This window comes from Microvirga pudoricolor, from assembly GCF_016892705.1.
GTDB lineage: Bacteria > Pseudomonadota > Alphaproteobacteria > Rhizobiales > Beijerinckiaceae > Microvirga > Microvirga pudoricolor.
On sequence record NZ_JAFEMB010000005.1, the window covers coordinates 223,586 to 280,570 of the forward strand.

Consider the following 56,985-nt stretch of genomic DNA (forward strand, 5'->3'; position numbering starts at 1 on the left):
CGACCCAGCCGGGCCGCCAATACTCTCTGTCGAGATGAGTCACCGGAAGGCCGAGCGCGTCACCGATGCGCCGCGCCAAAGTGCTCTTTCCGGCACCGGGCGAGCCGATGACGAGGACACGCTCCATGAATCGCTCTTATGCGCCGAGTTTGACCAGACGGGCCGCCCTGAGCTTCGCGAAATCCTCGCCCGCATGGTGCGAGGACCGCGTCAGCGGCGTTGCGGACACCAGGAGGAACCCCTTGGCATAGGCCGTGGTTTCATAGGCCTTGAACTCGGTGGGCTCCACGAAACGGATGACGGGGTGGTGCTTGCGAGTCGGCTGGAGGTACTGGCCGATGGTCATGAAATCCACGTCCGCCGAGCGCAGGTCGTCCATGAGCTGGAGAACCTCGTTCCGCTCCTCGCCGAGGCCCACCATGATGCCGGACTTCGTGAAAATGGTGGGATCGAGCTCCTTCACCTGCTGGAGCAGGCGGATGGAGTGGAAGTAGCGCGCGCCGGGCCGAACCTTGAGATACTTCGACGGCACGGTCTCGAGATTGTGGTTGAACACATCGGGCTTGGCCGCCACCACGATTTCGAGCGCGCCGGGCTTGCGCAGGAAGTCCGGCGTCAGGATCTCGATCGTGGTCTTCGGCGAACGAGCCCGGATCGCCTGGATCACGTCCGCGAAATGCTGCGCTCCTCCGTCGGCGAGATCGTCCCGGTCCACGGACGTGATGACCACGTGCTCGAGACCCAGCTTCTCGACGGCCTTGGCCACGCTCTCGGGCTCGCTGCGGTCAAGAGCCTGGGGCATGCCGGTTTTCACGTTGCAGAAGGCGCACGCACGGGTGCACGTGTCGCCCATGATCATGAAGGTGGCGTGCTTCTTCTCCCAGCACTCGCCGATATTGGGGCAGCCCGCCTCCTCGCAGACCGTCACGAGCTTGTTCTCGCGCACGATCCTGTTCGTCTCGGCCCATTTGGGGGAGCCGGGCGCCTTCACGCGAATCCAGTCAGGCTTGCGCTGCTGAACGGGCTGGTCCGGCCGGTGGGCCTTTTCCGGATGGCGGGGACGATTGTCCCGGTTCAGGAGATCGAGGACGACGGCCATGAAGCTCTACCTTTGGGGACCGCGCAGGCACAGTCCTTCATGGGAGTGACTTAAGCCTTTCGACGCCCCTTCGCAATTGGTCTATGACCGATAGGACCCCGCCGCCTCGTTGCGGGCCGCCGGCTGGCGCTGAGGCAGGAGCGGGGGATACGACGGCCGGCTCGACCGTAGCGTTGGGAAAGCATGGATTTTTGGAAAGCTGCCCCGGGTTGGCGCAGACCTGGTCTTGGACCCTAACCGGTCGAGGGTGATCAGTTCTGCCAGTTGGACCTGCGCCAACCCAGTAACAACGTTATGCCTCAAAGCGCGGCCGTTGTCACGCGGATTAAAGTATTACTCTCGCTTGGTCACATCCAAAGCAGTATAGACGTTCGTCTGGGGAAGTTTATATTGCAGCGCAAAGCAGTTCGCCGATGCCAAGGCTGATTGGTGCGCCAGTCGAAACACAACTTAACGAAGAAGTTTCTGAACGCAGCCTGAAAATGGCCCGAGAGAGCTTGCGGGCTTTAGCATCGGAGCCCTCTTTTCCCTGAGTCGCACCTGGACCAAAGGCCCATGCTGCGGCGGGTCGAAGGGATCCCCGGCAAATCCGGCTTACGGGAGCAGCTCTTTGGGCCTTTCAAGTTCGGAATTTTGGCCTATCGTAGCGAAGGGCGACCAACAGCCACACCAAGGGGGCAGCGATGGAATTCAATGGCGACAGAGATCCGTTCCCGGCGTGGTTTCCGGCTTTCCTAGTAACCGCCGGCCTAGTGGCCTTCGCGGCCTATTACTGGATCGCGTGACGCCAGGCTGACAACCCATCCCCGGACCGATAGTCCACACAGTCAATCACCGCTGAGGCGCCGACCTCGATGTGCGCGCCGCATCCGCCCTCGAGAGACCAAGATCGGCCAGCGAGCGGTCGTCCAGGGCGGCCAAGGCCCGTGTCCCCGCCCGGTCGTCGAACCAGGCCTCGACGCGCAGCAGGTAGTGGAACAGGATCTGACGCCCCGCCCGGCGCGACAGCGCTTCAAACCCAAGATTTTCTGATGCAAATCCGACAGCCATAACGGCCTCCGCTCTGAAACAATCTCTTGGGTGAACTCTGCTCCTCGGCTAGGCTGCGGGCAAACGAGAAGATTTTGCCCTTTGCCCAAGCCTGGCTTGGGCAAAGCCCATTGAGGTCAGCATGTCCCGCCGCCGCCTCCCTCCGCTCACATCCCTGCGCGCCTTCGAGGCCGCTGCCCGGCATTCGAGCTTCGACAAGGCCGGCGACGAGATCGCCGTGACGGCGAGCGCGGTCGGACAGCAAGTCAAAGCCCTCGAGGCATGGCTCGGCGTGCCCCTCTTCCTGCGGCTTCCGAGCCGCGGCGTCGTCTTGACCGCTGCGGGAGAGCGATACGCCTCCACCCTCACCGACCTTCTCGACCGGCTCCACGAGGCGACGGCCCGCGCCATGAAGGCCGATCACGAATGGGTGCTGACCGTCAGCACCATCCCGAGTTTCGCCCTCCTGTGGCTCATCCCCCGTCTCGGCTCCTTGCGGCAGCAATATCCGGAGATGGAAATTCGGGTCTCGGTTTCGCCCCTCCCGGTCGACTTCGCCCGTGAGGACGTGGACGCCGCGATCCGCTTGGGACGCGGCCACTATCCTGGGCTGCGAACGGACTGGCTCATGGACGAGACTTTCTTCGCCGTGTGCAGCGACGCCCTTCTGACCGACCCTGCCCGGCCGCTTCGGGAGCCGGCGGACCTGCGCCATCATACCCTTCTGCACGAGATCGCCGAGGGCATCCCCAATTACACCACCTGGGCCCGCTGGCTCGCCGAGATCGGCGCGACCGGAATCGACACCTCGCGCGGGCCACACTTCTCCCATACGTTCATGGTGCTCCAGGCGGCGGCGTCGGGCCAAGGTGTGGCGCTCGCCACCAATGTGCTCATCGGCGATTACTTGAAGGCCGGACGGCTCGCTCGGCCCTTCCCTCAGGAGGTCAGTGGCGTGAATCAGTATCACGTGGTCTGCCCCGAAGCCTCGGCCGAGCGGCCTGCTATCTCGGCTTTCCGGAACTGGCTCCTGGACGAAGCCCGAGCCGCACGCTGACCGGCCAGCGCCTCCGGCGCGCCAGACTTTCGTTCAAATAGCCCTCGGAACCGGCGGCCGGCATGCTATATTCACCAAACCGCTTCTGCCGCAGGAGAAGCCCCTTGGTCACCGATCTCGCCCTTGCCCTGGTTGCCATCCTGGCCGGCTCCGTCGGAATGCTTCTGATCCTGCTGCTCTGGTTCGGCGACTCCCATGCACGGCCTGTTATTCCGTTCGTCGACGATCCGATCATGGGTCCGAGGGACCAGGCGGCCATCCACGAATCCCAGGGCTCCTTCATCCCGATGCCGGCTCATTTGCGCAGCCATGACGAGATGGTGGCCTGGATGACGAAGGAATTGCCGAAGTTGACCGCGAAGACGCTGCCGCAGCCGAATGACCGACCGCAAGCATAGGGCGGTTCGGCGCTCTCCTGCGCTCAGGCCTTGCGGGAAGAGTCGAGCAGGGCAACGACCGGAGCTGGACGGGGAAGCCGGACCGATCCTATAGCCGTCACGCCATAGGCGCTGTTACCGTCATCTCCTGGCTCGATCCGGCCACCCACCGCCACGTCGCACGAGGTCTCACGGAGACGCGGGTCCCCGGCTCAACCGAGGGGGTAGCGAAGGGAGCGCTCACCCAGGCGCCCCACCCTTTCCGTCACTGCGTGATGCCTTGCCGCAGGGGGCAAGACACCGCTCACATGTGGATGACGCGGTCGTAGGCGTCGAGCACGCTCTCGTGCATGGTTTCCGATAGGGTCGGGTGCGGGAAGACCGCGTGGATCAGCTCTTCCTCGGTGGTCTCGAGGTTCATGGCGATCACGAAGCCTTGGATCAGCTCCGTGACCTCGGCCCCGACCATATGGGCGCCCAGCAACTGACCGGTCTTCTTGTCGAAGATCGTCTTCACGAGGCCTTCCGGCTCGCCCAGCGCGATGGCTTTTCCGTTGCCCACGAAGGGGAAGCGGCCGATCTTCACGTCGAAGCCCTGCTCCTTGGCCTTCGCCTCGGTGAGTCCCACGGAAGCGACCTGCGGGTTGCAATAGGTGCAGCCCGGGATCTTGCCCTTGTCCATGGCATGGGCGTGTAGACCCTTGATGGTCTCCACGCAGATCACGCCCTCATGCTCGGCCTTGTGAGCCAGCATCGGAGGGCCGGCCACGTCGCCGATGGCCCAGATGCCCGGCACGTTGGTGCGGCCGAGCCCGTCCGTGACCACCGTGCCCCGGTCCATCTTCACGCCGAGCTTCTCAAGTCCGAGATTCTCCACGTTGCCGACCACGCCCACCGCCGAGATCAGCCGTTCCGCCGTGATGGTCTGCGTGCCCTTGCCGTCGTCGATGGTGGCGGTGATGGAATCCGCACCCTTCTCGACCTTGGTGACCTTCGCGCCGGTGAGGATCTTGATGCCCTGCTTCTCGAAGCGCTTGCGGGCATGGGCCGCGATCTCCGCATCCTCGACGGGCAGGATCTGCGGCAGCACCTCGACCACCGTTACCTCAGCGCCCATGGTGCGGTAGAAGGAGGCGAACTCGATGCCGATGGCGCCCGAGCCCATGACGAGCAGGGATTTGGGCATGGCGGGCGGGTTCATGGCCTCGAAATAGGTCCAGATCAGCTTGCCGTCCGGCTCGATGCCCGGAAGCGCGCGGGGCCGCGCGCCGGTCGCCACGATGATGTTTTTGGCCTGGTAAGTGCCTTCGCCCAGGACGCCCTTGGGGATCGGGTTCTGCGGCTGCACGGCAGACTTCTTCATGGCCGAGACGACGACCTCGCCCACCTTGGGAATGGTGGCCTCGCCCCAGATCACGTCGACCTTGTTCTTCTTCAGCAGCATGCCGACGCCGCCGTTGAGGCGGCCCGACACGTTCCGGGAGCGCTTCACCACGGCCGCCGGGTCGAAGCCGACCTTCTCGGCCGAGAGACCATACTCGCCCGCATGCTGCATGTAGTGGTAAATTTCCGCCGAGCGCAGCAGGGCCTTGGTGGGAATGCAGCCCCAGTTGAGGCAGATGCCGCCCAGGTGTTCGCGCTCCACGACGGCGGTATTGAAGCCGAGTTGCGCGGCCCGGATCGCGGCCACGTAACCGCCCGGTCCGCCGCCTATGACGATGATGTCGTATTGGTCTGCCATGGAAATCTCCCGTCATGCCCGGGCTTGACCCGGGCACCCATCGACGGGCCGGGCCGCAGAAAGACGTGGATGGCCGGGTCGAGCCCGGCCATGACGATGTATTAAACGAGCATCCCCATCGGGCTCTCGATCAGGACCTTGAAGGCTGCGAGCAGTTCCGCGCCGAGCGCCCCGTCGACCACCCGGTGGTCGCAGGACAGCGTCACGGTCATGGCCTGGACGACCGCGGGCACGCCGTTCTTGACGACAACGCGGTTCTCGCCCGCGCCTACCGCCAGGATCGTGCCCTGGGGCGGATTGATGACGGCCTGGAAGTTCTTGATGCCGAACATGCCCAGATTGGAGACCGCCGTGGAGCCGCCGGTATATTCCTCCGGCTTCAGGCGACGGTTGCGGGCCCGGCCCGCCAGGTCCTTCATCTCTGCCGAGATGGCCGTGAGCGTCTTCTGCTCGGCCTTGCGGATGATGGGTGTGAACAGGCCGCCCTCGATGGCGACCGCCACGCCCACATCCGAGTGCTTCATCTTCAGAATACGGTCCTCGGCCCAGACCGCATTGGCGGCGGGGACCCGCTGGAGCGCGATGGCGAGCGCCTTGATGACGAAGTCGTTGACCGAGAGCTTGTAGGCCGGCTTCCCATCCTTGTCCTTGGTGGCCGCGCCGTTGATCTGCTCGCGCAGGGCCATGAGGGCGTCGAGTTCGCAGTCGAGGGACAGGTAGAAATGCGGGACCGTCTGCTTCGACTCGACGAGCCGCTTGGCGATGGTCTTGCGCATCCCGTCGAGGGGCACTTCTTCGTAAGTCCCGGCCTCGAACATGGCCTTGACCTGATCGGCGGAGGCGCTCTGAGCGAGGGCAGGAGCGGCCGCCGGGGCCTTGGGGGCAGCGGCAGGAGCCGGAGCCGCGGATTGGGCGGGCGCAGGGGCGGCCGCCGCAGGCTTGGCGCCGCCGCCGGACATGGCGGCACGGACATCCTTCTCGACCACGCGACCATGGGGGCCGGAGCCCTGGACCGATCCGAGATCGATGCCGGCCTCCTTGGCGACGCGCTTGGCGAGCGGCGAGGCGAACACGCGTGCGCCCTGCCCGGCCCCGTTCGGCTTGGCGGCCGAAGCCACTGTTGCCGGACCGCTCGGCGCCTGATCGACGCGCGCGTAGGACCTCTGCGTCGAAGCATCCTCCGCCTTGGCGACATTGTCGGCTGCGGGAGACCCGGCGGACTTGGCCGGCTCCGGCGCGGCCTCGGCTTTCGGCGCGGGAGCCGAAGCACCGCCACCGGCCTGCACGCTTTTGGGATCCTCGCCCTCGGACGCGATGACCGCGATCAAATCGTTGACCGGTACATCCGCCGTTCCCTCCGGCACCACGATCTTGGCCAAGATGCCTTCATCGATGGCTTCCACCTCCATGGTGGCCTTGTCGGTCTCGATCTCGGCCAGCACGTCGCCGGACTTGATCGTATCGCCTTCCTTCTTCAACCACTTGGCAAGGTTGCCCTTTTCCATCGTGGGAGACAGTGCAGGCATCAGGATATTGATGGGCATGGCGTTTTGATCCTGAGCGTTGTTCTAGTTGAGGGCTTGGGTGGAGCCGGGATCCGTCGGATCGTCGAGCTCGGCCTGAAGGCCGGCCCGGATCTCCGCCATGGCGTCCTCCTCCGAGAGGCCGGTTTCCATGGCATAGACGCGGGCCGCATGGCGGGCGAGGTCCACGAGGAGCACGCCCCAGGTGAACGGATCGTCGAAGGCGCGGCGCAGCGCGATGCTCACCGCCCCATCGACCACCGAAGCCCGCAGGATCTCGATGCCGCCCTTGTCAATGGCATCGGGCGGAACATTGAGGGCTTCGAATTTCCGTTCTGTCATGGGATCACCGATAGCAAACGGCCTTCGCGGCCTGCACCACCTCGGCCACCGACGGGAGCGCCAGCTTCTCGAGGTTGGCCGCGTAGGGCATCGGGACGTCCTTGCCGGTCACCCGGGCGACGGGAGCGTCGAGGTAGTCGAAGGCGTGCTCCATGATCCGGGTGGCGATTTCGGCGCCGACGCCGCTCTGGGGGAAGCCCTCGTCCACGGTCACGCAGCGCCCGGTCTTCATGACGGAGGCAACCAGCGTGTCGGTGTCCATGGGACGGATCGTGCGCAGGTCCACGACCTCCGCGTCGATGCCTTCCTTTTCCAGCTCCTGTGCGGCCTTGAGCGCGTAGGTCATGCCCATGCCGTAGGACACGATCGTGACGTCCTTGCCCTCGCGGTGGATGCGAGCCTTGCCGATGGGAACGAGGAAGTCGTCCAGCTTGGGCACCGGGAAGGACTGCCCGTAGAGAATCTCGTTCTCCAGGAAGACCACCGGGTTCGGGTCGCGGATGGCGCTCTTGAGCAGGCCCTTGGCGTCGGAGGCCGAGTACGGCACCACCACCTTCAGACCCGGCAGCGACGAGTACCAGGCCGCGTAGTCCTGGCTGTGCTGCGCGCCCACGCGGGCGGCTGCGCCGTTCGGGCCCCGGAACACGATGGGGCTGCCGAGCTGGCCGCCGGACATGTAGAGGGTCTTGGCGGCGGAGTTTACGATGTGGTCGATGGCCTGCATGGCGAAGTTGAACGTCATGAACTCGACGACCGGCTTGAGGCCCGTATAGGCCGCGCCCACGCCCACGCCCGCGAAGCCGTGCTCCGTGATCGGCGTGTCGATGACGCGCCTGGGTCCGAATTCCTGCAGCAGGCCTTGGGTGACCTTGTAGGCGCCCTGGTACTCGGCCACTTCCTCGCCCATGACGAACACGTCCGGGTCGCGGCGCATCTCTTCAGCCATGGCGTCGCGAAGGGCCTCGCGGACGGTCATGGTGACCATCTCGGTACCCTCGGGGATCTCCGCCATCGCGTCGTGCGTGGTGCGGTTGGAGATCACGGCAGGAGCGGCGGGCTCGGCGCGGGGCATCTGATCGGTGCCGGAACGGCCATCGGGGGCGGGCCTGTCAGCCAGGCCTTCCGCCTGAGCATCCGGAGTCGGTGCGGCTTGGGCGGGAGCAGGCGCCGGAGCGGGCGCGGAGGCCTGAACGGTCGAGGCGTCCTCACCCTCGCCGGCCAGAACCGCGATGGGGGTGTTCACGGCCACGTTGTCGGTGCCGTCGCCGACCAGGATCTTGGCCAGAACGCCCTCGTCGATGGCCTCGACCTCCATGGTCGCCTTGTCGGTCTCGATTTCGGCCAGCACGTCGCCGGGCTTGACCTTATCGCCCTCTTTTTTCAGCCACTTGGCCAGTTTGCCCTGCTCCATCGTCGGGGAGAGAGCCGGCATGAGAATATCGATCGCCATGGAAGACTCTGTTTTCTATCGCTGCGGCGAGAAAGGGAGACGGCGCTTGCGCCGCCTGGGCGCTCCCCGGCTCCGGAAATGGGTTCCCGGAAGGGAGCGCGGCTGATCAGGAGGTCGGGAGCAGGATGTCCGTGTAAAGCTCGGACGCATCGGGTTCCGGGTCGTGCGTGGCGAACTCGGCCGCCTCGTTGACGATCTCGCGCACCTTGCTGTCGATGGCCTTGAGCTCGTCCTCGGACAGCTTCCAGCTCTCGAGGAGCCGGCGGCGCACCTGCTCGATGGGGTCGAACTCCTCGCGCATGCGGGTCACCTCGTCCTTAGTCCGGTACTTGGCCGGATCGGACATGGAGTGGCCGCGATAGCGGTAGGTGAGCATCTCGAGGATGTAAGGTCCCTTGCCGGAGCGGGCGTGCTCGATGGCTCGCAGGCCCGCCTCGTGCACCGCGCGGACGTCCATGCCGTCCACCTGCTCGCCGGGGATGTTGAACGAGACGCCGCGCTTGGAGAAGTCGGTCTGCGCCGAGGCGCGGTTGACCGAAGTGCCCATGGCGTAGCGGTTGTTCTCGATCACGTAGACCACGGGAAGCTTCCACAGCTCCGCCATGTTGAAGCTCTCGTAGACCTGGCCCTGGTTGGCCGCGCCGTCGCCGAAATAGGTCAGGCAGACGGTGTTGTCGTCCCGGTAGCGGTTGGCGAAGGCGATGCCGGTTCCAAGGGACACCTGGGCGCCGACGATGCCGTGGCCGCCATAGAAGTGCTTTTCCTTGGAGAACATGTGCATGGAGCCGCCCTTGCCCTTCGACAGGCCGCCGCGGCGTCCGGTCAACTCGGCCATGACGCCCTTCGGGTCCATGCCACAGGCCAGCATGTGGCCATGGTCGCGGTAGCCCGTGATAACCTTGTCGCCGTCCTTGGTGGCCATCTGCATGCCGACGACGACCGCTTCCTGGCCGATGTAAAGGTGGCAGAATCCGCCGATGAGGCCCATGCCGTACATCTGGCCAGACTTTTCCTCGAAACGGCGGATCAGGAGCATCTCGCGATACGCGTCGAGGTCCTGGGTCTTGTCGAATTGCGGCGTATTGGGGGGCGCTTTCTTCACTGGATTTTTGCTGGGATTGGTCTTGTTAGCCGCGCCTGAAGCAGCGCGGCCCGCCTTGCGGGCAGCAACAGCCATCGGGTTCCTCCGAAGGGTTTCCTCAGACAAAAGTTGTACCGCAGTCGGAACCGGAAATCGAGTGGGTTAAAGGTCTGTTAACGGGTTAGAGTAAATCGCCTAAGTTACTAAGATTACGACAAAATTTTTAATAAACTTGAATTCAGTTAATCAGAATTTTAGGCAGCAACGTTTCATTGTCCAGTAATGATGACGAGATCGTTGCGGTGCACACGTCCGAGCATGACCCGGGCACGTTCCTCGAGAAGATCCTGGTCGATCTGGTCGGCCCGGAGCAAGCCGATGCGGCGCTCCCATTCGGTCCGCTCGGTTCTCACCTGCTCGTATTCGGCGTTCAGGTTGGCCGCCAGGCCCTCATATTGCTGGCGCGCCTCCATGCCCCGGGCGCCAGTATGGGCGTGGTGCACGAAATACGCTGCGATGCCGGCCGAGATGCCGTACAGCACGAGAGGGATGAGGATTCGACGGGCGCGCCTGCGGATGACCATGGGTCCACTCTAGCGTCGCATGGTTAAGGATCGGTTGAAGGCACGCGCCCTGGCCCGGTGTTTCGCCATCGATCCGGCTCTGCGGAAGGCTCGAGCGCCGGGTGACCTCCCTCAGGGGGCAGCGATCAGATCCTTGATCCGGCTGGCTAGGGCATCCATGGCGAACGGCTTCGTGAGGACCTGCATGCCGGGCTCCAGGTGTCCGTTGCCGACCACGGCGTTCTCCGCATACCCGGTGATGAAGAGCACCTTGAGGTTCGGCCGGACCACACGGCCCGCATCGGCGACCTGGCGTCCGTTCATACCCCCCGGAAGGCCCACATCGGTGATGAGGAGATCGAGCCTGACGTCGGACTGAAGCACCTTCAGACCCGACGCCCCGTCCGCCACCTCGATGGCCGTATAGCCCAGTTCCTCGAGCACCTCGGTGATGAGCATGCGGACGCTCGGCTCGTCGTCCACGATCAGCACGGTCTGCCCCTGCTCGGCGCGGGGCGCGGCCGAGAGCTCGGCGGACGCATCGGGAATTTCGGCAGCACCGACGTGGCGCGGCAGGTAGATGCACATGGTGGTGCCGAGGCCGAGTTCGGAATAAATCCGGACCTGCCCGCCCGATTGCCGCGCGAAACCGTAGATCATCGAGAGGCCGAGACCGGTCCCCTGCCCGATCGGTTTGGTGGTGAAGAAGGGGTCGAACGCGCGGGCAATCACCTCCGGGGTCATGCCTGTGCCCGTGTCCGTAACGCACAGCGACAGATACTGCCCAGGCGGGAGGTCGCGCTCGCGGGCGGCCCGGTCGTCGAGCCATTTGTTGGCGGTCTCGATGGTGAGGCGGCCGCCGTCCGGCATGGCGTCGCGGGCGTTGATGCACAGGTTCAGGAGGGCGTTTTCGAGCTGGTTCGGGTCGACCAGGGCGGGCCACAGGCCCGCCGCGCCCACCACCTCGATCTCGATGGCGGGGCCGACGGTGCGGCGTACCAACTCCTCCATGCCCCGGATCAGGCGGTTCACATCCGTCGGCTTGGGGTCGAGCGTCTGGCGGCGCGAAAAGGCCAGCAGGCGATGGGTCAGCGCAGAGGCCCTTTTGGAGGCGCCCTGCGCCACGTTGATGTAGCGGTCGAGATCATGGACACGGCCCTGGCTCATGCGGGTCTGCAGGAGTTCGAGGCTGCCGCTGATCCCGGTGAGCAGGTTGTTGAAGTCGTGCGCGATTCCGCCCGTCAGCTGGCCTACCGCCTCCATCTTCTGAGCCTGGCGCAGGGCGTCCTCGGCCCGGTCGCGCTCGGCCTCGGCTCGCAGGCGGTCCGTGATATCGATCAGGGACGCCATGGTGCGGGTGATGCGTCCCTGGGGATCTCGCCGGACGCGGGCGGACAGCAAGACGTCCGCAACGTCCCCCGACTTCTTGACGAATTGCAGCCGGCAGTCGTCCACTTCGTCGTTGTCCAGAAGGGATGCCCAGGCGACCGGGAGGCGAGTCCGGGCGCTTTCGTCTGTGAGAAAATCGGTGATTTTTCTCCCCAGCACCTCATGGGCGGTGTCAAAGCCCATGAAGGCGAGCCAGCGATCGGACACGCTCAGAAGCCGCTGGTCGGGACCCAGGGAATGCAAGGACACTGGGGTCTTCGTGTAGAGCTCCGCCAGCTCCACCGTCCGGTCCTGGATCTGCTGCTCCAGAAGCTCGCGGGAGCGGGCCAAGACGTCACGGGCATCGACGATCTCCTGGATGTCGGTGCAGGTGCCGAACCAGCGCACGATCCGTCCCTGGGTGTCGCGAACCGCCTGAGCGCGGCCCAGAACCCAGCGATAGGCTCCCGAATGGTGCCTGAGCCGGTATTCGATATGATATGGCTCTCCGGTGTTGAGACAGTTCTGCCAGACCGTCCAAGACCGCTCCTGGTCGTCCGGGTGGAAGACGCCATTCCAGCCGGCGCCGTCGGTCGAACCGTAGGGGACACCGGTATATTCGTACCAGCGGTCGTTGAAGAAGTCGTGAAACCCGTCGGGCTGGGTCGACCAGATCATCTGGTCGATGGAGTTGGTGATGGCGCGGAAGTTCGCTTCGCTCTCCCGCAAGGCCGCTTCCGCGCTCTTCAGGTTGGTGATGTCGAAGCTGACGCCGGGAAAGCGCAGGGGCTGGCCGTCTGGCCCGAGGGTGCAGTTCCCCTGCGCCACGGCCCAGCGCACGCTCCCGTCGGCCTGTAGCAGCCGGTACTCGGCCGAGAAGGGCTCGCCCGTGCGCAAGGCGGTCTCGATCGCCTGCCGCGCAACGGGAAGGTCCTGGGGATGAATGCCCGCGAAGAACTCCGCGATGGGCGCGCCTCCGGCCGCGCGGGCCGGATCGACGCCGTAGAGCGTCGCGAAGCGCTCGTCCGCCGTGACGATGTCGTTGACGACGTCCCAATCCCAGGTGCCGATCCCGTTGGAGGCATAGAGCGCGAGCTGCAACCTTTCCTCGCTTTCGGTCTGGCGCTCCTCGGCCTTCGCCCGTTCGACCGCATCCCATACCCGCGCGGCGACCTCTTCGGCGAGGGTCACGTCGTCCTCGGTCCAGCGGCGCGGCTCCCGGTGATTCACATGGAGGAGGGCCCGCAACTCGCCCCCACGGATCAGAGGAACGGCGAGCAGGGCACGGACCTGGTAGGGTTCGAGGGCGCGGCCCTCCATGCCTTCAGCCTGGGCGACGTCGTCGTAGACCGTCGTCCGACCCTCCTGGAGGGCCTTCATATTCGCCGGGCCGAAGGCGTCCAGCGGAAACTGGCCCGACAGGTGGCCGACGCTGTCCACATAATCCGTTTCGAGGCTGAGCCTCCTGGCGCCCTCGGAGATCTGGCCGTAACCGGCTCGACTGACGCCCAGGTGCGAACCCAAGGTCTCCACCGCCGCCAGCATGATGGCCCGAGGCTCCGTCAGCGGACGCAACCGGTCGCTGAGTTCCAGGAGGAAGGCGAAGCGCTTCTCGGCCCGCACCTTTCCGGTCGTTTCCGTGCAGGCGCAGAACATTCCGGCGACCGTGCCGTCTTCCCCTCGGACCGGGGTGTAGCCGAACGCGAAATGGGTCTCCTCCGGATATCCGTTGCGGTTCATGATGAAGCGGATATCGTCCATGTGGGTGGCGACACCCCCATAGGCACGGGCCAGGATCGGCTCAACATCGCTCCAGATATCGTGCCAGAGGTCGTCGAAAGGCCGACCGAGCGCGGCCGGGTGACGGGCCCCGCACATGGCAGCATAGCCGTCGTTGTAGAGCGTGGTGTGATCCGGCCCCCAGACGATCAGCATCGGCTGCTGCGAGCCCAACATGACGCCGACGAGGGTCTTGAGGGCCTGCGGCCAGGATTCGGGCCGACCGAGCGGGGTCCCGGACCAGTCGAGCGCGCGCATGAGGGCACCGCTTGCGCCGCCGCCGGTCAGGAAGAGTGGGCTTTCCCGCACGGCGCTAGCGAGCATCGGCGATGCAACCAGGATGAGACGTGTCTCGATAAACCCTTGTTTTCATGGCGGCTGCCATAGCAAATCGCCCCCAGGCCTCCAAGCCGCTGAAGGGGTGAAACACGCTTTCCCACGCAGGGTTCCCAGGCTCGAAGGGACTAACCCCCCGGAAAGAACGCCCCGCAGCATGGCGGCGGGGCTTTCGAATGAGAGGAGAAGACCGGCTCAGACCAGCGCCTTGAGGGCCTCGCGGCCGGCATACCTGGCCTGGGAGCCCAGCTCCTCCTCGATGCGGATGAGCTGGTTATACTTGGCCAGTCTGTCCGAACGCGCCAGCGAGCCGGTCTTGATCTGCCCGCAATTGGTCGCGACCGCGAGATCCGCGATCGTGGAATCCTCGGTCTCGCCGGAGCGGTGCGACATGACCGCGGTATAGCCGGCCCGCTGGGCCATATCGACAGCGGCCAGGGTCTCCGTGAGCGAACCGATCTGGTTGACCTTCACGAGCAGGGAGTTGGCGACGCCGCGCTTGATGCCGTCCGACAGGCGCGTCACGTTGGTCACGAACAGGTCGTCGCCCACGAGCTGGCACTTCGAGCCGATGAGATCGGTCACGGCCTTCCAGCCCTCCCAGTCGTCTTCCGACATGCCGTCCTCGATGGTGGCGATGGGATAGTCTGAAACCAGCTTCGCGAGATACTCAGCCTGCTGCTGCGGGCTCAGCTTTTGTCCAGTCCCTTCATAGACATAGGAGCCATTCTTGAAGAATTCGGTCGAAGCGCAATCGAGGCCGATGACCATGTCGCGGCCGGGCTTGTATCCCGCCTGCTCGATGGACTTCATGATGAAGTCGAGTGCCGCCTCGGCGGAGGGCAGGTTCGGGGCGAAGCCGCCCTCGTCGCCCACATTGGTGTTGTGGCCGGCGTCCTTCAGGGCCTTCTTGAGGGTGTGGAACACCTCGGCGCCCATGCGCACCGCCTCGGCCAGGCTCGGCGCGCCGACGGGCAGGATCATGAATTCCTGGAAATCGATGGGATTGTCGGCGTGGGCGCCGCCATTGATGATGTTCATCATCGGAACCGGCAGTACGCGCGCCTGGGTGCCGCCGACGTAGCGGTAGAGCGGCAGCGCCGAGGCGTCGGCGGCCGCCTTGGCCACGGCCAGAGAGACGCCCAGGATGGCGTTGGCGCCGAGGCGGCTCTTGTTGGCGGTGCCGTCGAGCTCGATCATGGTCTCGTCGATGAGGATCTGCTCCTCAGCGTCCATGCCGCCGATGGCGTCCAGGATCTCGTTGTTGACCGCATCGATGGCCTTGAGCACGCCCTTGCCCTGATAAACCTTTTTGTCGCCGTCACGCAGCTCCACCGCCTCGTGGGCGCCCGTGGACGCGCCCGAGGGCACTGCCGCCCGGCCCATGGAGCCGTCCTCGAGGGTGACGTCGACCTCGACGGTGGGGTTGCCTCGGCTGTCGAGGATCTGGCGGGCGTGGACGTCGATGATCGCGGTCATGATGGCTCCCCTAATGCATCCCTGGTGAACTGAATTCGGTTCACGGTCAAAAATGCGGCACGGTCAAGAACAGAGCCGTTTCCACGGGTGTGAACACGGCTTTCGAGAGAAACAAGGCCAGGGTGCGGCCTCTGGTCTTGCAGGGGCTTATTGACCGAAACCACGAGGCGGGCAAGGAGAGCGGCCGAATTCACCACAACGATTCAAGGTCCTGACCCCATGACGGAGACCACCCTTCAGCTCGGCCAGCCGAGCGCCCTGCCCCATTCCCCTGAGGAAGCCCAGCTCGACCGGGTCCCGAACCCTCACCCCGACACGGATTATCTCGCCCGCTTCACCGTGCCGGAATTCACGTCCCTCTGCCCCGTGACGGGCCAGCCCGACTTCGCGATCATCGTGATCGACTACGTGCCCGGCCCCTGGCTGGTCGAGTCGAAGTCGCTCAAGCTCTACATGCACGCCTTCCGGAACCATGGCGCCTTCCACGAGGATTGCACGGTCGCCATCGGCAAGCGCCTCGCCGGCCTGCTGGAACCGCGCTTCCTCAGGATCGGCGGCTATTGGTATCCGCGGGGCGGCATCCCCATCGACGTGTTCTGGCAGACGGGCGAGCTGCCCAAGAACCTCTGGCTGCCCGACCAGGGCGTCGCGCCCTACCGCCCGCGCGGCTGAGCGGGGCGGCTGAGCACATAGGCGGCGGTGAGTCCGACACTCGCGATCACGAGGGCTGCGATCCCCGTGGAGGCCGCGAGCCCGATGCTGCGGATGCCCGCCCCCATCAGCACGACGCTCAGGGCCTGACCGCAGAAGAACGAGAACGCATGCAGGGCCACCGCCGAAGCGCGGGCCTGCGGGGCGACTTCCGTGACTTGGGCCTGGAAGGTGTTGTGCAGCATGTAGAACCCGAGTCCGACGCCCAGCATGGCGGCGGCTTCCGACTGCCAATTGCCGGACAGGCCCAGGCCCACGAGAGCGATTGCCGCGACGGCCCCACCCAGAATGAGGATCCGGTAGATGCCCAGATTCCGCAGGAGCCACCCGACGAGGGCCGAGTAGATCAGGCCTCCGACCGCGAAGCCGCCGATGACGGCCCCGGCGAGGCTCGGCCCCTCTCCCCGCTCCTCCAGCAGCGGCGCGATGTAAGGAAAGGCGCCGAACAAGGCGGTCGCCTCCACGAATACGAAAGAGAACAGCGCGAGCGCCCTGGGATTGGACAGGATGGCCCGATAGCGTGCGATGGCGCTGTCCAGGTCGAAGCGCCCACCCTTCGGGGCGTGGCGGAAGCCCACCAGAGTGGCGCCCAAGGCGACAGCCATCATGCCGGTGGAGATGGCGAAGACGCCGCGCCAACCCACGAACTCCGCCATCAGGCCCGCAAGAGACGAGCCGCTGAGCTGGCCGACGATCACGGCCACCAGATAACGGCTGAGGGCGAGTTGGCGCTGTTCCATGGCGACCCGGTCGCCGATGAGCGCGATCGACAGGGGTACGGCCCCGCCTGCCGCCGCGCCGGCGACGACCCGTAGGACGAACAGACTGGCTGTATCGGGCGCAACGGCGGCGGCCGCGAGGGTGACGAGGAGCAGCGTGAGCGCCACCTTCATGACCCGCTCCTTGCCGAGCGCGTCTCCGACCGGGCCGAGAACCGGCTGGATGAAGGCATAGGGCAGAGCGAAGGCGGCGGACAGGAGCGCGATGGTCTGTGGGGACGAGGTGAGTTCCCGGGCGATCAACCCCACCATCGGCTCGACCGCGCGCGCCGAAAACGTGCTGGCGAAGCCGCTGACGGACAGGATGAGGATCAGGGTACGAGGCGGCATGAATGCGGAAGTCTCGCGGCGGGACCATCGAGACTTAGCACCTCACGCCGCAAAGACGAGGGGCTCGAATGCGGAGCGGCTCCGTGGCGGGAGCATGGATGCCGAATCTCATCCCGGGTTAAAGGGCCGGTTCAGCTGCGCCCCTTTGCCAGCGCGTCGAACGCCATCAGCTGCTTTAACAGCCCTTCCATCTCCCGCAGCGGCACCATGTTGGGGCCGTCGGAGGGCGCCTTATCGGGGTCCTGGTGCGTCTCGATGAAGACGCCCGCTACGCCCACGGCCACCGCCGCACGGGCCAGAACCGGCACGAACTCGCGCTGGCCGCCCGTGGTGGTGCCCTTGCCGCCGGGCTGCTGCACCGAGTGGGTGGCGTCGAAGATCACCGGCGCCCCGGTCTCGGCCATGATCGGCAGGGCACGCATGTCGGTCACGAGGGTGTTGTAGCCGAAGGAGGCGCCCCGCTCCGTGAGCATCACGTTCGGGTTGCCGGCGCCGGTCACCTTGGCGGCCACGTTCGCCATGTCCCAGGGTGCCAGGAACTGGCCCTTCTTGACGTTGACGACCCGTCCCGTCTTCGCGGCCGCAACCAGGAGGTCGGTCTGGCGGCATAGGAAGGCCGGAATCTGGAGCACGTCCACGACCTCGCCCGCGATGGCGCATTGGTCGTTTTCGTGCACGTCCGTGAGCACCGGCAGGCCGAGGGTCTCCTTCACCTCGGCGAACACCGCCATCGCCTTGTCGAGGCCGATGCCGCGCCCGCTCGACGCGGAGGTGCGGTTCGCCTTGTCGAAGGAGGACTTGTAGACGAGCCCGATGCCGAGCTTCGTCGCGATCTCCTTGAGGGCCGAGGCCATCTCGAGCGCATGGTCGCGGCTTTCCATGGCGCAGGGCCCGGCGATCAGGCTGAGCGGGAGTTGGTTGCCGAAGCGGACGGAGCCGGCCTGGACGACGGCGGGGGATAGGGTGTGGTCGGTCATGGGCGTCCCACTAGCGCTTTTGGGCGTGCGACGCAAAGGCGCTCAGAACGTCATCGCGGCCGCGTTGATGATGCCCGCCGACAGCGAGGCCGCCCCCAGGAACAGGGCGGCCGCCATTTCGCCGGAGGCGATGCGCTGCGACAGATTGGGCATGACGAGGCGCACGAGCCAATAGACCAGGATCTGCACCGCCAGCGCGACGATGCCCCACACGAGGAGGTCCACGATGGTCTGGGCATGCACGATGGCGCTGGCGAGCGGCAGGGCGAACCCCACGAGGCTGAAACCGAGCGCCGTGGCGGCCGAGATCGAGTTCTGGCGGATTAGGGCAAACTCGTTGTGCATCGTCGCCAGGGTGTAGAGGGCGAGATAAGCGCCCACCAGCACCAGGGCGATGATGAAGAACACGATGAAATCGAACAAACCTGCCAGCGCGGTTGTCATGCTAAGCCCCCAGCCTCGATCGCCGTTCGCGATCATTCTTGATTCGGCCGGATCTTACGCCGCCTCGAACCCGATCGCGACGCCGAAAGCGACGCTGGCCGGAACGATCAGGCGACTCCCGATATGTTGGTAGGGAATGCCCGCCGCATCGAGCCGGTGCGCCTGGGCCGGAAGATCCCTCAGACGAACCGAAAAGGCCACGAAGGCAGGCTGGTCGAGCTCGGCCTCGACCGAACCGAAGATTTCTGCGGCATCGTCAGGTGTCATGACGTCCAGGTGCCCCTCGTTCAGGGGAAACGTGAAGTCATGCGCCTCCGGCTCGCCCGGCGCGACTCCCGTGAACGCTGTCAGATAGTCCTTGTGCCGCTCGGGCTCGGGCGCTGCGAGCGCCACGGACGACAGCCGGTCCGCGCCGTTGTCATGGGTCTGAAAGGCGGGGTTCCAGAAATTCTCTGGGAAGTGCTGTTGGCAGACGAAGAACCCGGCGCGGGGAGCGGCCTCGTTGCGGGCAAAGGCCAGGGTGAACGAGACCTGCGTCTCGCTGCCGTCGGGCCGCTTGGCCTTCCGTTCGAAGAAGAACGGCTCGAACGCGCCAATCCCTTTACGGGCGAATTCCGAGGCGTCGGCCTTTGCGTCCCGGCTGTCGAGGACGAGCATGGCGAGCCCTTCCCGGTGCCTCAGGTAATCCTGCACGAAGGCCCCGAAGCTGAACGTATCGGGCCCGTGCGGCGCGATCCCGCTCGCATCGCCGACCGTGATCAGCTCGATGAATCCGCCCGGCACCTGGACGACATGGTTCTCCGTGCCCCATGGATGCCGGTTGCGCGCGCCGACCTGGAACCCGAGGCTCCGATAGAAGGAGGCGGCCTTGTCCAGGTCGCGCACGGCGACGACGAGATGATCGATACGGCGGGACATAGGATCTCCGGGCTTGTTGGAAAGGCTACTTGCGAAGGGTTCTGGCGTAAGATTCCAGAACCGCGTTCATGCGAGATTGATAGCCCTTTCCCGTCGCCTTGTACGCATCCAGGACGGATCTCTTCACACGAAGGGTCACCTGCTGCGTCCGGTCGGGCTCCACGATCCGGGCGCTCTTCCAGAATTCCTCACCCAGTTCCGGAATGTCGGTGTAATCGATACTCGCGTCAGGCAATGCCGCCAGTTCCTGGGAGCTCAGCTCTTTGTCGTAGGGCTTCTTCATAGCGCCTCCTTTCCGCACGATTGGCGCGGCGCGCTGAGATGATGCGGATCCGTCCTGCCCGGTCGGCATGAATAACGGCGACGCAAACGATGCCGTCGACCATCCCGATGCTGTGCTGGCGAATCTCGCCGTAATCGAACCGCTTGTCGATCCAGCTCAAGACAGGCCGTTCGAAGATCTTGCTCGCGGTTGCGAAGCCTACACCGTGCTTTTCGACATTTGCGCGGTCTTTCGCTTCATCCCATTCAAACATGAATATACACTACAATTGTAGTTACAAAATCGGAAAATGCTAGTCTTAAAATGGAAATGGCTGGGAAATCCCAGCCATTTGAATTGATGGTCTTAAACCAACCGGCTCTGGACCGTCGCTGCTTCCACGAAGCTCTTGAAGAGCGGGTGCGGCTCGAAGGGGCGGGATTTCAGCTCGGGGTGATACTGGACGCCGATGAACCAGGGATGGTCCTCGTATTCCACGATCTCCGGCAGGACGCCGTCCGGCGACAGGCCGGAGAAGCGCAGGCCCTTCTGTTCCAACCGGTCCCGGTAGGTCATGTTGACCTCGTAGCGGTGCCGGTGGCGCTCGGAAATTTCCGTGCCGCCGTAGATCTCTGCCACCTTGCTGCCCGGCTTGAGGCTTGCCTGATAGGCGCCGAGCCGCATGGTGCCGCCGAGGTCCCCGGTGGCCGTGCGCTTCTCCAGCTCGTTGCCGCGAAGCCATTCGGTGAGGATTCCCACCACCGGCTCCGGGGTGGGGCCGAACTCCGTGGAGCTGGCCTGCTCGATCCCGGCGAGCGACCGGGCAGCCTCCACCACGGCCATCTGCATGCCGAAGCAGATGCCGAAATACGGGACCTTGCGCTCGCGGGCGAAGCGCGCCGCCCGGATCTTGCCCTCGGAGCCGCGCTGGCCGAACCCGCCCGGCACCAGGATGCCGTGGATGCCTTCCAGGAACGGGGCCGGATCCTCGTGCTCGAAGACCTCACTCTCGATCCAGTTGAGGTTCACCTTCACCTGGTTGGCGATACCGCCATGGTAGAGCGCCTCGATGAGCGACTTGTAGGCGTCCTTGAGGCCTGTGTACTTGCCCACGATGGCGATGTTGACCTCGCCCTCCGGGTTGTGGATGCGTTTGGCGATCCGGGTCCAGCGGGACAGGTCGGGAGCCGGCGCGTCCTCGATGCCGAAGGCGGCCAGGACCTCCCCGTCGAGCCCCTGCTCGTGGTAGGCCAAGGGCACCTCGTAGATCGAGGGCGCGTCGCGGGCCTCGATCACGGCGGTCTCGCGCACGTTGCAGAACAGGCCGAGCTTGCGGCGCTCGTCCTTCGGGATCTCCCGGTCCGTGCGGCAGAGCAGGATGTCGGGCTGGATGCCGATGGAGCGCAGTTCCGCTACGGAATGCTGGGTCGGCTTGGTTTTGAGCTCGCCCGCCGATGGGATGAACGGCAGCAGGGTCAGGTGTACGTAGATGCACTGGCCGCGCGGCAGGTCGTTGCCGAGCTGGCGGATGGCCTCGAAGAAGGGCAGGCCCTCGATGTCGCCCACGGTGCCGCCGATCTCCACCAGCACGAAGTCGTACTCGTCATTCCCTTGGAGCACGAAATCCTTGATGGCGTTCGTGACGTGGGGGATCACCTGAATGGTGGCGCCGAGATAATCGCCCCGGCGCTCCTTGGTGATGATGTCGAGATAGATCCGGCCCGTGGTGATGTTGTCGGCCTTGGAGGCCGGGACGCCGGTGAAGCGCTCGTAATGGCCGAGGTCGAGATCGGTCTCGGCCCCGTCGTCGGTCACAAAGACCTCGCCGTGCTGATAGGGGCTCATCGTCCCCGGATCGACGTTGAGGTAAGGGTCGAGCTTGCGAAGCCGGACCTTGTATCCGCGTGCCTGGAGAAGCGCTCCCAGGGCCGCCGAAGCCAGACCCTTGCCGAGCGAAGACACCACGCCGCCGGTGATGAAAACGTACCGCGTCATGGACCCCTATCCATAGAGAAGTGGCTCCGATTCGCAATCGCGAACCGGGGCGCCAGATTGCCATCCACAAAAGAAGAGGGCCGGAAGTTCCGGCCCTGGTTGTCAAGCGTCGAGGTCTCTTACTGAGACTGGGGCACCGTCGGCGCCGTCGGCGCGGAGGGCGCCTGGAACGGAATCGCGGGGGCCGCCGGTGCGGGGGCGCCGGGAGCGGGACCCGCCGGCTGGTCGCCCTGCAGGCGCTGCAGCTGCTCGAGCACGTTGCCGCCGCCCTGCCCGGCCGGAGCCTGTTGCCCCGCAGGAGCCGCCGGAGCCGTGCCGTCGAGGATCGAGCGCGGCGCGCCGCCGCGGGTCGCCAGGATCGTCAGCGCCAGGCTGGTCACGAAGAACAGGGCCGCCAGGATCGCGGTCGCCCGGGTCAGGGCATTGGCCTGGCCGCGGCCCGTCATGAAGCCGGAAACGCCGCCGCCGCCGCTGAGGCCCATGCCGCCTTCGGAACGCTGCAGGAGAACCACGCCGATCAGCGCGAGCACGATGATCAGGTGGATGATGATGAGGACGTTTTGCATGTTTTCCCAAAACCTCAAGCGGCCGCGCCCGATGGCGTCAGCCGCTCGCATTCGTCTGTTGGCGGGCCTGTAGCATAGGTGTGTGCGGGATCAAAGTCCTGCAAGGCACCTTTTGCGGGGCTCTCCGAGGGGTTCAGGCCCGGTAGGCCGACGCGATCCCGAGGAAATCGGAGGCCACGAGGCTGGCCCCGCCGACCAGGGCGCCGTCCACATCGGCCACGCCCATCAGCTCAGCCGCGTTGGAAGGCTTCACGGAGCCGCCATAGAGGATGCGCACTTTGGCCTGTTCGGCCGGCCCGACGATCCCCGCCAAGTTCTCCCGGATGACCTTGTGAACCTCGGCGACGTCTGCGGCCGTGGGCGTGAGCCCGGTCCCGATGGCCCAGACCGGCTCGTAGGCCACCACGAGGTTGCCGCCGTTCGAGCCCTCGGGCACGGAGCCCTTGAGCTGGCCGCGCACCACGTCGAGGGTGCGGCCGGCCTCGCGCTCGTCCTTGGTCTCGCCCACGCACACGATGGCGATCAGACCCGTCCGGTGGGCGGCCTCGGCCTTGGCCCGCACGTCGGCATCCGTCTCGCGCTCGTACTGACGCCTCTCGGAATGGCCGACGATCACATATGCGGCACCCCCATCCTTCAGCATTTTGGCCGCGATGTTGCCCGTATAGGCGCCCGATTCCTTGGCGTGGCAGTCCTGGCCGCCGATGCCGATGCCCGAGCCCGCCGTTTTCTCGGCGAAGGCCGCCACCAGGGTCGCCGGCGGGCAAATCGCGAGATCGACCCGGCCCTTAAGGGCGTCGTCGTAGCCGGCCTTGATCTGGTCCAGGACCTCCGCGGAGGCCTTCAGGCCATTCATTTTCCAGTTTCCCGCCACCAGCGGGCGCGGCCGATCGACGCTCATGTCAGCTCTCCTGTCACGCTTCCTGGCGGTTCGAGTAGCAGAGGCCCAACCCATCTTTCAACCGGCCCTGCCCTTTTCGACGGACGAATGATCGGCTATCGGCGTGGCTAACGAGTTTTAGGGAAACGTGTTCTGATGCTTCGCGGACTGCGCAACGCCGGGCAAACGGTGATCGGCAAGTCGATTGCCACGATCTTCTTCGTCCTCCTGATCCTGAGCTTCGCGGTCTGGGGCATCGGCGACATTTTCCGGACCCAGGCTCCCAACACCGTCGCGACGGTGGGCGACAGCACCGTCTCGGTCGAGCAGTTCCGCGTCGCCTACAACAACGAGCTCCAGCGTCTCGGCCGGCAGTTCCGGACGGTCATCACCCCCGAACAGGCGCGCCTGTTCGGCGTCGACCAGCGTGTGGCCTCCTCGCTTGTCACCCAGGCCGTGATGGACGCGGAAGCCAAGAAGCTCGGTTTGTCGGTCTCCGATCAGCTCGTGGTCCGCTCGATCATGGAAGAGCCGGGCTTCCGCGGGTCCGACGGGCAGTTCAACCGCGCCCTTTTCGACCAGATTCTGCGCAGCAACAACCTCACGGAAGCGGGCTTCGTCCAGGAGCAGCGCACCTCCATGGCGCGCAGCCAGCTGGCGGATGCCATCACGGGCGACCTGACGGTGCCGAACGCGGCCCGCGACGCGGTCCACCGCTTCACGAACGAGCGCCGCACGGCGTCCTACATCAACCTGCTGCCCGCCTTGGCGGGGGATATCCCGGCGCCGACGCCGGAGCAGGTCCAGGCCTTCTACAACGAGCGCAAGAGCTCGTTCCAGGCTCCCGAATACCGGGCCGTCTCGGTGCTGGCCCTCGATGCCGCCAGCCTGGCCAAGCCCGACGCGATCTCGGATGCCGACGCCCGGCAGCGCTATGAGCAGGAGAAGGCCAAGTTCGGCTCGCCTGAACGGCGCACGGTTCAGCAGATCCCGTTCCCGAGCCCGGCGGACGCCGAAGCGGCCCTCAACCGGATCAAGGAGGGCGCGACCTTCGACACCATCGCGACGGAACGCAACGTTTCGCCCCAGGATCTCGACCTCGGCACCTTCGCCAAAAGCGAGATGCTGGACCCGGCCGTCGCCGACGCGGCCTTCGCGCTCCAGCCCAACGCCGTGAGCGCGCCCGTGGCCGGTCGTTTCGGAACCGTTCTGGTTCGCGTGACCGCGATCCAGCCGGAGGCCGTGAAGCCTTTCGAGGACGTGGCGGGCGAGATTCGCCGCGAGCTGGCTCAGCAGCGCGCCCAAGCCGATATCGAGGCCGTACACGACCAGATCGAGGATCTGCGCGCCAGCGCTCGGCCTTTGGCGGACATCGCCAAGGAGAAGGGCCTCACGCTCGTCCAGGTCCCGGCCATCGACCAGAGCGGCCAGGACAAATCCGGCAAGACAGTGGACGCTCCCTTGCGCGATGCTCTCGTGAAAGCCGCATTCGCGTCGGACGTCGGGGTCGACAACGAAGCTCTCCGGACGCCCGAGGGCGGCTATGTCTGGTACGACGTCATGGGGATCGAGCCGTCCCGAGAGAAGACCCTCGACGAGGTTCGCGACGAGGTCGCCCGTCTCTGGCGGGAGGACGAGATCTCCAAGCGCCTGTCCGATAAGGCACGCGAGCTGACCGAACGCCTGGAGAAGGGAGAGGCCATCGAGGCTGTGGCTCAAGGCGTGGGCGAAGTGAGGAACGCGACCGATCTTGCCCGCAGGGCCGGCAAGGACGATCTGACGGCCGAGGCCGTGAATCGCATTTTCGCCGTGCCGGTCGGCAAGGCCGGAAACGTGGCGAATGGGAATGATTCCCGTGTGGTCTTCAAGGTGACGGGCGCCACTGTGCCGCCGATCCAGACCACCACGGAAGCGGTGGAGCAGATCGAGAATCAGCTGCGCAACAGCATGAGCGAGGATCTGCTGTCCGAGTACATCGCCCAGGTTCGGCAGGATCTCGGCGTGACCCTCAACCCGACCGCCATGGCGCAGGTGACGGGATCGAACACGGGCCCGTAGGAAAGAGTCCCTTCATGAGCGTGACGCCGGATTTCGACGCCTTCGCAGGGGCTTACGGCCAGGGCGAGTCGGGCGTGCTGCGCACCACGATGGTGGGCGACCTGCTCACTCCGGTCGCCGCCTTCATCAAGCTGCGGCACGAGCGAAAGGGCGCCGCCTTCCTGCTCGAGTCTGTCGAGGGCGGCGCCGTTCGCGGGCGCTATTCCATGATCGGCCTCGATCCGGATCTGGTTTGGCGCTGCCAGGACGGCCAGGCGGCGATCAACCGGGATCCGCTCGAGCGGCCGCAGAATTTCGTGACCGAGGATCGCGCGCCGCTGGAGAGCCTGCGCGCGCTCATCACCGAGAGCGCCCTGCCCCTAGGCGACGAGCTGCCACCGATGTCGGCCGGCCTGTTCGGCTATCTCGGCTACGACATGGTGCGTCAGATGGAGCGCCTTCCCGCGCCCAATACGGACGTGCTGGAGGTGCCCGACGCGATCCTGATGCGACCCACCGTGATGGTCGTGTTCGACGCCGTAAAGGACGAGATCAGCCTGATCACGCCCGTGCGACCTCGCAAGGGCACCCCGCCCAAGGCGGCCTACGAGTCGGCGCTCGCCCGTCTGGAACAGGTCACCCGCGCCCTGGAACAGCCCCTTCCCCTGGAAGACCGATCCGACCCGGCCGGGATCCGGTTCGAGCCGCCGGTCTCCAACACCTCCCCGGACGAGTTCCTGGCCATGGTCGGCACGGCCAAGGAGTACATCCGCGCGGGAGACATCTTCCAGGTGGTGCTGTCCCAGCGCTTCGAGTCACCCTTCCCGCTGCCGGCGTTTGCGCTCTACCGGTCCCTCCGCCGGGTCAACCCGGCGCCGTTTCTCTGCTATCTCGATTTCGAGGCCTTCCAGATCGTCTGTTCCTCGCCGGAGATCCTGGTGCGGATGCGCGACGGCAAGGTCACGATCCGGCCCATCGCCGGCACGCGGCCGCGCGGCGCGACGCCCGAGCAGGACCGCGCTCATGCGAAGAGCCTCCTAGCCGACGAGAAGGAGCGCGCCGAGCATCTCATGCTCCTCGACCTCGGCCGCAACGACGTGGGCCGGGTCTCGGCCATGGGCTCCGTGAAGGTCACGGATTCGTTCTTCCTGGAATATTACAGCCAGGTCATGCACATCGTGTCCAATGTCGAGGGCAACCTCGACGAGGGCTTCGACGCCCTCGATGCCCTCGTGGCGGGCTTCCCGGCCGGCACGGTCTCCGGCGCCCCGAAGGTGCGCGCCATGGAGATCATCGACGAGCTGGAAAAGGATAAGCGCGGGCCCTACGCGGGCTGCGTCGGCTATTTCGGCGCCAATGGCGAGATGGACACCTGCATCGTGCTGCGCACCGCCGTGGTGAAGGATGGCCGCATGGCGGTCCAGGCCGGCGCGGGGATCGTCTATGATTCCGACCCGGCTTCGGAGCAGCAGGAATGCGTCAACAAGGCCAAGGCGCTGTTCCGGGCGGCCGAGGAGGCGGTAAACTATGCCAGCCGGGCACGATTCGGGCAGTAGGAGCTGCGGCTCTCGCGAGCCCCTGGGGTCGGCTGGGGCGCCCCAGGGCGAGGGCAAGACATCACTTGACCTGCGACCCGCGCTCGGCAAACGTTCCGGCGCCATGACCCGCGTTCTCGTTATCGACAATTACGACAGCTTCACCTGGAATCTGGTTCACCTGATCGCCCCCCTCGCGTCGAGCATGGACGTGGTGCGCAACGACGCGACCAGCGTGGACGAGGTTCTGGCCTCCCGGCCTGACGCGATCGTGCTGTCACCGGGTCCCCGCACGCCGAACGAGGCGGGGATCTGCCTGGACCTCGTGACGCGCGCCTCGCCGGAGATCCCGACCTTCGGGGTGTGCCTGGGCCTTCAGACCATCGGGCAGGTTTTCGGCGGCACGGTCGCGCGCGCGCCGCTTCCCATGCACGGCAAGGTCTCGCCGATCTCGCACGGCGGTCAAACCATCTTCCGGGGCATCAACGGGCCGATCAACGCCACGCGCTATCACTCCCTCATCGTCGAGCGCGAGACCTGCCCCGTGGACCTCTCGGTCACGGCCGAGACCGATGACGGGCTGATCATGGGCCTGTCCCACCGCTTTCTGCCGATCCACGGGGTGCAGTTCCATCCGGAGAGCATCCTGTCGGAGCACGGCTCGACCATCATGAAGAACTTCTTCGATCTCGCCGCGGCCTGGAACGCCGGGCATCGGCCGGATGCCCCTCCGTCCGAACGTGACAAGACGTCGCCGCCGGTGCATTGAGAGCCCATGGAATCGTTCAAGCCCTATCTCGCCAAGGTTGCGACCGGCGCGTCCCTGACGCGCGAAGAGGCCCGCGCCGCTTTCGATGACCTCCTGTCCGGCGAGGTGACCCTCGCCCAGGCGGGTGCCTTCCTGATGGCCCTGCGGGTCCGGGGCGAGGCTCTCGACGAGATCGTCGGCGCCGTCACGGCCATGCGCAGTCGCATGCTCAAGGTCCAGGCGCCGGACAACGCGGTCGACATCGTCGGCACCGGCGGCGACCATTCCGGCAGCTACAACATCTCGACCCTCGCGGCGATCATCGTGGCTGGGACGGGCGTGCCGGTCGCCAAGCACGGCAATCGGGCAGCCTCCTCGAAATCCGGAACCGCCGACGTTCTCAACGCGCTCGGCGTGAAGCTCGGGCTCGAGCCCAAGGGGCTCGGCCACTGCCTCGACGAGGCCGGCCTGTGCTTCATGTTCGCCCAGACCCATCACGCGGCCATGCGCCATGTGGCGCCCGTGCGGGTCGAGCTCGGCACGCGCACCCTGTTCAACCTGCTCGGCCCCCTGTCGAATCCGGCCGGTGTGAAGCGCCAGCTTCTCGGCGTGTTCTCAGAGGCTTGGCTCGAACCGCTCGTGCAGGTTCTCAAGGAGACCGGGTCCAAGAAGGTGTGGGCCGTTCACGGCTCGGACGGGCTCGACGAGATGACCACGACCGGGCCGAGCCATGTGGTGGCGCTGGAGAACGGCAGCATCCGCACGTTCACCGTCTCGCCTGACGAAGTCGGGCTGCCGAGGGCCAAACCCGAGGACCTCAAGGGCGCGGATCCGGAGCACAACGCCACCCAGCTGCGCGCGGTGCTCGACGGCGCCCGCATTCCCTACCGGGACGTCGCTCTCCTGAACGCCGCCGCGTCCCTCGTGGTGGCCGACGAGGCCGACGGCCTGCGCGACGGCCTTGATCGCGCCACACGGTCTCTCGATTCTGGGGCGGCCAAGGCGGCCCTCGACCGGTTGGTCCAAGCCTCGAATGCGTGAGCGGGAAACCCCATGAGCGACGTCCTCGCCCGTATCGAATCCTACAAGCGCCAGGAAATCCTGGCCGCCAAGGAAGCCGTGCCCCAGGCCGAGATCGAGCGCCGGGCCGCGGCGGCTTCCCCGCCGCGCGGCTTCGTCGCCGCCATCGAGCGCCACCTCGGCCAGGGCCGGCCGGCGCTGATCGCGGAGGTCAAGAAGGCGAGCCCATCGAAGGGTTTGATCCGGGCCGATTTCGACCCGCCGTCCCTGGCCAAGGCCTACGCGGAGGGCGGCGCCACCTGCCTGTCCGTTCTCACCGACGAGCCGTCCTTCCAGGGCAGGCCCGAATACCTCGCCCAGGCCCGCGACGCGTCCGGCCTCCCCGCCCTGCGCAAGGATTTCCTGTTCGAGCCCTATCAGGTCTACGAGGCTCGCGCCTGGGAGGCGGATTGCATCCTGGTCATCATGGCGAGCGTCAGCGACCCTGAGGCCCGCGCCCTCGTCGACACGGCGCATGGCCTCGGAATGGACGTGCTCGTCGAGGTCCACGATGCCGCGGAGCTCGATCGCGCCCTCGGTCTCGGCACGAAGCTGATCGGCATCAACAACCGCAACCTGCGCACCTTCGAGGTGTCCCTGGAGACGAGCGAGGCTCTCGCGGCCCGGATCCCGGAGGACCGCATCATCGTGGGCGAGAGCGGCATCTTCACCCTCGACGACATCGCGCGGCTGGAGAGGGTTGGGATCGGCACTTTCCTGGTGGGCGAGAGCCTGATGCGCCAGGCCGATGTCGCCGCCGCGACGCGCAAGCTTCTGTTCGGCGAGGCCGCATGAGTGCCCTCACTCACCTCGATCCGAGCGGCGCCGCCAACATGGTGGACGTGTCCGACAAGGAAGCCACGACCCGCACCGCCATCGCTGAAGGTTTCGTGGCCATGCGGCCGGAGACCGTCGATCTGATCCGCCAGGGCGACGCCAAGAAAGGCGACGTTCTGGGCACCGCGCGGCTCGCGGGCATCATGGCCTCCAAGCGGACGCACGAGTTGATTCCCCTTTGCCACCCGCTGCTGATCTCCAAGGTGAAAGTCGATTGCACCCTGGACGAGAGCCTGCCCGGCATCCGCGTGACCGCCGAGGTGAAGATCACGGGTCAGACCGGGGTGGAGATGGAGGCGCTCACCGCCGTCTCGGTCGCCTGCCTGACGGTCTACGACATGGTGAAGGCGGCGGACCGGGACATGCGCATCGAAGGCGTGCGCCTGCTGCGCAAGAGCGGCGGGCGCTCGGGCCTCTACGAGGCCCCGGAAGCCCGGGCGTGAGCCTGCTGCCCGTCAGCGAGGCGCTGTCCCGCATCCTGGCGGGGGCGTCCCGGCCGACCGAGATCGAGCAGGTCCCTGTCGCGGCCTCGGCGGGCTTGACCCTGGCCCGAGACCTAAAAGCCCTGCGCGACCAGCCGCCATTCCGGGCCTCCGCCATGGACGGATACGCCATCCGCAGCGCGGACGCGGCGAGCGTCCCCGCGACCTTGAGGATTGTCGGCACGAGCGCTGCCGGGAAGCGATTCACGGGCGCGATCGGCCCCGGCGAGACGGTGCGGATCTTCACCGGCGCCCCCGTACCGGACAGCGCCGACGCCGTGGTCCTGCAAGAGGACACCGAGCGCTCCGGCGACCGGGTCACGGTCAACGAGGCCTCCCGTCCCGGACGCCATCTCCGCGCGGCGGGCCTCGATTTCCTCGAGGGCGATCCCCTCCTGCGTGCGGGCCAGCGCATGGATGCCCGGCATATCGCCCTCGGAGCCGCCATGGGCCATGGAACGGTCCCGGTTCACCGCAGACCCCGCGTGGCGATCCTGGCTACGGGGGACGAGCTCGTGCGGCCCGGTGAGCGGGCGGGGCCCGACCAGATCACCGCATCCAGCCTCCCCGCCGTCGCGGCCATGGTCGTGCGGGCGGGGGGAGAGCCCATCGATCTCGGCATTGCCCGCGACACGATGGAGAGCCTCGACGCAGCCTTAGGCAGGGCCGAAGCCGAAAAGGCCGATATCCTGGTGACGCTCGGCGGCGCCTCCGTGGGCGACCACGACCTCGTCCAGAAGGCGCTTGCGGCACGCGGCATGAGCCTTGAGTTCTGGCGCGTGGCCCTTCGGCCCGGCAAGCCGCTCATGCACGGCCGGCTCGGATCCATGCTTCTGTTGGGGCTGCCCGGGAATCCCGTCTCGTCCTTCGTGTGCGCGATCCTGTTCCTGGTGCCCGCCATCCGAGCCCTGTCAGGCGATCCCGATGCCGATGCCGACGGGAGCGAGGGCGCAGTTCTTGCAACTGACGTGCCCGAGAACGGGCCCCGCCAGGACTACATGCGCGCGCGCCTTCATCACGAGCGCAAGCTCGAAAAGTCCGGGCCGCTGGGCGAGGTGTTGAGCGTGACGCCGCACGAGGTGCAGGATTCGTCTCTTCTTGGCCTCCTGCAATCCTCCGATGCCCTCTTGATCCGCCCACCCCACGCACCCGCCGGCAAGGCGGGAGATCCCTGCCGGATCGTGCGGATGGAAAGGTTCTGCTAAACGCCGCGCCAAGCGCCGATTCCTCTCAGAGATGGAAGATCGGCCGGCGCCAGCCTCTGGGATGGTCTGGCCAGGTTTGGCGAAAGGAACCTGATATTCACCATAAGTTGTTGATCGAGTTGTTTTTTCAGAAGCGCTCAAGCTTGCTGAGTATGATCCGCAAAATCCACCGACCGCGCAGCTTGGCCTTACACTTGCAGAACACAGCGGGAACAGTTAGCATGTTCGTGCTTTGTTTTCAGAATCGCTCCTCCCTGGAGCCGTAAGGAACAGCTATGCTGACGCGTAAACAGCACGAACTGCTCCGCTTCATCCATGAGCGGTTGCGTGAATCAGGTGTCCCGCCGTCCTTCGACGAGATGAAGGATGCGCTGGATCTCAAGTCGAAATCCGGCATCCACCGCCTCATTACGGCGCTCGAGGAGCGCGGCTTCATCAAGCGCTTGCCGAACCGAGCCCGCGCTCTCGAGGTGCTGCGTCTGCCTGAGACCGTAGGCGGCAGCGCGGGCCGGCGCCAGTTCACGCCGAGCGTGGTCGAGGGCGGCCTGGCCGCCAAGACCGGCAAGGCTCCGACGCCTCCTGCCCAGGAAGAGCGTCGCGGCGATTTCTCGATCCCCGTCATGGGACGGATCGCGGCCGGTACGCCGATCTCGGCTATTCAGAGCCGCAGCCATTCCATCACCCTGTCGCAGGATTTCCTGAGCCAGGGCGAGCATTACGCTTTGGAAGTTCGCGGCGACTCGATGGTGGAAGCGGGCATCCTCGATGGCGATCTGGTCGTCATCAAGAAGCAGGACACCGCCAATACGGGCGATATCATCGTGGCGCTCATCGACGAGGAAGAGGCTACCCTGAAGCGCTTCCGCCGTCGCGGCTCCTCCATTGCGCTCGAGGCCGCCAACCCGGCTTACGAGACGCGCGTCCTGGGGCCCGATCGGGTCAAGATCCAGGGCAAGCTGATCAGTCTCGTTCGCCGCTACTGACTTCGTCGTCCGGCAGATCCTGCTCGGGCACCGGCTTCGCCGGCGTTCGGGCGGGCGCCGGAACGAGCGCGGTTGGGGTCGCCTTCAACCCGGACCAAGCCTTGTCGCGACCCGCGGGACGGGCCGCGACGACCTCGAAGACCCCGTCCCGGAGCCGCAAGGCCGTCGCTCCATGAGCGTCGAGAGCCCGCCGGTCGATCACCAGGGACGCGGCGCATCCAGCTGGCGCCTTCAGCCGCGTGATGACGATCGCGGCCCTCCGGCAATCTTCCTCCAGGGCGGCGATGTCCTGGTCGAACGCGACGAACAGTCGGTCTTTCGTTTCCACCACACAGCCGGAACCGTCGCAACGTCCGCCCATCCGGAGCGTTTTGTCCTTCGGGTCTCGCGAATCTCCGTCGGCCCGAAGCCACTGCTCCACGACGAATCCGGAGGGTCGTCCGACCAAGACGAACCGGCCGTCCGCGCCACGCACCACGGCGCCCGCCCCTTCCCTGTCGATGAACACGTCGAACCTCTCCGGCGCGGCCGCCAGCGCCAACCCCGCCAGGGCGGGAATCAATGCGACCCACCGCAATGACGAGACGAGGAGCGTCGCGATCAGCAGAGCCAGGCCGATCATCGTCAGAGTCGTAACGCTCATCGCCGGCACGGTAACCGTCGCGCCCGTCAGCGCGCTGACCCAATCCGAGACATCCAGGACCCTGGCCACGGCCCACCCCATCGCACGCCAGACAGGTCCGTCGAGGCCGAACGGAAAAGCGAGGATCCCCAAGACCGCCGACGGCATGACGACGGCCGAGACCAGCGGCAGGGCGAGGGCATTTCCCACGAGGCCCAGGGGGTTGAGGGACTGGAAGTGATAGGCCGTGAACGGGGCGGTTGCGATGCTCGCCACAAGAGTGGTTCCGATGAGACCGACCACGGCTCGGACAACCCACCGCAGGATCTCGTCGAAGACCCGGATCGGGCCCCCGTCCCCCACGGAGACCTGCACCACAGGTGCGAACGCGACGAGGGCGGCCACCGCTCCGAAGGACATCTGGAAGCTCGGGCCGAGAAGGGCCTCGGGCTCGCGCGCGAGCACGATGAGAGCCGCGACGGCGAGGTTGCGGATGCTCAGGGCAGGCCTATCCGCCAGGATCGCCCCGAACATCACCAAAGTCATGATCAAGGACCGCACGGTCGCGACCTCGGACCCGGAGAACACGCAATAGATCACCGCTCCCGCCATTGCCACCAGGGCCGCGATCTTCTTCACGGGCCAGCGGAGGGCTATGCTCGGCGCTAAGGCGAGCCCTGCCCTGGCGAGCCAGAAGAAGGTTCCGGCGGCCAGGACCATGTGCAGGCCGGAGATCGACACGATGTGATAGATCCCGGCTCCGCGCAGCATGTCGTTGGTGGCCTCGTCGATGAGCCCGCGCTTGCCCGTCACGAGGGCGGCCCCGACTGCTCCGGCCTGGCCGCCGATCGCGGACGCGATGCGGCTGGTGAGGGCGCCGCGCGCGTCGTCGATTGCGGCGGCGATCCGTAGGCTCCAGGGTGGATCTCGGGGGGCAGCCGGAGCCCGGATCGCTCCGACCATGGACCCCACGGCACCGACCTCCTTGAAATACGCGTCGCGGGCAAAGTCGTAGCCTCCGGGCCAGGCCGGCTGCGGCGGCGGGAGCAGACGCGCCGTGCCCTCGATATATTGCCCAGGCGACACCTCTCCCTTGCGGATCGTCACCCGCACCAACCGGGGCCTTTCAGCCTTGCTCAGGCCTTTCACGGCCTCGACCCGCAGGACCACGCGCTTCCCATCCGGCCGCTGATCGACGGTTTCGACAAATCCCGAGATCGGAGCAATGACGATGCGGGACAGGATGGGCGCGTCCACGGCCCGAACCCGCCAGGCGGCGGCCCCGAACCCCGCGAAGAGGGCCGTGAGCGCCAGGCCGGTAGCCAGACCTGTCAGGCTCCGGCGCAGCCCGAAGGCGACGGCCCCGCCCCCGGCGATCCCGAGCGCTGGCGCCCATAGGGCAGGCTGCCCGTCAGCCTGAAAGAACAACACGATCCCGAGGCCGAAGAAGACCGCGATCCACGGAAAAAGCCGCCGCTGGTCGATCTCGCGCCGCATGCACCGGCCAAGCCACAGGCGCACGTCATCCGGCGCGGTCCATGCCTGCCACGCCAACGGAATCGGCAGCGCCAGCGCCCCTGTGCGCGCGTGGGGCAATCGGCTGGGTCTCGGCTCGTCGGGTGGGACCATCTCTTCTGCTTAACGTCGGGTGCCAATGCATGTTAGACGACCGCTCAACCGAGCCCAAACCGGCCTGTGGATTGAGTCGGGCGACCCGATCTCCACCCCGGAAGGCCCCCACCGATCTTCCTCCAAAGGTTCGCCATGACCGTCGTCACCCGCTTCGCCCCCTCGCCGACCGGATTCCTGCACATCGGTGGCGGGCGCACCGCTCTGTTCAATTGGCTTTACGCCAAGCGCCACGGCGGCAAGATGCTCCTGCGCATCGAGGATACGGACCGGGAGCGCTCCACGGATGCCGCCATCGAGGCGATCCTCGACGGCCTCAAGTGGCTCGGCCTCGATTGGGACGGCGACGTGGTCTATCAATTCTCTCGCGCCGCCCGCCACAAGGAGGTGGCCGAGAGCCTTCTAGCTGAGGGACGAGCCTATTACTGCTACGCCACCCCCCAGGAACTCGAGGAGATGCGCGAAACGGCCCGTCGTGAGGGCCGACCCTCCCGCTACGATGGCCGCTGGCGCGACCGGGACCCTGCGGAAGCCCCCGAGGGTGTGAAACCCGTGATCCGCCTGAAGGCCCCGACCGAGGGCGAAACGGTGGTGGAGGACGCGGTGCAGGGCCGGGTGGTCTGGCAGAACAAGGACCTCGACGATCTCGTGCTCCTGCGCTCCGACGGCACGCCGACCTACATGCTGGCCGTCGTGGTGGACGATCACGACATGGACGTGACCCATGTCATCCGCGGCGACGACCACCTGACCAATGCCGCCCGGCAGACGCAGATCTACAAGGCCCTGGGCTGGGACGTGCCCCAAATGGCCCACGTGCCGCTCATTCATGGGCCGGATGGAGCCAAGCTCTCCAAGCGTCACGGCGCGCTCGGCGTCGAGGCGTACCGCAGCCTGGGCTACCTGCCCGAGGCCTTGAGAAATTATTTGGTGCGCCTCGGATGGAGCCACGGCGACCAGGAGATCTTCTCGACCGAGGAGCTGATCCAGGCCTTCGACCTGTCCAGCATCGGCCGTTCCCCGGCCCGGTTCGACTTCGCCAAGCTGGAGAACCTGAACGGCCATTACATGCGGCAGGCGGACGACGCCTATCTGGTGGAGGCCATCGAGGGCTTGCTGCCGGAACTCGGCGATGAGCGCGGCCTCGGCCGCACCTTCCCGCCGGCTCTGAAGCAGAAGCTCGTGGCCGCCATGCCGGGCCTGAAGGAGCGCGCCAAGACCCTCGTGGAACTGCTGGACAGCGCGTATTACCTTTACGCCCAGCGGCCTCTGAAGCTCGACGAGAAAGCCCAGAGCCTCCTGGGTGACGGCCGGGCCCGGCTCGACGGCATCCCGGCGAAGCTCCGGGCCGTGACGGATTGGTCGGCGGCCGGCGTGGAGGCCGTGGTGCGGGAACACGCGGAGGCGATCGGGGCCAAGCTCGGCCAGGTCGCGCAGCCCCTCCGGGCGGCCCTGACGGGGCGCGCCACGTCGCCCGGCCTGTTCGACGTGATGGCCGTGCTGGGCAAGGACGAAACCCTGTCGCGGCTCGAGGATCAGCTGTCGAATGCACCAGCCGCATAGCTGGGCGTTCTCTCTTTAGAGGTGCTTGCCCGCCGCATACGGATAAGCTACCGAAACGACCATATCCCACCGACCGGGAGCCTCAGGTCGGCAGCTTCGGAAGACCGGTTTCCCAAGCCCCCGGTTTTCCAAGTCCCTGGCTGCCCTAGGTTATGCTCGGCCTCCTGTTGAAAGGGCGAAGACGCATGAGTTCCTCCTCCAGCACGCTCACTGTCGACGACAAGTCGGTCGACCTCGCGATCAAGACGGGCGTCATCGGGCCGAGCGTAGTCGACATTTCGAAGCTGTACGGCCAGACCGGGATGTTTACCTACGATCCCGGGTTCACGTCGACGGCATCCTGCGAATCCAAGATCACCTACATCGACGGAGATGAAGGCGTTCTGCTCTATCGCGGGTATCCCATCGAACAGCTGGCCGAGCACGGCGATTTCCTCGAGACATGCTATCTGCTGCTCTACGGGGAGCTTCCCACCGCTGCCCAGAAGGCCGATTTCGACTATCGCGTCACGCGCCACACCATGGTGCACGACCAGATGAACCGGTTCTTCACCGGCTTCCGCCGCGATGCGCACCCGATGGCCATCATGGTGGCCTGCGTCGGCGCGCTCTCGGCCTTCTATCACGACTCGACGGACATCTCGGATCCGCACCAGCGCATGGTTGCGTCCATGCGCATGATCGCCAAGATGCCGACGCTCGCCGCGATGGCCTACAAGTACCATGTGGGCCAGCCCTTCGTGTACCCGCAGAACGAGCTGGACTACACGTCCAATTTCCTGCGCATGTGCTTTGCGGTGCCGGCTGAGGAGTACAAGGTCAATCCAGTGCTCTCGCGGGCCCTGGACCGGATCTTCATCCTGCACGCCGACCACGAGCAGAACGCCTCGACCTCGACGGTCCGCCTCGCGGGCTCATCGGGCGCGAACCCCTTCGCGTGCATCGCGGCCGGCATCGCCTGCCTGTGGGGGCCCGCGCATGGCGGCGCCAACGAGGCCGCCCTCAAGATGCTGGAAGAGATCGGCACGCCCGACCGCATTCCGGAATACATCGCCAAGGCGAAGGACAAGAACGATCCGTTCCGTCTCATGGGCTTCGGCCACCGGGTCTACAAGAACTACGACCCGCGCGCCCGCATCATGCAGAAGACCACCCACGAGGTCCTGAACGAGCTCGGCATCAAGGACGACCCGCTTCTCGACGTAGCCGTCGAACTCGAGCAGATCGCCTTGAAGGACGAGTACTTCATCGAGAAGAAGCTCTACCCGAATATCGACTTCTATTCGGGCATCACCCTCAAGGCGATGGGCTTCCCCACCTCCATGTTCACGGTGCTGTTCGCGCTGGCCCGCACGGTCGGCTGGATCGCCCAGTGGAGCGAGATGATCGAGGACCCGTCCCAGCGCATCGGCCGCCCGCGTCAGCTCTATGTGGGCTCGCCGAAGCGGGACTATGTGACGGTCGCGCAGCGGGGCTGAAATCCGCCTTCCGAGACACGAAAAGGGGCCTTGTCGGCCCCTTTTTCACGCGGTGGCGCCACTTATTCCGGATACCCGACGCTGACCTTCTGTACGCGGGGCTTGACGGCCTGTATGCCTTTCGAGGCCGAGCTGAACTGCGTATCGCCGCCGACCCGGTTCAGAGCGGTTTCGCTCGCTTTCTCGTCGGGCTCGAACACCACGAGCAAGCTACACCCACCCGGCACGGCGGCGAGTTTGCCCTTTTTCCAGTCCGAGGCGGTGCCGCCGTAATCCCAGTTGAAGCCGTAGAGAGAAAAAGGCTTCCCGTTAGCGGCTTCGACGCCTTTCAGATCCATGCCGACGCGTATGCCTTGCGGACCCGTCCAACCGGTTCCGGCGATTTGAATGGAGGCGGGACGGGCTTGGCGCGCTTCATCGAGCCAGAACACCTCCACGCGGCGGGCATCGTCCTTCGGGTAGATCACGCTCGCCTTGGTCTCCACACCCTCGGCGCCGTCGACGGTCTCGACCACGACGTTGGCAGCCCCGTAGGCTTCGACGAGGCGCTTGTGGCTCGAATCCTTCGCAAACGGGCCCTGGCATGCCAATTCGTCCGCCTGGGCGGCACCGACGCCGAGGATTGTGGCCCATACCAGTCCATGGAATCGTTTCATGCCCGCGCCTCCGATCGATATATCGTAAGCGCAGATACGCTAACGCCTCAAGGGCGCGAGCCGTTGCACTATGTCGGCCACGATCCGGGACGCCCGTTCGCTCGGACGTTCGTCGCCAATCTGCATGAGCGCATCGAGGCGCCGGAGCGCGTTCTCCTGCCTCCGCCGTTCCGGGGTATCGGACAGGAGCGGCAACAGGGCTGCCGCGAGAGTCTCAGGCGTGCAATTCTCCTGAATCAGTTCCGGGATCGCGTTCTCACCGAGCACCAGATTCGTCAAAACGATGGACTGGGCCTTGATCAGCGGGCGCAGGATCATGGCCTCGACCGGCGAGACCTTATAGGCCACGACCATCGGAACGCCGGACAGGCCGAGTTCCAAGGTGACAGTGCCCGAGGCCGCGAGTGCAGCGTCAGCCGTGCGAAAGGCGTCCCACTTGGCGGCCTCGCCTTGCACGATTCTTGGTCGGACGCTCCAAGCGGATGCCTTGCGCGCAATCTCCTCCACAAGATGTGGCACCGCCGGAATCGTGACCTCGTAAGGACGAACCGAGCGCTGTTGCAAGAGCGCCAAAGCGTCTCCGAACGTGTCCATCAGGCGGCCGACCTCGGAACGGCGGCTGCCCGGCAGCACAAGGAGGTGCACCGGGCCGTTCTCGCTCAAGCCTCGCTCGCCCTCCGGCCGAAGTTCCTGGAGGCGCTCGATGAGGGGATGGCCCACATAGGTAGTCGGAGGTCCGCCCAGACGCCTGTGCTCCTCCGGCTCGAAGGGTAGAAGCGCCAGGAGATGGTCCACATAAGCCCGCATCTTGGCCGCCCGGCCCGGACGCCACGCCCAGACGGAGGGGCTGACATAATCCACGATGGGAATGCCGGGCGCGCGCTTGCGTACCGCCTTGGCGACCCGGTGGGTAAAATCCGGGCTGTCGACGATGACGAGGATGTCGGGTCGCGCGGCCACGACGGCATCCGCCGTCAGTCGGATGCGCCGGAGGATCGTCGTCAGGCGCGCCATGACGGCCACGAATCCCATGACGGCGATGTCTTCCTGAGGAAACAGGCTCTTCAGCCCCTCCCGCTCCATGGCGTGGCCGCCGACGCCGCCGAAGGCGATCGAATGGGCACCGAGCCGCTCCTTGAGCGCCCGCATGAGCTTCGCGCCGAGTTGGTCCCCGGATTCCTCACCCGTCACGATCCAGATGGAGAGCGGTTTCTCAGTCACCTTGGCGCTCCATCCAAGGCAGCTCGACAGCCTTGATGAAAAGACCGAGCCGGTCGGCCGTCGCGACGGTCTTGAGCTGGTCGACCACGAGGGTCGAGCCACTGCCGATGGCGACGCCGGACAGGCCCGCCCTGGCGGCTTCCTCGATTGTGCGGGGACCGATGGCCGGCATATCGACCCGCAGATCCTGGCCCTTCTTGGCAGCCTTGATGAGGACGCCTCCCTCCCTGCGTCGCTTGAGGCCGAGGAACGACTGGCGCTGCGCCTTCACGCGGCCGAGCATTCGATCCGTACCCTCCGGTCCCTCGATGGCGAGCACATGACGCTCCGCGATCACGGCCCCCTGGCCGATGTCGAAGGCGGACAACGAATCGAGCAGATCGATACCCACGGCGATGGCCTGGCTGTCGCCCTCCCCCGGCACGAAACTGCCGCGCAAGGACGGCGGCGCGACGAGATCCGGCGCGAGTTCGTGAACGCCGACCACCCGGTGGCCGCGCTCCTCCAGGAGCATGACGGCGCCGCGCAGCACCTGATCGTCGCCGCGCGTGATGACGTCCTTCACCTCCTGCATGTTGCGCAGAAGAGAATAGGCGCCGAGCAGGGCCGCGAAGCCGGGACGGCGCACGGCGCCGACCAGGGAGACGGCTTCAGGCCGCCAGGCGGCCAAAGTGTCCGTAATGGTCTTCAGGTCGAGCAGATCGACCACCGCGTGGGCGCGACGTCGCAGCTCAGGCTCGGCGAACCCGCGAAACGCCAGGATGCGAACGTCCTGCCCCCGACGCTGGAGGTCATCCGCCAGCTCGATGGGAAGCCGCCCGGAACCGGCGACGAGCGCGATCGGGCCCTGCGAGCCCATCAGGCCGAACCGAGGGGGTCCTTCGGGGTGCAGATTGCCCGCTCCTTGCCCTCTCGGATGAAGTCCAGAATCTCATGCACGAAGGGGTGGCTCGCGAACTCGCCCGCGACGTCCTCCACCCGCTCCGTTAGGGTTCCCTCATCTGCGAAAAGCAGCCGATAGGCGCGGCGGATATCGTGGATCTGATCCCGCGTGAAGTTGCGGCGGCGCATGCCGATGATGTTGAGCCCCGCCAGATGCGCCCGGTTGCCGATAGCCATGCCGTAGGGAATCAGGTCGTTCTCAAGACCCGACATGCCGCCCACGAAGGCGTGGGACCCGACGCGGGCAAACTGGATGACCGCCGATCCGCCGCCGAAAATCACGAAATCACCCACCGTGACATGGCCCGCCAGCATGACGTTGTTGGACAGGATGCAATCGTTGCCCACCTTCGTGTCGTGGCCCACATGGGAGTTGGCCAGGAAGGCGCACCGGTCGCCGACGACGGTCTTCAGACCGCCACCCTCGGTGCCGGGATTGATCGTCACGCCCTCGCGGATCATGCAGTCCGACCCGATCGTGAGGGTCGAGGCCTCGCCGCGATACTTCAGGTCCTGGGGAATATGCCCGACGGACGCGAAGGGAAAGATGCGGGTACGGGCACCGATGGTGGTCTTACCGGCAACCGCCGCATGGCTGATGAGGTGGCAGCCGTCGCCGAGTTCGACCTCCGGGCCGACCGTGCAGAACGGCCCGATGGTGACGCCCTCGCCGATCTTGGCGCCATCCTCGACGACGGATGAGGGATGAATGGTCGCCATCAGTCCATCACCAGCATCGCGCTAACCTCGGCTTCGCAGACGAGATTGCCGTCCACTTTGGCTTCGCCCTTGTACCACCACATGTTCCGGCGGTTGTTGAGCTTCTTCATGTGGAACTCGACCCGATCCCCCGGCTCCACGGGCTTGCGGAACTTCACCTTGTCGATGGTCATGAAGAAGACCTGCTTGGGCTTCGCCTGCTGGGCGATCTTCGACGCCACGCAGATTGCACCAGCCGTCTGGGCCATGCCCTCGATCAGGAAGACGCCCGGATAGATCGGCCGCGACGGAAAGTGGCCCTGGAACTGCGGCTCGTTGTAGGTGATGTTCTTGATTCCGATGCAGGAATTGTCACCGTCGATCTCGATGATCTTGTCGACCAGCAGGAACGGATACCGGTGCGGGAGCAGATCCAGAATCTGCATGATGTCGGCGGTCTGAAGCGTCTTGGGCGCCTCGGTCATGGCGTTAAACTCCGGTCCTGACGGCGATCAACTGGGTTCGCCATCGCTCTTGCTGGCGGAATTGCTGGAATCCTCGTGGGATGCAAGCTTTTTCAGGGCATGGATCTCGCGGAACCACTCGCGCATGGGCCGGGCGGGCACGCCGCCCCATCGGGCTCCAGCGGGCACGTCACCGTTGACGCCGCTCGTGGCTGCGATCTGGGCGCCCATGCCGATGCGCACATGGCCCTTCACCGCCACTTGGCCGCCGAGCGCGACGAAATCTTCGATCGTCGTCGAACCGGCGATGCCGACCTGGGCGACGATCACGCAATGGCGGCCGATCACCACGTTGTGGGCGATCTGCACGAGGTTATCGATCTTGGTCCCCTCGCCGATCACGGTGTCGCGGCTGGCGCCCCGGTCAACGGTGGTGTTGGAGCCGATCTCCACGTCGTCCTGGATGATGACCCGGCCAACCTGCGGCACCTTCAGGTGCCCCTGCGGCCCCATGGCGAAACCGAACCCGTCCTGCCCGATCCTGACCCCCGGATGGAGAATGACCCGATTTCCGATATAGGCGTGGGAGATCGTGACCTGTGCGGCGATCGTGCAGTCCCGGCCGATCTTCACGTTCGCGCCGATCACCGTCTGGGCGCCGACCAGCGTCCCGGACCCGATCTCCGCCCCGGGGCCGACGACGGCGCCCGGATCGAGCCGGACGCCATGTTCGAGGCGCGCGGAGGGATGCACGAAGCAGCCCGGGGAGATGCCCGTGGACGCAAAGGCCGATTCCGGCCGCATCGCACTCGGGAACATGAGCGCCATGACGCCGGCGAAGACCCGGTAGGCCTGCGGCGTCACGAGAGCGACGGAGCCGGCGGGGACTTTTGAGGCAAATCGGGGCGTGACCAAGACGGCCGCCGCTCCGGTGGCCGCCAGCGCGGACCCGTAGGCCGCGTTGTCCATATAGGCGAGATCCGTCGGCCCGGCATTCTCCAGGGGAGCAACCCCGCGAAGCAAAAGCTCCCCGTCGATGCCGTCGGGGAGCGTGGCGCGGGCCATCTCCGCTACCTGACGCAACGTAAGCGTTCGGGCCTGCGGGAAGAAGCTTGTATCGGTCATGCAGAAAGTTCGAGGGCGCCTCTCGGCGCCCTCTCCAGATCAGAAGCGTGTGCCGCCCGAGAAGCGGAAGGCCTGTGTCTTGTCGCCGCCATACTTGACGCCGTTCGAAGCCAGGATGCCCTCGTCCTTCGACAGCGCGATGGCGTAGTCGAACCGGATCGGTCCGAGCGGCGAGGTCCAGAGGATCGAAGCGCCCACCGAGGAGCGGATCGTCTTGCTGTCGCGGACCAGGATACACTCCTGGGCGTTGATCAGGTTCTGGGTGCAGCCGGCGCCCACCGGTGCATAACCGTCGATGATGCCATTGCCGTTGGTGTCGAACACGGTCGGGCCCTTGTAGCCAAACAGCGTACCGGCATCCGCGAACACCGCGCCCTTCAGGCCCAGGTCGCGCGGCAGGCCCCAGATCGGGAACTGCAGCTCGAGCGACCCGCCGAAATAGGTGGAGCCGCCGATGGCGTTGGCGTTGGTGTCCAGGCTCGACACGTCGCGCGGGCCGATGCCGTTGGTGGCGAAGCCGCGCACGAGGGACGGGCCGAGGAAGAACTGATCCACGATGCGCAGATCGCCGCCGCCCGTGTTCGCGTTGTTGTTCTTGCCCAGGCCCTGGATGTGACCGCCCTGGACGCGGGCGATACCGACCACGTCGTCGAGAACCTCGTAATAGTAACGAGCGTCACCCGTGGCGCGGAAGTAGCGGGAATCGCCGCCGAGACCGGCAAAGTCCGTCTTGGCCTCGGCCCAGAAGCCGTTGCGCGGATCCTTGGTGTTGTCGAGGGTGTTGTAGTTGAACGTCAGGCCGGCGAGAGAGGTCAGGGTCTTGCCCTGCGATTCCTTGATCGCCAGCGAGGCTTCGCCGTTCGCTTCGCAGAAGTAGCGATTGGCCGTGCCATTGGGGTTCAGCTCGGTGTAGCCCGCGATCGGAATGGAGCAGTCGTTGTACGGCTGGTCGTAGTCGTTCGGGATCTCAAGATCCTGCTGGTACAGCGAATAGCGCGCCGTGATCGTGAACTCTTCCGTGAACGGCAGGCCGAGGCGGAGCTGGCCGCCGGTCATGCGGTTCTCGTAGCGCGAGTACCGGGTCTGGTCGCTGAACTTCGAGAACAGGTCGATACCGGCTGCCAAGCGATAGCCAAGGAAGTACGGCTCGGTGAACGAGAAGTCGACGCCATTGGAGCGCTGACCGAGCTGACCCGCGAGGCGGACGTACTGGCCGCGGCCCAGGAAGTTGGTCTCGCTGACCGCCACCTCGCCGATGAAGCCGTCGGAGGTCGAGTAGCCGCCCGACACCGAGAAGGCGCCGGTGGACTGATCCTCCACATCCACGTTCACGACGACGCGATCGGGCGCGGAGCCCGGCTCGTTGGAGATGCGGACGCGCTTGAAGTAGCCGAGGTTGTTCAGGCGGCGTTCCGCTCGGTCGACGAGCACCTTGTTGTAGGGGTCGCCTTCACCGAGGTCGAACTCACGGCGGATCACGTAGTCGCGGGTACGGCTGTTGCCCCGGACGTTGATGCGCTCGATGTAGACACGCGGCCCGTCCTCGACCACGTAGCCGAGGTTGATGGTGGCGGTAGCGGGGTCGCGGGTGCCGATCGGACGGACCTGCGCGAAGGCATGGCCGTCGCGAACCACGTCGGTGGTGATGTTCTGAAGCGACTTCTCGACGGCATCTGCATTGTAGACGGAGCCGGCGGAGACGCCGATATCGTTCCGAAGGGCGTCGGCGTTCACGCCTGGGATGCGGGATTCCACGTTCACGCTGCCGACGCGGTACTGCTGTCCCTCATCCACGGCGATCGTGATGATGTAGCCTTCTTCCGCCGGATCGAACGTCACGTCGCTGGACACGAGACGGTAATCGGCGAAGCCGTTCTTGAGGTAATAGCGGCGGATCAGCTCGAGATCGTTGGACACGCGGTCCGGATCGTAGATGTCCGTGCTCTTCAGGAAGCTCAGCAGGTTGCTCTCGGTCGTCGTCATGACGCCGCGCAGACGGCTGGCGGAAATCTGGTTGTTGCCGACGAAGCGGATCTCGGCCACGCCGGTCTTGTCGCCCTCGTTGATCGTGTAGACCACGTCGACCGTGCCGTTGGGCAGATCCACGAGACGCGGGGTGACCGCGGCGAGGCCGCGGCCCTGGCGGCGGTAGACCTCGAGGATCCGCTGCACGTCGGCATCGACGGCCGCCTGGCTGTACCGGGTCCGGGCCCGGACCTGGAGGTCACCCTCGATCAGGCCCTTCTCGACCCGCTTGTTGCCCTCGATGACAACGCGGTTGATCACGGGCCCCTGTGCGGCCGCTGCTACGCGCCTGCTTCCCGGATTGGCCACCTGCTGCGCGAAAGCGGTCTCGGCGGCAGTGACTCCGGCAATCATGGCCGTCACGGCTATGGCTGCAGTCCTGGCCGGCTTTTTCCGGCGTGGCGTGGTCGTCGACATCATCAACTGGCCCGTCTCTTTATTCATGTACACAGCGGGTCACCCCCGCAGGCCGGGGACGACAGCCCCCAACCTTATCGGTCACCGCTTGTACAAACTTTCGCCGCTATTGCAAACGGCCCCTTGCTCAACAGAGTAGCAATTTTACCGGGCGTGGCCTGCGTGTCACGCCCCCCTGGCGATAAAACTGGTGCCAAGGTGAACAATATCATTCCACGTGGCGAACAGCATGAGAGCGGCCACCAGGGCGAAGCCGATCCGGAACCCGATCTCCTGGGCCCGGTCGCTCAGCGGACGGCCGCGAACCGCCTCAATGGCATAGAATAGAAGGTGTCCGCCATCGAGGAGAGGCACCGGGAACAGGTTGATCAGGCCGATGGACACGGACAGGACGGCCACGAGGCTGATGAGACCTCCGACCCCGCCGAGGGTCGCCACCTGGCCCGAAACCTGCGCGATCCGGATCGGGCCGGAGAGCTGATCGGTGGATTCCTCCCCCACGATTAATTTGCCGATATAGTTAAAAGTCCTGTCGATAACGTACCAGGTTTCCACAACCCCGGACTTTAGGGCGCTGATCGGCGTGTAGGTCAGCCTCTTGATGGCGGAGGGATCCCGGGAGGCCTGGAGGCCGAGGAGACCGATCCGCTGCTTGCCGAAGGGGGTGCTCTGCTCGCGCAGATCGGGGGTCGCGGTGAGGGGGACTTCCTTGCCGTCCCGGTCCACCACGATGTTCAGGGCCGTCCCCGCGCTGGTGCTGACGATGCGCTGCATGTCGGCGAAGGTCTCGATCCGGGTGCCGTCGATGGACAGAATCAGGTCGTTCGGCATGAAACCGGCCCGCTCGGCAGGCCCGCCGGGCTGCACGATGTCGATTCTCGGCTCCAGCACCGCCCGGCCCTGAAAGTAGTTCAGGCCTGCGAAGACCACGATGGCGAGGATGAAGTTGGCGATGGGTCCCGCCGCCACGATGGCGGCCCGCTTGGCCACGCTCTGGTGTGGAAAGCTCACCGCGCGCTCGGCTGCGCTCATGTGGTCGAGCTCTCCCTTGTTCGGTACGCTGGCGGCGTTCAGGTCGCCCACGAACTTCACGTAACCGCCCAGGGGAATCGCCGAGAGCTTCCAGCGGGTGCCGTGGCGGTCGTTCCAGCCGAAGATCTCGGGGCCGAAGCCGATGGAGAAGGCCGTCACGCCCACTCCGCAGCGGCGTCCGACCCAGAAATGGCCGAACTCGTGCACGAAAACCACCACGCTCAGCACGACGAAGAACGAGAGCAGGGTGAGCAGGAGAGAGTTCGTCGCTCCGCCGATGGTCGCGAGCAGGTCCATCACATTTCCTTCCGCACCGTTATGACGGCGCTACTTCCAGGGCATCCGGCAAGAGCTGTCGCGCCGCCCGGCGCGCCTCCCCGTCGATCTCCAGGGCGTCCGCGACCGTGGCCGGTGCCGGAAGCTTTCTTGCGGAGAAGGATGAGCAGACACTCTCAACCGTTTTCGAAATATCGTAAAACCGGATCGCGCCAGCCATGAAGGCCGCCACGGCGATCTCATTGGCGGCGTTCAGCACGGTTGGCATCGACCCGCCGGCCCGCAGGGCGGCCCGGGCGGCGGCGAGGCACGGAAACCGGTCCTCGTCCGCCGGCTCGAAGCTTAATCGCGCGATCGCGGCAAGATCGAGACGGGGCAGGCTCATGACCAGGCGCTCACGATGCCGCAGGGCATTGGCGATGGGCACTTTCATGTCGGGCAAGGCCAGGCCCGCCGTCAGGGCTCCATCACGCCACTGCACCAGGCCGTGCACGATCGATTCCGGGTGGACGACCACACCCAGGCGATCCGCCTCCAGACCGAAGAGATGGTGGGCCTCGATGAGTTCCAGGCCCTTGTTCATCAAGGTGGCGGAATCGATGTTGATCTTCGACCCCATGGACCAGACCGGATGGGCCGCGGCCTCCATTGGGCTCGCCTCCGCGATGCGCTCCCGGCTCCAGGTCCGGAAGGGCCCGCCCGATGCCGTGATGATCGCCGTCTCGACATCGCGATTGGCGCCGGCCGCCAGGGCCTGGTCGAGGGCGTTGTGCTCGGAATCCACGGGCATGATCTCGGCGCCGATCTCGCGGGCCGCCGTCATGAAGGCCTCGCCTGCGCAGACGAGGCTCTCCTTGTTGGCAAGCGCGATCCGGCGACCGGGCTTCATGGCCGCGTGCGTGGGTTTGAGCCCTGCCGTGCCGCTGATCGCGGCGAGCACGATGTCGGCCTCCCGCTCAACCGCTTCCATCACGGCGCCCTCGCCCGCTCCGCTATCGATCCCGGACCCGGCGAGAGCCGCCCTCAAGGCGTCTTGGCCCCTTTCATCCGCCAGGGCGGCGAAGCGGGCTCCCAGGCGCCGGGCCGTAGCGGCCAGGGCCTCGGCGTCCCGGCCGCCGACCACAGCCGCGACGCGAAACGCGTCGCGGTGGGCCAGCACGACATCGGCCGTCGAACGGCCGATGGAGCCTGTGGCGCCGAGAATCGTGAGGGAGCGCGTCATGCGGGAACCGCCGAGGACAGCTTGAGGAGGAGCAGAACGGCACCCAGGATCAGCGCAACCGCCCAGAATCCGTCGAGGCGGTCCATGACACCGCCATGTCCCGGGATGAGATGGCTCGAATCCTTGACGTCGAAGCGCCGCTTCATAGCCGATTCCCCGAGATCGCCGAGCTGGGACGCGACGGAGGCCACGATGGACAGCATGATGACGTTGCGTAGGCTGAACGGCGGCATGATGCCCAGCCGCTGTACGCTCCAGGCCACGAGGAACCCCGCGATGGCGGCGGCCAGCACCCCGCCCAGGAAGCCCGACCAGGTCTTCTTGGGGCTGACGCGCGGCCAGAGCTTTGGGCCGCCGAGGGACCGGCCCGTGAAATAGGCCGCGATGTCCGTGGACCAGACCACCGCGAACATCCACAGAAGGCCGGCGAGACCCAGGTTCGGATGCTCGCGCACGGTGGGAGGGACGACCACAATCACGAGGCCGTAAAGGAAGCCGGTGACGGCCCAAGCCTTGCCGGTGCGTCCCTGAGCCAGGAGCGCCAGGAGCAGCACGGCGGCGGCCACGACACCGACGGAGGCGCTAAAGCTTCCCCCGGCAACGAGCAAGGCCGTCAAAGCGGCGCACCCGGCGGCCGCGACGGCCTGGACGGGCCGGAGGGGCCGGACCTTCGCCATGGCGGTCCATTCCACCGTCATGGCAACGCCCGCCGCGAACCAGAACCATGCGAAGGCTTGGCCGCCCAGATAGGCCGTGATGAGGGCGAGGGGGATGAGGACCAGGGCGGACGCGACGCGCTTGCCCAGTTCGGTGGAGACGACGCCGGAGCGTGCTTTGCCCTGCTCGGGCTTCGCAGCGGTGTCAGGGGCCCCCATCTCAGACGACACGGGCGCTGAGGCCGCCGAAACGGCGGTCGCGCCGGGCGTATTCCTCGATGGCCGACCGGAAGGTCCGGTCGTCGAAATCAGGCCAGAAATCCGGCAGGAACACGAATTCGGAATAGGCTGTCTGCCAGGTGAGGAAGTTGGAGACCCGCTGCTCGCCGGACGTGCGGATTACCAGGTCCGGGTCCGGGATGCCCGTCGTATCGAGTTCGGCCTCCACGGTGTCGAGGTCGATGGTCGCGGGATCCAGCGTTCCGGCCCTCACCTTCTCGGCGAGGGCCCGCATGGCGCGCACGATTTCCTGGCGCCCGCCGTAATTGAAAGCGATCACCAGGTTCAGGCCCGTATTGGCCTTCGTCAAACCCTCGGCCTCGTCCAGCAGGACGCGAATGTCGGGGGCGAGGCTGGTCCGTTCTCCGATGATCCGCACCCGGACGTTCGCCGCGTGCAGGTCCGCGAGATCGTGCCGCACGAAGCGCTTGAGCAGTCCCATGAGATCGGAGACCTCCTGGGCCGGGCGCCGCCAGTTTTCCGACGAGAAGCTGTAGACCGTCAGGTACCGGATGCCGAGCTCGTTGGCGGTGCGGACGGCCCGCCGGATCGCCTCGACGCCGCGCCGGTGCCCCTCGAAGCGCGGGAGGCCACGCTTGGCCGCCCAGCGCCCGTTGCCATCCATGATGATGGCGACATGAGCCGGCGGCCCCTCACCCGGTGCGGGTTGGGTCAGCGCGGGTGCCGACAGCTTTGCTTCGCCGCTCATGGCCTGCTCTCTCCACACGCCCCGATCAGACGTGCATGATTTCCTTTTCCTTGGCCTGAAGCAGGGTTTCGACCTCGGCCACGTACTGGTCGGTCGCCTTCTGGACCTGATCGCCCTGACGCTTCTCGTCGTCCTCGCTGATGGCGGAATCCTTCTGGAGCTTCTTGAGCAGGTCCATGCCGTCGCGGCGGACGTGGCGGATCGCGATGCGAGCCTCTTCCGCGTATTTGTGCGAGACCTTCACCATCTCCTTACGGCGCTGCTCGTTCATCTCCGGGATGCGCAGGCGAATGATCTGGCCCTCGGTTTGGGGGTTGAGCCCGAGATCCGACTCGCGGATCGCCTTCTCGACCGCCGATACCATGCCGCGATCCCAGACCTGGACGCTGAGGAGGCGCGGCTCCGGCACGCTCACCGTGGCCACCTGGGTGATGGGCATCGCGGCCCCGTAGGCGTCAACCTGGATGGGGTCGAGCAGGCTGGGCGATGCCCGGCCGGTCCTCAGGCTTCCCAGGTCATTCTTGAATGAATTGATGGCGCCTTGCATGCGGCGCTTCACGTCGTCGAGGTCAAAAGTCGCGGCCATCGCGGTGAATCCTTACTCAAACAGTTAAAATGGGCTTACGCCTGTGCGGCTTCGTCATCAAGGGGCGACGATGGTCGAAGGGCTGGTCCCGTCGAGGATCGCCGTGACGGAGCTCGGGGCATGAACCGATCCGACGATGATGGAAAGTCGGCTCTCGCGGGCGAGCGCGAAGGCGGCGGTATCCATCACCTTGAGGTCCCGGGCGATGGCCTCGTCGTGGGTCAGCCGCTCGTAGCGGACCGCGCCGGGGTCCTTCTTGGGATCGGCCGAGTAGACCCCATCCACCTGGGTGGCCTTGAGCACCGCGTCGCAGCGAAGCTCCGCGGCGCGCAGGACGGCGGCGGTATCCGTCGTGAAATAGGGATTGCCCGTGCCTCCCGCGAGAACGACCACCTGTCCCTTCTCGAGATGGTGCAGGGCGGGCTGGCGCGCATAGGTCTCGCAGATCGTGGGCATGGAGACCGCCGACATGGTGCGGGCCGGCACGCCAGCGGCGTTCAGGGCCGTTTCGACCGCCAGGGAGTTCATCACCGTGCCGAGCATCCCCATGGAATCGGCCGTGGGGCGGTCGATCCAGCCGGCGGCGCTCATGCGGGCGCCCCGGATGATGTTGCCGCCGCCGATCACGAGGGCGATCTCGAAGCCGGCCTGCGTCGCCTTGGCGATATCGCTCGCAAGGCCGACGAGCAGTTCGGAATCGAGCCAGTACCCATCGGGAGCCATCAGGGCTTCCCCTGAGAGTTTCACCAAGATGCGCCGGAATTTCGTCACAGGGGAACTCTCCTTGATAAACCCTCTCATGAAAACGGCGGCCCGAGAGCCGCCGTTCTTAAGTCTTTGTATTGGCTCAGGCTTTTCCGCCAGCCGCCGCCGCGACTTCGGCCGCGAAGTCCGGGGCCTCTTCCTTCTCGATGCCTTCGCCGAGGGCGAAGCGCACGAAGCTCTTCAGAGTCACGGGCTTGCCGGCCTTGGACTCGGCCTCCTTGAGAACCTGCGAGATGGTCTTGGACGGATCGTGCACGAAGGGCTGCTCCAGGAGCGTCACCTCCTTGTAGTAGCTCTTGAGACCGCTCTCGACGATCTTCTGCATGACGTTGTCGGGCTTGCCGGCATTCTTCTCGCGCAGGATCGCGCTCTCGCGCTCGACCGTGGCGGCATCGACGCCGGAGGCGTCGACGGCGACCGGGTTCGTGGCAGCCACGTGCATGGCGATCTGGCGGCCCAGCGGTCCGAGAACCGTGACGTCACCTTCCGACTCCAGCGCCACGAGTACGCCGATCTTGCCGAGGCCTTCGGTGACGGCGTTGTGCACGTAGGTGGAAATCAGGCCTTTGGAGACCTCGAGCTTGCTCACGCGGCGAAGCGTCATGTTCTCGCCGATCGTGGCGATCAGCTCGTTGAGCTTGTCCTTGACGGTGGTCTGGGAGCCGGGGAAGTGAGCGGCTTCCAGCGCCTCGACCGAGCCCGCGCCCATGAGGGCGATCTTGGCGGCTTCCCGGGCGAAGGCCTGGAAGCTGTCATTGCGGGCCACGAAGTCGGTCTCGGAGTTGACCTCGAGGATGGTGGCCTGATGGCCGGAGGACTCGACAGCCACCAGACCCTCGGCGGCGACGCGCCCGGCCTTCTTGGCGGCCTTGGACAGGCCCTTCTTGCGCAGCCAGTCGACGGCGGCCTCGAGGTCGCCATTGGTCTCGGCAAGGGCGGTCTTGCAGTCCATCATGCCGGCGCTGGTCTGGTCGCGCAGCTCTTTCACCATCGCAGCGGTAATGTTCGCCATGGCTCATCCTTTCACGGGTTCAGATATGGGGAGCCCGGCGTTCAGGGAAACGCCGGGCTTGGGAAAATTCAGCCGATCGGCGCGGCGAGAGCCGCGCGGGACTTCAAGCCTCAGGCGGCTTCGATCGCCGAACGGGCCTGGGCGATCCAGCCGTCGCGCTCGAGGCGGCCGTTGAGCTTCAGGTCCTTGTCGAGGGCCGCGATGTCGTCCGCCTTCATGGCAGCGAGCTGCCAGAAGTGGAAGATGCCGGCCTCGTTCAGCTTCTTCTCGAGCTGCGGGCCGACGCCCGTCAGCTTGGTGAGGTCGTCCGGGGCACCGCGGGGAGCGGCAAGGCGCTCGAACTGCTCGCCCTGCTCGGAAGCGCCGACATCGGCTGCCGGAAGCTCCTCGGCCATCGGGTTCTCGGACGCGCCGACATCGATTCCCATGGAACCGGCCCCGCGGGAGATGCCGTCGAGAGCCGCGCGGGCCACGAGGTCGCAATACAGGGTGATCGCACGGCCGGCGTCGTCATTGGCCGGAACCGGGTAGGTGATGCCGTCCGGGTCGCAGTTGGTGTCAACGATGGCCGCCACCGGGATACCGAGACGCTTGGCCTCCTGGATCGCCAGCTGCTCCTTGTTGGTGTCGATCACGAAGATCAGGTCGGGCGTGCCGCCCATGTCCTTGATGCCGCCCAGGGCGCGCTCGAGCTTCTCCTTCTCGCGGGAGAGCATCAGGCGCTCCTTCTTCGTGAGGCCCGAGCCGCCGCCGGCGAGGATCTCGTCCACCTTGCGCAGGCGGGAGATCGAGCCAGAGATCGTTTTCCAGTTGGTGAGCATGCCGCCGAGCCAGCGGGAGTTCACGTAGTACTGGGCCGAACGCTTGGCCGCATCGGCGATCGAATCGGCCGCCTGGCGCTTCGTGCCCACGAAGAGCACGCGGCCGCCCTTGGCGACCGTGTCGCTGACGGCCTGGAGGGCGCGGTGCAGCATCGGGACCGACTGGGCCAGATCGATGATGTGGATGTTGTTGCGGGTGCCGAAGATGTACTGACCCATCTTCGGGTTCCAACGGTGAGCCTGGTGGCCGAAGTGAGCGCCAGCCTCAAGAAGGCTGCGCATCGAGAATTCAGGAAGCGCCATATGTTTTCTCCGGTTAAGCCTCCGCGGAACAGTGAACCGGCCTTGCCGGCCACCGGGGGTTCCTCATGGGCTCATGAGGGGATTCCGCGTGTGGGATGAGGGCGCCTATAGGGGAAAAAGACTCGAAAGACAAGCCTCCTCGTGAGGTCAGCATGCCCCAGGTCTTACGCCTGGCTCGGGTCAAAGCGCTTCTGGAGGAAGTAGAATTTCGACGCCTGCGGCCGGTCGTCCAAGGTCCCGAAGAGGCTGTATCCGTTCTTCTGGTAGAAACTCAGAGCCTGAAATTCGAACGTGTTCAGCCAGACACCGATGCAGCCCTGATCCCGCGCGAATTCCTCCGCCCTGCGCATGAGGTCCGTTCCGAGGTCTTGGCTGCGGTACCGTTCGGGCACGATCAGTAGCTCCACATACAACCAATCGTACGAGACCTTGCCCCACAGTCCTCCAACGGTCTCCTCCGAGGCCGGGTCCCGCAGGAGGATCGCCAGAGGTTTGGCATTGGCCGGTTTGGTTTTGGTGTCGTTGTAGGCGATCAGCAGTTTCAGGATCGCCTCGCGCTCCGCATCGCCAGGCGCTTCACACCGAATGATTGCCGGCTTGACCATACCGCTGCCCCCTCACTCACGGCGACATGAGCCCGAGCGCAGACATACGTAACATAGTTTCCTTGGCTGGGGAAGTATGGTTGGCGTTCAGCTCACGTGCACGTCCACAACCCCAGGCACGGCGCGCAACGCCCCGGCGATCTGGGGGGAGGCCATGTACCTACCGGGAAGCTTGACCTCTACCTCGCGGTCGCCGTCGTCGAGGATCAGGACGAGGGAGACTTCACCCTCGCCTCTCGTCTTGAGACGCTCCAGCACGCTCGGCAGCGGGCGCTCGTCGCGCAGGAAGATGCGCATGCCCTTCTGGTGCTTGGCCAGCGCCGTCTCGAGCAGGTCCGCCATCCCGATTCGCGCCCTCACCTCTTCGCCGTCCATGCCGGCTTGAAGCATGAGCACCACCGCGTTGCCGGGCTCCAGCACGTCCCGAAGCTGGTTGAGACCCTCGGAGAATACGATGGCCTCGAAATGTCCGGTCTGATCGGACAGCATGACGATGCCCATCTTGTTGCCGGTCTTGGTCCGCCGCTCCTGCCGGCTCAACACTGTGGCGGCCACGCGCCCGGCCGAGTTGCCGTTCTTGACCGAGCGGCTGAAATCGGCCCAGCTTTGCACATAGAGCTTGGGCAACAGGGATGCATATTCGTCAAGGGGATGGCCCGACAGGAAGAAGCCGACCGCGTCGTATTCCCGTTGAAGCTTCTGCGCGGCAGGCCATGGATCGTAGGCCGGAATGCGCAACTGAACATCGTCGGATGCCACGCCTCCGAACATGTCGATCATGCCGCCGTTGGCCGCCTCCAGCGCCTGCTGGGCCAAACCCATCATGGAATCGACGGCCGCGCAGGCCTTGGCGCGGTCGGGCTCAAGTTCGTCGAAGGCACCTGCCGCGATGAGATTTTCGAGCGTGCGCTTGTTGATGAGGCGCGGGTTGATGCGCCGCGCGAAGTCCGCGAGGCTCTTGAACGGCTTGTCCCCCCGCGCCTCTATCACGGCCTCGATCGCTTGGCGCCCGACACCCTTGATTGCGGCGAGCGCGTAGAGGATCGAGCCCTTGCCTTCGGCATCGTACTCGACGTCGAAAACCACACCGGAGCGGTTGATGGAAGGGGGCTCCACCTTCATGCCGAGACGCTGGGCCTCACGGCGGAATTCGGACAGCTTGTCGGTATTGTCGAGATCGAGCGTCATCGACGCGGCCAGGAATTCGGTTGGGTAGTTCGCCTTCAGATAAGCTGTCTGGAATGCCACCAGCGCGTAGGCTGCCGCGTGACTTTTGTTGAAGCCGTAATCGGCGAATTTCGCCAGCAGGTCGAAGATCTCGTTCGCCGTGGATTTGTCGAGGCCGCCCTTTAGCGCGCCAGACACGAAGCGCTCGCGCTGCGCGTCCATTTCGGCCTTGATCTTCTTGCCCATGGCTCGGCGCAGGAGGTCGGCGTCGCCAAGCGAATAGCCCGACAGAACCTTCGCGACCTCCATCACCTGTTCTTGATAGACGATGATGCCGAAGGTCTCGCGCAGGATCGGCTCCAGCTTCGGATGCGGATACCAGTGCTCCTTGTTGTGCTCGTCCTTTCCGAGCTTGCGGGCGCAATAGACCGGGATGTTGGCCATCGGGCCCGGGCGGTAGAGGGCCACAAGGGCGATGATGTCCTCGAAACGGTCGGTCTCCATCTCCACAAGCGCCTTGCGCATGCCGGCGGATTCCACCTGGAACACGCCAACCGTCTCGCCCCGCTGCAGCATCTCGTAGGTCTTGCGGTCGTCCAGCGGGAGAGCCGAGAGATCGATGTGGATGCCCGTGCGGGCAATCAGGTCGGTGGCGGTGCGCAGGACCGTGAGCGTCTTCAGGCCGAGGAAGTCGAACTTCACGAGCCCCGCCTGCTCGACCCACTTCATGTTGAACTGGGTCACCCGCATGCCCGTCTTCGGGTCTCGGTACAGCGGCACGAGCTCCTGCAGGGGACGGTCGCCGATCACGACGCCCGCCGCGTGCGTCGAAGCGTGCCGGTGCAGGCCCTCGAGCTTTTGGGCGATGTCGAGCATGCGCTTGACGACCGGCTCTTCCTCGATGGCAGCCTGCAGCTTCGGCTCGCCTTCGATGGCCTGCGCCAGCGTTACCGGATTGGCCGGGTTCTGCGGCACCAGCTTGGTGAGCTTGTCGACTTGGCCGTAAGGCATTTCCAGCACGCGGCCCACGTCGCGCATCACACCGCGCGCAAGGAGCGTGCCGAAGGTGATGATCTGCGCGACCTGCTCCTCGCCGTAACGCTGCTGTACGTATTCGATCACGCGTTCGCGACCCTCGACACAGAAGTCGATGTCGAAGTCCGGCATCGACACACGTTCGGGATTCAGAAAGCGCTCGAACAGTAGGCCGAAGCGGATCGGATCGAGATCGGTGATCGTCAGTGCGTAAGCGACAAGCGAACCGGCACCCGAACCACGCCCCGGCCCAACCGGAATGTCGTGGTCCTTCGCCCATTTGATGAAGTCGGCCACGATGAGGAAGTAGCCGGGAAATTTCATGTTGCGGATCACGCTCACCTCATAGGCAAGGCGATCGTGATAATCCTGCTCGGTCAATCCCGGTGCCGGCCCGTGCGCGGCAAGGCGAGCGAGCAGGCCTTCCTTGGCCTGACGCTCCAACTCCTCGCCCTCATCGAGGGTTTTGGCCTCTTCGCCGCGACCGAAACTCGGCAGGATCGGCTTATGCGTCGTCACACGGGTCGAGCAGCGCATCGCGATTTCGACACTCGACGCCAGCGCGTCCGGCAGGTCCTTGAAGAGCTCCATCATCTCCCGGCGTGTCTTGAACGCGTGCTCGGGGGAAAACCGGCGCCGGTTGCCGTCGGACACGATGCGGCCTTCCGCGATGGCGAGCAGGGCATCGTGAGCCTCGTAGTCGTCCGGCGCCTTGAAGAACGGCTCGTTGGTGGCCACGATGGGGAGAGAGTTGCGGTCTGCCATCGCGATGAGCTCGCCTTCGACGAGACGTTCCTCGTCGAGCTTGTGGCGCTGAATCTCGACATAGAGCTGCGAACCGAACGCGTTCTTCAGCGTGTCCAGCCGTGCTTGCGCCAATTCCTCGCGACCGCCCATGCGCAGTGCGCAGTCGATGGGACCGGTGAAGCCGCCTGTGAGCGCGATCAGGCCCTCGCAGTATTGCGACAGGACCGTGGACGACAAGCGCGGTGTATCGCCCAGCGGCACATCGAAATAAGCGCGGCTCACGAGGCGCATGAGATTGCGGTAGCCTTCCGCATTCTGCGCCAGCAGCACCACGTTTGCCGCCTGCGGCTGCGAGCGGGCGATGGGGTCAGGTTCCTCGAAACAGACGGAAAGCTGAACGCCTGGGATGGGCTGAATTCCCATGCCGGAAAGCTTTTGGGAGAATTCGAGCGCACCGAACAGGTTGTTGGCGTCCGTCAGCGCCAGGGCGGGCTGCTTGTCGGCCCCAGCCAGCTTTGCCAGGTGCTCGACCTTGATCGCCCCTTCCAGCAGCGAATAGGACGAGTGGACATGAAGATGGACGAAGCCGATCTCTTGGAGGACGCGGGACATGAAAACCTGCTCTGAACTGAACTCAGGATGCCTGAGTCCCCTTGCAGATCAGAGTCTCGAATCGGCGTTAAGTTTCCCTCTAGCACGCCGCCCTGTGGAATCTCCTGTGGAAAGTCCGTTCTCTATACCATCGGGGAAAGGACTAGGGACCAAACTGCAATGGCACTGCCGAAGATCGCCAGGGAGACGAGTTCAACAGCGGTTTCGATGAACGAGCGAAGCATTAGAACCTCATTGTTTCCGTTATGTTCATGTTCGTTCGTCTTATGTTCTGTGTAAAGCCGTGAAAGCGGGGAAAGCTCGTCACAGTCAACAGGGTCTTAACAGCGATGGGGCCGGCTGTTC

The 56,985-nt window shown here is 65.7% G+C and carries 51 protein-coding genes (1 of these 51 running past the window's edge); 13 read left to right on the forward strand and 38 right to left on the reverse strand.

Annotation, left to right across the window (positions count from 1 at the left end; all coding sequences use genetic code 11):
* The 3 genes from ILT42_RS17115 to ILT42_RS17125 form a co-directional block, all read right to left on the reverse strand.
* Positions 1–127, reverse strand: the start of a protein-coding gene (locus ILT42_RS17115) for a P-loop NTPase family protein (protein ID WP_204216915.1). Its footprint begins 395 nt before the window's first position; the window shows 127 of its 522 coding nt (coding positions 1–127); it begins with the start codon at positions 125–127; the stop codon falls past the left edge of the window.
* A gap of 9 nt (positions 128–136) precedes the next feature.
* Positions 137–1,099, reverse strand: coding sequence for a lipoyl synthase (lipA, locus tag ILT42_RS17120; protein ID WP_204216916.1), 963 nt, complete (start codon positions 1,097–1,099; stop codon positions 137–139).
* A gap of 831 nt (positions 1,100–1,930) precedes the next feature.
* Positions 1,931–2,149 (reverse strand): DUF1127 domain-containing protein, encoded by a 219-nt coding sequence (locus ILT42_RS17125; RefSeq protein WP_204216917.1) that lies wholly within the window; start codon positions 2,147–2,149, stop codon positions 1,931–1,933.
* A gap of 121 nt (positions 2,150–2,270) precedes the next feature.
* Here ILT42_RS17125 and gcvA point away from each other — a divergent pair, with 121 nt between their 5' ends.
* Together gcvA and ILT42_RS17135 are read left to right on the forward strand one after the other, a co-directional pair.
* A complete protein-coding gene (gene gcvA / locus ILT42_RS17130) occupies positions 2,271–3,185 on the forward strand; it encodes a transcriptional regulator GcvA (protein WP_204216918.1) in 915 nt (304 codons plus the stop codon).
* 104 nt (positions 3,186–3,289) lie between these two features.
* Positions 3,290–3,583 carry a hypothetical protein gene (locus tag ILT42_RS17135; protein WP_204216919.1) on the forward strand — a complete coding sequence of 98 codons (294 nt, stop codon included), beginning with the start codon at positions 3,290–3,292 and terminating at the stop codon, positions 3,581–3,583.
* A 283-nt stretch (positions 3,584–3,866) separates the two neighbouring features.
* Here the strand turns inward: ILT42_RS17135 and lpdA are convergent, their stop codons facing one another.
* From lpdA to eno, 8 genes are all read right to left on the reverse strand, one after another.
* On the reverse strand, positions 3,867–5,303 hold the full coding sequence (gene lpdA, locus ILT42_RS17140; RefSeq protein WP_204216920.1) for a dihydrolipoyl dehydrogenase: 1,437 nt from the start codon (positions 5,301–5,303) through the stop codon (positions 3,867–3,869).
* A 101-nt stretch (positions 5,304–5,404) separates the two neighbouring features.
* A complete protein-coding gene (locus ILT42_RS17145; RefSeq protein ID WP_204216921.1) occupies positions 5,405–6,847 on the reverse strand; it encodes a pyruvate dehydrogenase complex dihydrolipoamide acetyltransferase in 1,443 nt (480 codons plus the stop codon).
* 24 nt (positions 6,848–6,871) lie between these two features.
* Positions 6,872–7,168 (reverse strand): DUF5076 domain-containing protein, encoded by a 297-nt coding sequence (locus tag ILT42_RS17150; RefSeq protein WP_204216922.1) that lies wholly within the window; start codon positions 7,166–7,168, stop codon positions 6,872–6,874.
* A 4-nt stretch (positions 7,169–7,172) separates the two neighbouring features.
* Positions 7,173–8,618: a pyruvate dehydrogenase complex E1 component subunit beta gene (locus tag ILT42_RS17155; RefSeq protein WP_204216923.1), complete on the reverse strand. Its 1,446-nt coding sequence runs from the start codon at positions 8,616–8,618 to the stop codon at positions 7,173–7,175.
* Between the two features lie 106 nt (positions 8,619–8,724).
* On the reverse strand, positions 8,725–9,795 hold the full coding sequence (gene pdhA / locus ILT42_RS17160) for a pyruvate dehydrogenase (acetyl-transferring) E1 component subunit alpha (RefSeq protein WP_204216924.1): 1,071 nt from the start codon (positions 9,793–9,795) through the stop codon (positions 8,725–8,727).
* A gap of 173 nt (positions 9,796–9,968) precedes the next feature.
* Complete coding sequence (locus ILT42_RS17165; RefSeq protein WP_204216925.1) at positions 9,969–10,283, reverse strand: FtsB family cell division protein; 315 nt, start codon at positions 10,281–10,283, stop codon at positions 9,969–9,971.
* Between the two features lie 111 nt (positions 10,284–10,394).
* Positions 10,395–13,733 (reverse strand): PAS domain-containing protein, encoded by a 3,339-nt coding sequence (locus ILT42_RS17170; RefSeq protein ID WP_204216926.1) that lies wholly within the window; start codon positions 13,731–13,733, stop codon positions 10,395–10,397.
* A 207-nt stretch (positions 13,734–13,940) separates the two neighbouring features.
* Positions 13,941–15,224: a phosphopyruvate hydratase gene (gene eno / locus ILT42_RS17175; protein ID WP_204216927.1), complete on the reverse strand. Its 1,284-nt coding sequence runs from the start codon at positions 15,222–15,224 to the stop codon at positions 13,941–13,943.
* 219 nt (positions 15,225–15,443) lie between these two features.
* On the opposite strand from eno, the gene queF reads away from it, so the two are divergent.
* Positions 15,444–15,896 carry a preQ(1) synthase gene (gene queF / locus ILT42_RS17180; protein WP_204216928.1) on the forward strand — a complete coding sequence of 151 codons (453 nt, stop codon included), beginning with the start codon at positions 15,444–15,446 and terminating at the stop codon, positions 15,894–15,896.
* On the opposite strand, the gene ILT42_RS17185 is transcribed toward queF, so the two are convergent.
* From ILT42_RS17185 to tpiA, 9 genes are all read right to left on the reverse strand, one after another.
* A complete protein-coding gene (locus ILT42_RS17185; RefSeq protein ID WP_204216929.1) occupies positions 15,878–17,044 on the reverse strand; it encodes an MFS transporter in 1,167 nt (388 codons plus the stop codon). The two genes, queF and ILT42_RS17185, sit on opposite strands and share 19 nt — an antisense overlap.
* 131 nt (positions 17,045–17,175) lie before the next feature.
* The gene (gene kdsA, locus ILT42_RS17190) at positions 17,176–18,021 is read right to left on the reverse strand and encodes a 3-deoxy-8-phosphooctulonate synthase (protein WP_204216930.1); all 846 of its coding nucleotides are present in this window, start codon (positions 18,019–18,021) and stop codon (positions 17,176–17,178) included.
* A gap of 42 nt (positions 18,022–18,063) precedes the next feature.
* Entirely contained in the window at positions 18,064–18,465 is a 402-nt protein-coding gene (locus tag ILT42_RS17195; RefSeq protein WP_204216931.1) for a DUF350 domain-containing protein, read from the reverse strand.
* Positions 18,466–18,519: 54 nt separating this feature from the next.
* Positions 18,520–19,383: a VOC family protein gene (locus ILT42_RS17200; protein WP_204216932.1), complete on the reverse strand. Its 864-nt coding sequence runs from the start codon at positions 19,381–19,383 to the stop codon at positions 18,520–18,522.
* Positions 19,384–19,408: 25 nt separating this feature from the next.
* A complete protein-coding gene (locus ILT42_RS17205; protein ID WP_204216933.1) occupies positions 19,409–19,618 on the reverse strand; it encodes a BrnA antitoxin family protein in 210 nt (69 codons plus the stop codon).
* Positions 19,611–19,919, reverse strand: a complete 309-nt coding sequence (locus tag ILT42_RS17210; RefSeq protein WP_204216934.1) for a BrnT family toxin — start codon at positions 19,917–19,919, stop codon at positions 19,611–19,613. Before ILT42_RS17210 ends, ILT42_RS17205 begins: the two co-directional genes overlap by 8 nt.
* 92 nt (positions 19,920–20,011) lie before the next feature.
* A complete protein-coding gene (locus ILT42_RS17215; protein ID WP_204216935.1) occupies positions 20,012–21,640 on the reverse strand; it encodes a CTP synthase in 1,629 nt (542 codons plus the stop codon).
* Positions 21,641–21,759: 119 nt separating this feature from the next.
* The gene (secG, locus tag ILT42_RS17220; RefSeq protein WP_204216936.1) at positions 21,760–22,206 is read right to left on the reverse strand and encodes a preprotein translocase subunit SecG; all 447 of its coding nucleotides are present in this window, start codon (positions 22,204–22,206) and stop codon (positions 21,760–21,762) included.
* 133 nt (positions 22,207–22,339) lie between these two features.
* On the reverse strand, positions 22,340–23,107 hold the full coding sequence (gene tpiA / locus ILT42_RS17225; protein ID WP_204216937.1) for a triose-phosphate isomerase: 768 nt from the start codon (positions 23,105–23,107) through the stop codon (positions 22,340–22,342).
* Positions 23,108–23,242: 135 nt separating this feature from the next.
* Between tpiA and ILT42_RS17230 the strand changes: the two genes are divergently transcribed.
* The 8 genes from ILT42_RS17230 (at position 23,243) to lexA (ending at position 31,972) form a co-directional block, all read left to right on the forward strand.
* The gene (locus tag ILT42_RS17230) at positions 23,243–25,144 is read left to right on the forward strand and encodes a SurA N-terminal domain-containing protein (protein ID WP_204216938.1); all 1,902 of its coding nucleotides are present in this window, start codon (positions 23,243–23,245) and stop codon (positions 25,142–25,144) included.
* Between the two features lie 14 nt (positions 25,145–25,158).
* Complete coding sequence (trpE, locus tag ILT42_RS17235; RefSeq protein ID WP_204216939.1) at positions 25,159–26,679, forward strand: anthranilate synthase component I; 1,521 nt, start codon at positions 25,159–25,161, stop codon at positions 26,677–26,679.
* Between the two features lie 103 nt (positions 26,680–26,782).
* The gene (locus ILT42_RS17240; RefSeq protein WP_204216940.1) at positions 26,783–27,427 is read left to right on the forward strand and encodes an anthranilate synthase component II; all 645 of its coding nucleotides are present in this window, start codon (positions 26,783–26,785) and stop codon (positions 27,425–27,427) included.
* Positions 27,428–27,433: 6 nt separating this feature from the next.
* A complete protein-coding gene (gene trpD, locus ILT42_RS17245) occupies positions 27,434–28,447 on the forward strand; it encodes an anthranilate phosphoribosyltransferase (RefSeq protein ID WP_204216941.1) in 1,014 nt (337 codons plus the stop codon).
* A gap of 12 nt (positions 28,448–28,459) precedes the next feature.
* Positions 28,460–29,260 (forward strand): indole-3-glycerol phosphate synthase TrpC, encoded by an 801-nt coding sequence (gene trpC / locus ILT42_RS17250; protein ID WP_204216942.1) that lies wholly within the window; start codon positions 28,460–28,462, stop codon positions 29,258–29,260.
* Entirely contained in the window at positions 29,257–29,745 is a 489-nt protein-coding gene (gene moaC / locus ILT42_RS17255; RefSeq protein WP_204216943.1) for a cyclic pyranopterin monophosphate synthase MoaC, read from the forward strand. The genes trpC and moaC overlap by 4 nt, the downstream gene beginning before the upstream one ends.
* Positions 29,742–30,989 carry a molybdopterin molybdotransferase MoeA gene (locus ILT42_RS17260; RefSeq protein WP_204216944.1) on the forward strand — a complete coding sequence of 416 codons (1,248 nt, stop codon included), beginning with the start codon at positions 29,742–29,744 and terminating at the stop codon, positions 30,987–30,989. Before moaC ends, ILT42_RS17260 begins: the two co-directional genes overlap by 4 nt.
* 275 nt (positions 30,990–31,264) lie before the next feature.
* Positions 31,265–31,972, forward strand: coding sequence for a transcriptional repressor LexA (gene lexA, locus ILT42_RS17265; RefSeq protein ID WP_204216945.1), 708 nt, complete (start codon positions 31,265–31,267; stop codon positions 31,970–31,972).
* Here lexA and ILT42_RS17270 read toward each other — a convergent pair.
* Positions 31,950–34,223 (reverse strand): ComEC/Rec2 family competence protein, encoded by a 2,274-nt coding sequence (locus ILT42_RS17270; RefSeq protein ID WP_204216946.1) that lies wholly within the window; start codon positions 34,221–34,223, stop codon positions 31,950–31,952. The two genes, lexA and ILT42_RS17270, sit on opposite strands and share 23 nt — an antisense overlap.
* Positions 34,224–34,358: 135 nt before the next feature.
* On the opposite strand from ILT42_RS17270, the gene gltX reads away from it, so the two are divergent.
* Together gltX and gltA are read left to right on the forward strand one after the other, a co-directional pair.
* Entirely contained in the window at positions 34,359–35,786 is a 1,428-nt protein-coding gene (gene gltX / locus ILT42_RS17275; RefSeq protein ID WP_204216947.1) for a glutamate--tRNA ligase, read from the forward strand.
* Between the two features lie 185 nt (positions 35,787–35,971).
* The gene (gltA, locus tag ILT42_RS17280) at positions 35,972–37,264 is read left to right on the forward strand and encodes a citrate synthase (RefSeq protein WP_204216948.1); all 1,293 of its coding nucleotides are present in this window, start codon (positions 35,972–35,974) and stop codon (positions 37,262–37,264) included.
* A gap of 62 nt (positions 37,265–37,326) precedes the next feature.
* Here gltA and ILT42_RS17285 read toward each other — a convergent pair whose 3' ends face one another.
* From ILT42_RS17285 to dnaE, 17 genes are all read right to left on the reverse strand, one after another.
* Positions 37,327–37,920, reverse strand: a complete 594-nt coding sequence (locus ILT42_RS17285; protein WP_204216949.1) for a hypothetical protein — start codon at positions 37,918–37,920, stop codon at positions 37,327–37,329.
* A 39-nt stretch (positions 37,921–37,959) separates the two neighbouring features.
* A complete protein-coding gene (lpxB, locus tag ILT42_RS17290) occupies positions 37,960–39,141 on the reverse strand; it encodes a lipid-A-disaccharide synthase (RefSeq protein ID WP_204216950.1) in 1,182 nt (393 codons plus the stop codon).
* Positions 39,134–40,000, reverse strand: coding sequence for an LpxI family protein (locus ILT42_RS17295; protein ID WP_204216951.1), 867 nt, complete (start codon positions 39,998–40,000; stop codon positions 39,134–39,136). Before ILT42_RS17295 ends, lpxB begins: the two co-directional genes overlap by 8 nt.
* Complete coding sequence (gene lpxA, locus ILT42_RS17300; RefSeq protein WP_204216952.1) at positions 40,000–40,803, reverse strand: acyl-ACP--UDP-N-acetylglucosamine O-acyltransferase; 804 nt, start codon at positions 40,801–40,803, stop codon at positions 40,000–40,002. The genes ILT42_RS17295 and lpxA overlap by 1 nt, the downstream gene beginning before the upstream one ends.
* Entirely contained in the window at positions 40,803–41,267 is a 465-nt protein-coding gene (gene fabZ, locus ILT42_RS17305) for a 3-hydroxyacyl-ACP dehydratase FabZ (protein ID WP_204216953.1), read from the reverse strand. The genes lpxA and fabZ overlap by 1 nt, the downstream gene beginning before the upstream one ends.
* Positions 41,268–41,294: 27 nt before the next feature.
* Complete coding sequence (gene lpxD / locus ILT42_RS17310; RefSeq protein WP_204216954.1) at positions 41,295–42,371, reverse strand: UDP-3-O-(3-hydroxymyristoyl)glucosamine N-acyltransferase; 1,077 nt, start codon at positions 42,369–42,371, stop codon at positions 41,295–41,297.
* A gap of 39 nt (positions 42,372–42,410) precedes the next feature.
* Entirely contained in the window at positions 42,411–44,816 is a 2,406-nt protein-coding gene (gene bamA, locus ILT42_RS17315) for an outer membrane protein assembly factor BamA (RefSeq protein WP_204216955.1), read from the reverse strand.
* Between the two features lie 162 nt (positions 44,817–44,978).
* Entirely contained in the window at positions 44,979–46,142 is a 1,164-nt protein-coding gene (rseP, locus tag ILT42_RS17320) for an RIP metalloprotease RseP (protein ID WP_204216956.1), read from the reverse strand.
* A 19-nt stretch (positions 46,143–46,161) separates the two neighbouring features.
* Complete coding sequence (gene dxr / locus ILT42_RS17325; RefSeq protein ID WP_204216957.1) at positions 46,162–47,343, reverse strand: 1-deoxy-D-xylulose-5-phosphate reductoisomerase; 1,182 nt, start codon at positions 47,341–47,343, stop codon at positions 46,162–46,164.
* Positions 47,340–48,218, reverse strand: a complete 879-nt coding sequence (locus ILT42_RS17330; RefSeq protein WP_204216958.1) for a phosphatidate cytidylyltransferase — start codon at positions 48,216–48,218, stop codon at positions 47,340–47,342. The genes dxr and ILT42_RS17330 overlap by 4 nt, the downstream gene beginning before the upstream one ends.
* A 1-nt stretch (position 48,219) precedes the next feature.
* The gene (locus tag ILT42_RS17335; protein WP_204216959.1) at positions 48,220–48,987 is read right to left on the reverse strand and encodes an isoprenyl transferase; all 768 of its coding nucleotides are present in this window, start codon (positions 48,985–48,987) and stop codon (positions 48,220–48,222) included.
* Positions 48,988–49,012: 25 nt separating this feature from the next.
* Positions 49,013–49,573, reverse strand: a complete 561-nt coding sequence (frr, locus tag ILT42_RS17340; RefSeq protein ID WP_204216960.1) for a ribosome recycling factor — start codon at positions 49,571–49,573, stop codon at positions 49,013–49,015.
* A 57-nt stretch (positions 49,574–49,630) separates the two neighbouring features.
* Positions 49,631–50,374 (reverse strand): UMP kinase, encoded by a 744-nt coding sequence (pyrH, locus tag ILT42_RS17345; protein ID WP_229428722.1) that lies wholly within the window; start codon positions 50,372–50,374, stop codon positions 49,631–49,633.
* A gap of 46 nt (positions 50,375–50,420) precedes the next feature.
* Positions 50,421–51,350 carry a translation elongation factor Ts gene (tsf, locus tag ILT42_RS17350; protein WP_204216962.1) on the reverse strand — a complete coding sequence of 310 codons (930 nt, stop codon included), beginning with the start codon at positions 51,348–51,350 and terminating at the stop codon, positions 50,421–50,423.
* A gap of 110 nt (positions 51,351–51,460) precedes the next feature.
* Positions 51,461–52,474, reverse strand: a complete 1,014-nt coding sequence (locus ILT42_RS17355; RefSeq protein WP_204216963.1) for a 30S ribosomal protein S2 — start codon at positions 52,472–52,474, stop codon at positions 51,461–51,463.
* Positions 52,475–52,638: 164 nt separating this feature from the next.
* Positions 52,639–53,079 carry a GNAT family N-acetyltransferase gene (locus ILT42_RS17360; protein ID WP_204216964.1) on the reverse strand — a complete coding sequence of 147 codons (441 nt, stop codon included), beginning with the start codon at positions 53,077–53,079 and terminating at the stop codon, positions 52,639–52,641.
* A gap of 87 nt (positions 53,080–53,166) precedes the next feature.
* Positions 53,167–56,640 carry a DNA polymerase III subunit alpha gene (gene dnaE / locus ILT42_RS17365; RefSeq protein ID WP_204216965.1) on the reverse strand — a complete coding sequence of 1,158 codons (3,474 nt, stop codon included), beginning with the start codon at positions 56,638–56,640 and terminating at the stop codon, positions 53,167–53,169.
* Between the last annotated feature and the right edge of the window lie 345 nt (positions 56,641–56,985).

What these genes read in the sequence shown, in the direction of transcription:
- lipA (WP_204216916.1), bottom strand. Translation starts at nt 1,099, where the DNA reads ATGGCCGTCGTCCTCGATCTCCTGAACCGGGACAATCGTCCCCGCCAT.
- ILT42_RS17125 (WP_204216917.1), bottom strand. Translation starts at nt 2,149, where the DNA reads ATGGCTGTCGGATTTGCATCAGAAAATCTTGGGTTTGAAGCGCTGTCG.
- gcvA (WP_204216918.1), top strand. Translation starts at nt 2,271, where the DNA reads ATGTCCCGCCGCCGCCTCCCTCCGCTCACATCCCTGCGCGCCTTCGAG.
- lpdA (WP_204216920.1), bottom strand. Translation starts at nt 5,303, where the DNA reads ATGGCAGACCAATACGACATCATCGTCATAGGCGGCGGACCGGGCGGT.
- ILT42_RS17145 (WP_204216921.1), bottom strand. Translation starts at nt 6,847, where the DNA reads ATGCCCATCAATATCCTGATGCCTGCACTGTCTCCCACGATGGAAAAG.
- ILT42_RS17150 (WP_204216922.1), bottom strand. Translation starts at nt 7,168, where the DNA reads ATGACAGAACGGAAATTCGAAGCCCTCAATGTTCCGCCCGATGCCATT.
- ILT42_RS17155 (WP_204216923.1), bottom strand. Translation starts at nt 8,618, where the DNA reads ATGGCGATCGATATTCTCATGCCGGCTCTCTCCCCGACGATGGAGCAG.
- pdhA (WP_204216924.1), bottom strand. Translation starts at nt 9,795, where the DNA reads ATGGCTGTTGCTGCCCGCAAGGCGGGCCGCGCTGCTTCAGGCGCGGCT.
- ILT42_RS17165 (WP_204216925.1), bottom strand. Translation starts at nt 10,283, where the DNA reads ATGGTCATCCGCAGGCGCGCCCGTCGAATCCTCATCCCTCTCGTGCTG.
- ILT42_RS17170 (WP_204216926.1), bottom strand. Translation starts at nt 13,733, where the DNA reads ATGCTCGCTAGCGCCGTGCGGGAAAGCCCACTCTTCCTGACCGGCGGC.
- eno (WP_204216927.1), bottom strand. Translation starts at nt 15,224, where the DNA reads ATGACCGCGATCATCGACGTCCACGCCCGCCAGATCCTCGACAGCCGA.
- queF (WP_204216928.1), top strand. Translation starts at nt 15,444, where the DNA reads ATGACGGAGACCACCCTTCAGCTCGGCCAGCCGAGCGCCCTGCCCCAT.
- ILT42_RS17185 (WP_204216929.1), bottom strand. Translation starts at nt 17,044, where the DNA reads ATGCCGCCTCGTACCCTGATCCTCATCCTGTCCGTCAGCGGCTTCGCC.
- kdsA (WP_204216930.1), bottom strand. Translation starts at nt 18,021, where the DNA reads ATGACCGACCACACCCTATCCCCCGCCGTCGTCCAGGCCGGCTCCGTC.
- ILT42_RS17195 (WP_204216931.1), bottom strand. Translation starts at nt 18,465, where the DNA reads ATGACAACCGCGCTGGCAGGTTTGTTCGATTTCATCGTGTTCTTCATC.
- ILT42_RS17200 (WP_204216932.1), bottom strand. Translation starts at nt 19,383, where the DNA reads ATGTCCCGCCGTATCGATCATCTCGTCGTCGCCGTGCGCGACCTGGAC.
- ILT42_RS17210 (WP_204216934.1), bottom strand. Translation starts at nt 19,919, where the DNA reads ATGTTTGAATGGGATGAAGCGAAAGACCGCGCAAATGTCGAAAAGCAC.
- ILT42_RS17215 (WP_204216935.1), bottom strand. Translation starts at nt 21,640, where the DNA reads ATGACGCGGTACGTTTTCATCACCGGCGGCGTGGTGTCTTCGCTCGGC.
- secG (WP_204216936.1), bottom strand. Translation starts at nt 22,206, where the DNA reads ATGCAAAACGTCCTCATCATCATCCACCTGATCATCGTGCTCGCGCTG.
- tpiA (WP_204216937.1), bottom strand. Translation starts at nt 23,107, where the DNA reads ATGAGCGTCGATCGGCCGCGCCCGCTGGTGGCGGGAAACTGGAAAATG.
- ILT42_RS17230 (WP_204216938.1), top strand. Translation starts at nt 23,243, where the DNA reads ATGCTTCGCGGACTGCGCAACGCCGGGCAAACGGTGATCGGCAAGTCG.
- trpE (WP_204216939.1), top strand. Translation starts at nt 25,159, where the DNA reads ATGAGCGTGACGCCGGATTTCGACGCCTTCGCAGGGGCTTACGGCCAG.
- ILT42_RS17240 (WP_204216940.1), top strand. Translation starts at nt 26,783, where the DNA reads ATGACCCGCGTTCTCGTTATCGACAATTACGACAGCTTCACCTGGAAT.
- trpD (WP_204216941.1), top strand. Translation starts at nt 27,434, where the DNA reads ATGGAATCGTTCAAGCCCTATCTCGCCAAGGTTGCGACCGGCGCGTCC.
- trpC (WP_204216942.1), top strand. Translation starts at nt 28,460, where the DNA reads ATGAGCGACGTCCTCGCCCGTATCGAATCCTACAAGCGCCAGGAAATC.
- moaC (WP_204216943.1), top strand. Translation starts at nt 29,257, where the DNA reads ATGAGTGCCCTCACTCACCTCGATCCGAGCGGCGCCGCCAACATGGTG.
- lexA (WP_204216945.1), top strand. Translation starts at nt 31,265, where the DNA reads ATGCTGACGCGTAAACAGCACGAACTGCTCCGCTTCATCCATGAGCGG.
- ILT42_RS17270 (WP_204216946.1), bottom strand. Translation starts at nt 34,223, where the DNA reads ATGGTCCCACCCGACGAGCCGAGACCCAGCCGATTGCCCCACGCGCGC.
- gltX (WP_204216947.1), top strand. Translation starts at nt 34,359, where the DNA reads ATGACCGTCGTCACCCGCTTCGCCCCCTCGCCGACCGGATTCCTGCAC.
- gltA (WP_204216948.1), top strand. Translation starts at nt 35,972, where the DNA reads ATGAGTTCCTCCTCCAGCACGCTCACTGTCGACGACAAGTCGGTCGAC.
- ILT42_RS17285 (WP_204216949.1), bottom strand. Translation starts at nt 37,920, where the DNA reads ATGAAACGATTCCATGGACTGGTATGGGCCACAATCCTCGGCGTCGGT.
- ILT42_RS17295 (WP_204216951.1), bottom strand. Translation starts at nt 40,000, where the DNA reads ATGGGCTCGCAGGGCCCGATCGCGCTCGTCGCCGGTTCCGGGCGGCTT.
- lpxA (WP_204216952.1), bottom strand. Translation starts at nt 40,803, where the DNA reads ATGGCGACCATTCATCCCTCATCCGTCGTCGAGGATGGCGCCAAGATC.
- fabZ (WP_204216953.1), bottom strand. Translation starts at nt 41,267, where the DNA reads ATGACCGAGGCGCCCAAGACGCTTCAGACCGCCGACATCATGCAGATT.
- lpxD (WP_204216954.1), bottom strand. Translation starts at nt 42,371, where the DNA reads ATGACCGATACAAGCTTCTTCCCGCAGGCCCGAACGCTTACGTTGCGT.
- bamA (WP_204216955.1), bottom strand. Translation starts at nt 44,816, where the DNA reads ATGATGTCGACGACCACGCCACGCCGGAAAAAGCCGGCCAGGACTGCA.
- rseP (WP_204216956.1), bottom strand. Translation starts at nt 46,142, where the DNA reads ATGGACCTGCTCGCGACCATCGGCGGAGCGACGAACTCTCTCCTGCTC.
- dxr (WP_204216957.1), bottom strand. Translation starts at nt 47,343, where the DNA reads ATGACGCGCTCCCTCACGATTCTCGGCGCCACAGGCTCCATCGGCCGT.
- ILT42_RS17330 (WP_204216958.1), bottom strand. Translation starts at nt 48,218, where the DNA reads ATGGGGGCCCCTGACACCGCTGCGAAGCCCGAGCAGGGCAAAGCACGC.
- ILT42_RS17335 (WP_204216959.1), bottom strand. Translation starts at nt 48,987, where the DNA reads ATGAGCGGCGAAGCAAAGCTGTCGGCACCCGCGCTGACCCAACCCGCA.
- frr (WP_204216960.1), bottom strand. Translation starts at nt 49,573, where the DNA reads ATGGCCGCGACTTTTGACCTCGACGACGTGAAGCGCCGCATGCAAGGC.
- pyrH (WP_229428722.1), bottom strand. Translation starts at nt 50,374, where the DNA reads ATGAGAGGGTTTATCAAGGAGAGTTCCCCTGTGACGAAATTCCGGCGC.
- tsf (WP_204216962.1), bottom strand. Translation starts at nt 51,350, where the DNA reads ATGGCGAACATTACCGCTGCGATGGTGAAAGAGCTGCGCGACCAGACC.
- ILT42_RS17355 (WP_204216963.1), bottom strand. Translation starts at nt 52,474, where the DNA reads ATGGCGCTTCCTGAATTCTCGATGCGCAGCCTTCTTGAGGCTGGCGCT.
- ILT42_RS17360 (WP_204216964.1), bottom strand. Translation starts at nt 53,079, where the DNA reads ATGGTCAAGCCGGCAATCATTCGGTGTGAAGCGCCTGGCGATGCGGAG.
- dnaE (WP_204216965.1), bottom strand. Translation starts at nt 56,640, where the DNA reads ATGTCCCGCGTCCTCCAAGAGATCGGCTTCGTCCATCTTCATGTCCAC.